The 57,252-nt window shown below is 57.1% G+C and carries 52 protein-coding genes and 1 pseudogene (2 of these 53 running past the window's edge); 27 read left to right on the top strand and 26 right to left on the bottom strand.

What is annotated here, in order from left to right:
- From O77CONTIG1_RS12955 to O77CONTIG1_RS12980, 6 genes are all read left to right on the top strand, one after another.
- A protein-coding gene (locus tag O77CONTIG1_RS12955) for a hypothetical protein (RefSeq protein WP_156435236.1) crosses the window boundary here: on the top strand, positions 1 to 384 show its final stretch. 1,887 nt of this gene lie to the left of the window's left edge; 384 of the gene's 2,271 nt are visible here — the last part of the coding sequence; the start codon falls outside the window, past its left edge; its stop codon occupies positions 382 to 384.
- A 343-nt stretch (positions 385 to 727) separates the two neighbouring features.
- Positions 728 to 943, top strand: coding sequence for a DUF2281 domain-containing protein (locus O77CONTIG1_RS12960; RefSeq protein WP_068511184.1), 216 nt, complete (start codon positions 728 to 730; stop codon positions 941 to 943).
- Entirely contained in the window at positions 943 to 1,320 is a 378-nt protein-coding gene (locus O77CONTIG1_RS12965) for a type II toxin-antitoxin system VapC family toxin (RefSeq protein WP_068511186.1), read from the top strand. The genes O77CONTIG1_RS12960 and O77CONTIG1_RS12965 overlap by 1 nt, the downstream gene beginning before the upstream one ends.
- Positions 1,321 to 1,465: 145 nt before the next feature.
- Entirely contained in the window at positions 1,466 to 2,761 is a 1,296-nt protein-coding gene (locus O77CONTIG1_RS12970) for an AI-2E family transporter (RefSeq protein WP_084782593.1), read from the top strand.
- A 167-nt stretch (positions 2,762 to 2,928) separates the two neighbouring features.
- Complete coding sequence (locus O77CONTIG1_RS12975; protein WP_068511188.1) at positions 2,929 to 3,288, top strand: DUF6464 family protein; 360 nt, start codon at positions 2,929 to 2,931, stop codon at positions 3,286 to 3,288.
- Positions 3,289 to 3,322: 34 nt separating this feature from the next.
- Positions 3,323 to 4,132, top strand: coding sequence for a branched-chain amino acid ABC transporter permease (locus O77CONTIG1_RS12980; RefSeq protein ID WP_317134097.1), 810 nt, complete (start codon positions 3,323 to 3,325; stop codon positions 4,130 to 4,132).
- Between the two features lie 210 nt (positions 4,133 to 4,342).
- Here O77CONTIG1_RS12980 and O77CONTIG1_RS27940 read toward each other — a convergent pair whose 3' ends face one another.
- The 3 genes from O77CONTIG1_RS27940 to O77CONTIG1_RS12990 form a co-directional block, all read right to left on the bottom strand.
- Entirely contained in the window at positions 4,343 to 4,465 is a 123-nt protein-coding gene (locus O77CONTIG1_RS27940) for a hypothetical protein (protein WP_286132301.1), read from the bottom strand.
- 2 nt (positions 4,466 to 4,467) lie between these two features.
- A complete protein-coding gene (locus O77CONTIG1_RS12985; protein WP_286132302.1) occupies positions 4,468 to 5,757 on the bottom strand; it encodes a lysophospholipid acyltransferase family protein in 1,290 nt (429 codons plus the stop codon).
- A 143-nt stretch (positions 5,758 to 5,900) separates the two neighbouring features.
- Complete coding sequence (locus O77CONTIG1_RS12990; protein WP_068511190.1) at positions 5,901 to 6,659, bottom strand: hypothetical protein; 759 nt, start codon at positions 6,657 to 6,659, stop codon at positions 5,901 to 5,903.
- 88 nt (positions 6,660 to 6,747) lie between these two features.
- Between O77CONTIG1_RS12990 and O77CONTIG1_RS12995 the strand changes: the two genes are divergently transcribed.
- The 3 genes from O77CONTIG1_RS12995 (at position 6,748) to O77CONTIG1_RS13000 (ending at position 8,848) form a co-directional block, all read left to right on the top strand.
- Complete coding sequence (locus O77CONTIG1_RS12995) at positions 6,748 to 7,041, top strand: hypothetical protein (protein WP_068511192.1); 294 nt, start codon at positions 6,748 to 6,750, stop codon at positions 7,039 to 7,041.
- Positions 7,042 to 7,118: 77 nt separating this feature from the next.
- A complete protein-coding gene (locus tag O77CONTIG1_RS27945) occupies positions 7,119 to 7,493 on the top strand; it encodes a hypothetical protein (RefSeq protein WP_286132303.1) in 375 nt (124 codons plus the stop codon).
- Positions 7,490 to 8,848, top strand: a complete 1,359-nt coding sequence (locus O77CONTIG1_RS13000; protein ID WP_286132304.1) for a GspE/PulE family protein — start codon at positions 7,490 to 7,492, stop codon at positions 8,846 to 8,848. Before O77CONTIG1_RS27945 ends, O77CONTIG1_RS13000 begins: the two co-directional genes overlap by 4 nt.
- A gap of 101 nt (positions 8,849 to 8,949) precedes the next feature.
- Here the strand turns inward: O77CONTIG1_RS13000 and O77CONTIG1_RS13005 are convergent, their stop codons facing one another.
- Genes O77CONTIG1_RS13005 through argJ form a run of 4 tightly spaced genes read right to left on the bottom strand, consistent with a single transcriptional unit; the run spans position 8,950 to position 13,088 of the window.
- Positions 8,950 to 10,137 carry a glycosyltransferase family 4 protein gene (locus O77CONTIG1_RS13005; RefSeq protein WP_068511194.1) on the bottom strand — a complete coding sequence of 396 codons (1,188 nt, stop codon included), beginning with the start codon at positions 10,135 to 10,137 and terminating at the stop codon, positions 8,950 to 8,952.
- The gene (locus O77CONTIG1_RS13010) at positions 10,134 to 10,802 is read right to left on the bottom strand and encodes a class I SAM-dependent methyltransferase (RefSeq protein WP_084782595.1); all 669 of its coding nucleotides are present in this window, start codon (positions 10,800 to 10,802) and stop codon (positions 10,134 to 10,136) included. The genes O77CONTIG1_RS13005 and O77CONTIG1_RS13010 overlap by 4 nt, the downstream gene beginning before the upstream one ends.
- 59 nt (positions 10,803 to 10,861) lie before the next feature.
- A complete protein-coding gene (locus tag O77CONTIG1_RS13015; RefSeq protein WP_068511196.1) occupies positions 10,862 to 11,833 on the bottom strand; it encodes a glycosyl hydrolase 108 family protein in 972 nt (323 codons plus the stop codon).
- 13 nt (positions 11,834 to 11,846) lie between these two features.
- The gene (gene argJ, locus O77CONTIG1_RS13020; RefSeq protein WP_068516521.1) at positions 11,847 to 13,088 is read right to left on the bottom strand and encodes a bifunctional ornithine acetyltransferase/N-acetylglutamate synthase; all 1,242 of its coding nucleotides are present in this window, start codon (positions 13,086 to 13,088) and stop codon (positions 11,847 to 11,849) included.
- A gap of 306 nt (positions 13,089 to 13,394) precedes the next feature.
- On the opposite strand from argJ, the gene ligA reads away from it, so the two are divergent.
- From ligA to O77CONTIG1_RS13040, 4 genes are all read left to right on the top strand, one after another.
- A complete protein-coding gene (gene ligA, locus O77CONTIG1_RS13025; RefSeq protein ID WP_068511198.1) occupies positions 13,395 to 15,488 on the top strand; it encodes an NAD-dependent DNA ligase LigA in 2,094 nt (697 codons plus the stop codon).
- Positions 15,466 to 17,409 (top strand): alpha/beta hydrolase, encoded by a 1,944-nt coding sequence (locus O77CONTIG1_RS13030; RefSeq protein ID WP_084782597.1) that lies wholly within the window; start codon positions 15,466 to 15,468, stop codon positions 17,407 to 17,409. Before ligA ends, O77CONTIG1_RS13030 begins: the two co-directional genes overlap by 23 nt.
- A 505-nt stretch (positions 17,410 to 17,914) precedes the next feature.
- The gene (gene msrA / locus O77CONTIG1_RS13035) at positions 17,915 to 18,571 is read left to right on the top strand and encodes a peptide-methionine (S)-S-oxide reductase MsrA (protein ID WP_068511201.1); all 657 of its coding nucleotides are present in this window, start codon (positions 17,915 to 17,917) and stop codon (positions 18,569 to 18,571) included.
- Positions 18,572 to 18,581: 10 nt separating this feature from the next.
- Positions 18,582 to 20,069: a pseudouridine synthase gene (locus tag O77CONTIG1_RS13040; RefSeq protein ID WP_286132305.1), complete on the top strand. Its 1,488-nt coding sequence runs from the start codon at positions 18,582 to 18,584 to the stop codon at positions 20,067 to 20,069.
- 2 nt (positions 20,070 to 20,071) lie between these two features.
- On the opposite strand, the gene O77CONTIG1_RS26890 is transcribed toward O77CONTIG1_RS13040, so the two are convergent.
- On the bottom strand, positions 20,072 to 20,224 hold the full coding sequence (locus O77CONTIG1_RS26890) for a hypothetical protein (protein WP_286132306.1): 153 nt from the start codon (positions 20,222 to 20,224) through the stop codon (positions 20,072 to 20,074).
- A gap of 66 nt (positions 20,225 to 20,290) precedes the next feature.
- Entirely contained in the window at positions 20,291 to 20,593 is a 303-nt protein-coding gene (locus O77CONTIG1_RS13045) for a hypothetical protein (protein ID WP_228721704.1), read from the bottom strand.
- 247 nt (positions 20,594 to 20,840) lie between these two features.
- Between O77CONTIG1_RS13045 and O77CONTIG1_RS13050 the strand changes: the two genes are divergently transcribed.
- From O77CONTIG1_RS13050 to O77CONTIG1_RS13060, 5 genes are all read left to right on the top strand, one after another.
- The gene (locus O77CONTIG1_RS13050) at positions 20,841 to 21,425 is read left to right on the top strand and encodes a hypothetical protein (protein WP_156435237.1); all 585 of its coding nucleotides are present in this window, start codon (positions 20,841 to 20,843) and stop codon (positions 21,423 to 21,425) included.
- Positions 21,426 to 21,705: 280 nt separating this feature from the next.
- Positions 21,706 to 21,936, top strand: coding sequence for a hypothetical protein (locus O77CONTIG1_RS27950; RefSeq protein ID WP_286132307.1), 231 nt, complete (start codon positions 21,706 to 21,708; stop codon positions 21,934 to 21,936).
- Positions 21,891 to 22,193: a hypothetical protein gene (locus O77CONTIG1_RS27955; RefSeq protein WP_286132308.1), complete on the top strand. Its 303-nt coding sequence runs from the start codon at positions 21,891 to 21,893 to the stop codon at positions 22,191 to 22,193. Before O77CONTIG1_RS27950 ends, O77CONTIG1_RS27955 begins: the two co-directional genes overlap by 46 nt.
- Positions 22,194 to 22,204: 11 nt before the next feature.
- The gene (locus O77CONTIG1_RS27960; protein WP_286132309.1) at positions 22,205 to 22,882 is read left to right on the top strand and encodes a quinone-dependent dihydroorotate dehydrogenase; all 678 of its coding nucleotides are present in this window, start codon (positions 22,205 to 22,207) and stop codon (positions 22,880 to 22,882) included.
- A 112-nt stretch (positions 22,883 to 22,994) separates the two neighbouring features.
- Positions 22,995 to 23,435 (top strand): DUF3531 family protein, encoded by a 441-nt coding sequence (locus tag O77CONTIG1_RS13060; RefSeq protein WP_068511206.1) that lies wholly within the window; start codon positions 22,995 to 22,997, stop codon positions 23,433 to 23,435.
- A 240-nt stretch (positions 23,436 to 23,675) separates the two neighbouring features.
- Here O77CONTIG1_RS13060 and O77CONTIG1_RS13065 read toward each other — a convergent pair whose 3' ends face one another.
- Together O77CONTIG1_RS13065 and O77CONTIG1_RS13070 are read right to left on the bottom strand one after the other, a co-directional pair.
- Positions 23,676 to 27,680, bottom strand: coding sequence for a DNA-directed RNA polymerase subunit beta' (locus tag O77CONTIG1_RS13065; RefSeq protein WP_068511208.1), 4,005 nt, complete (start codon positions 27,678 to 27,680; stop codon positions 23,676 to 23,678).
- Positions 27,681 to 27,884: 204 nt separating this feature from the next.
- A pseudogene (locus tag O77CONTIG1_RS13070) lies at positions 27,885 to 29,750 on the bottom strand (DNA-directed RNA polymerase subunit gamma); the annotation flags it as partial.
- Between the two features lie 109 nt (positions 29,751 to 29,859).
- Between O77CONTIG1_RS13070 and O77CONTIG1_RS26910 the strand changes: the two are divergent.
- Positions 29,860 to 29,988 carry a hypothetical protein gene (locus O77CONTIG1_RS26910; RefSeq protein WP_286132310.1) on the top strand — a complete coding sequence of 43 codons (129 nt, stop codon included), beginning with the start codon at positions 29,860 to 29,862 and terminating at the stop codon, positions 29,986 to 29,988.
- On the opposite strand, the gene rpoB is transcribed toward O77CONTIG1_RS26910, so the two are convergent.
- From rpoB to rpsT, 3 genes are all read right to left on the bottom strand, one after another.
- Positions 29,943 to 33,236, bottom strand: a complete 3,294-nt coding sequence (rpoB, locus tag O77CONTIG1_RS13075) for a DNA-directed RNA polymerase subunit beta (RefSeq protein ID WP_068511213.1) — start codon at positions 33,234 to 33,236, stop codon at positions 29,943 to 29,945. The two genes, O77CONTIG1_RS26910 and rpoB, sit on opposite strands and share 46 nt — an antisense overlap.
- Positions 33,237 to 33,977: 741 nt before the next feature.
- Positions 33,978 to 34,838, bottom strand: a complete 861-nt coding sequence (locus tag O77CONTIG1_RS13080; RefSeq protein ID WP_225894574.1) for a TatD family hydrolase — start codon at positions 34,836 to 34,838, stop codon at positions 33,978 to 33,980.
- A gap of 231 nt (positions 34,839 to 35,069) precedes the next feature.
- Positions 35,070 to 35,372, bottom strand: a complete 303-nt coding sequence (gene rpsT / locus O77CONTIG1_RS13085; protein WP_068511214.1) for a 30S ribosomal protein S20 — start codon at positions 35,370 to 35,372, stop codon at positions 35,070 to 35,072.
- Positions 35,373 to 35,663: 291 nt separating this feature from the next.
- Here rpsT and hisD point away from each other — a divergent pair, with 291 nt between their 5' ends.
- Positions 35,664 to 37,016 (top strand): histidinol dehydrogenase, encoded by a 1,353-nt coding sequence (gene hisD / locus O77CONTIG1_RS13090; protein ID WP_068511216.1) that lies wholly within the window; start codon positions 35,664 to 35,666, stop codon positions 37,014 to 37,016.
- A 74-nt stretch (positions 37,017 to 37,090) separates the two neighbouring features.
- On the opposite strand, the gene O77CONTIG1_RS13095 is transcribed toward hisD, so the two are convergent.
- Complete coding sequence (locus O77CONTIG1_RS13095) at positions 37,091 to 37,480, bottom strand: hypothetical protein (protein ID WP_068511218.1); 390 nt, start codon at positions 37,478 to 37,480, stop codon at positions 37,091 to 37,093.
- Between the two features lie 90 nt (positions 37,481 to 37,570).
- Positions 37,571 to 37,852: an ATP-dependent Clp protease adapter ClpS gene (gene clpS, locus O77CONTIG1_RS13100; protein WP_068511220.1), complete on the bottom strand. Its 282-nt coding sequence runs from the start codon at positions 37,850 to 37,852 to the stop codon at positions 37,571 to 37,573.
- 800 nt (positions 37,853 to 38,652) lie between these two features.
- Between clpS and O77CONTIG1_RS13105 the strand changes: the two genes are divergently transcribed.
- On the top strand, positions 38,653 to 39,105 hold the full coding sequence (locus O77CONTIG1_RS13105; RefSeq protein ID WP_068511222.1) for a hypothetical protein: 453 nt from the start codon (positions 38,653 to 38,655) through the stop codon (positions 39,103 to 39,105).
- A 3-nt stretch (positions 39,106 to 39,108) separates the two neighbouring features.
- On the opposite strand, the gene O77CONTIG1_RS13110 is transcribed toward O77CONTIG1_RS13105, so the two are convergent.
- A complete protein-coding gene (locus O77CONTIG1_RS13110) occupies positions 39,109 to 39,303 on the bottom strand; it encodes a hypothetical protein (RefSeq protein ID WP_068511224.1) in 195 nt (64 codons plus the stop codon).
- A 736-nt stretch (positions 39,304 to 40,039) separates the two neighbouring features.
- Between O77CONTIG1_RS13110 and O77CONTIG1_RS13115 the strand changes: the two genes are divergently transcribed.
- From O77CONTIG1_RS13115 to O77CONTIG1_RS13130, 4 genes are all read left to right on the top strand, one after another.
- On the top strand, positions 40,040 to 40,408 hold the full coding sequence (locus O77CONTIG1_RS13115; protein ID WP_084782602.1) for an STAS domain-containing protein: 369 nt from the start codon (positions 40,040 to 40,042) through the stop codon (positions 40,406 to 40,408).
- A 139-nt stretch (positions 40,409 to 40,547) separates the two neighbouring features.
- Positions 40,548 to 43,217: a TIGR03960 family B12-binding radical SAM protein gene (locus O77CONTIG1_RS13120; RefSeq protein WP_068511226.1), complete on the top strand. Its 2,670-nt coding sequence runs from the start codon at positions 40,548 to 40,550 to the stop codon at positions 43,215 to 43,217.
- A gap of 902 nt (positions 43,218 to 44,119) precedes the next feature.
- On the top strand, positions 44,120 to 46,225 hold the full coding sequence (locus O77CONTIG1_RS13125; RefSeq protein ID WP_068511228.1) for a ribonuclease E/G: 2,106 nt from the start codon (positions 44,120 to 44,122) through the stop codon (positions 46,223 to 46,225).
- Positions 46,226 to 46,261: 36 nt separating this feature from the next.
- Positions 46,262 to 46,885 carry a ribonuclease HII gene (locus tag O77CONTIG1_RS13130; protein ID WP_068511230.1) on the top strand — a complete coding sequence of 208 codons (624 nt, stop codon included), beginning with the start codon at positions 46,262 to 46,264 and terminating at the stop codon, positions 46,883 to 46,885.
- A 66-nt stretch (positions 46,886 to 46,951) separates the two neighbouring features.
- Here O77CONTIG1_RS13130 and O77CONTIG1_RS13135 read toward each other — a convergent pair whose 3' ends face one another.
- Positions 46,952 to 47,536, bottom strand: coding sequence for a DUF1997 domain-containing protein (locus tag O77CONTIG1_RS13135; protein ID WP_068511231.1), 585 nt, complete (start codon positions 47,534 to 47,536; stop codon positions 46,952 to 46,954).
- Between the two features lie 448 nt (positions 47,537 to 47,984).
- Between O77CONTIG1_RS13135 and pheA the strand changes: the two genes are divergently transcribed.
- A complete protein-coding gene (gene pheA, locus O77CONTIG1_RS13140; protein WP_068511233.1) occupies positions 47,985 to 48,827 on the top strand; it encodes a prephenate dehydratase in 843 nt (280 codons plus the stop codon).
- A gap of 129 nt (positions 48,828 to 48,956) precedes the next feature.
- Here the strand turns inward: pheA and O77CONTIG1_RS13145 are convergent, their stop codons facing one another.
- From O77CONTIG1_RS13145 to O77CONTIG1_RS13155, 3 genes are all read right to left on the bottom strand, one after another.
- The gene (locus tag O77CONTIG1_RS13145; protein ID WP_068511235.1) at positions 48,957 to 49,607 is read right to left on the bottom strand and encodes an LON peptidase substrate-binding domain-containing protein; all 651 of its coding nucleotides are present in this window, start codon (positions 49,605 to 49,607) and stop codon (positions 48,957 to 48,959) included.
- Between the two features lie 261 nt (positions 49,608 to 49,868).
- Positions 49,869 to 50,270, bottom strand: coding sequence for a divalent-cation tolerance protein CutA (cutA, locus tag O77CONTIG1_RS13150; RefSeq protein WP_286132311.1), 402 nt, complete (start codon positions 50,268 to 50,270; stop codon positions 49,869 to 49,871).
- A 33-nt stretch (positions 50,271 to 50,303) separates the two neighbouring features.
- Positions 50,304 to 50,837, bottom strand: coding sequence for an ATP-binding protein (locus O77CONTIG1_RS13155; RefSeq protein WP_084782604.1), 534 nt, complete (start codon positions 50,835 to 50,837; stop codon positions 50,304 to 50,306).
- 57 nt (positions 50,838 to 50,894) lie between these two features.
- Here O77CONTIG1_RS13155 and O77CONTIG1_RS13160 point away from each other — a divergent pair, with 57 nt between their 5' ends.
- Positions 50,895 to 52,055, top strand: coding sequence for a PP2C family protein-serine/threonine phosphatase (locus tag O77CONTIG1_RS13160; protein ID WP_068511241.1), 1,161 nt, complete (start codon positions 50,895 to 50,897; stop codon positions 52,053 to 52,055).
- 140 nt (positions 52,056 to 52,195) lie between these two features.
- Here the strand turns inward: O77CONTIG1_RS13160 and O77CONTIG1_RS13165 are convergent, their stop codons facing one another.
- The 5 genes from O77CONTIG1_RS13165 to ispF form a co-directional block, all read right to left on the bottom strand.
- Positions 52,196 to 54,415, bottom strand: a complete 2,220-nt coding sequence (locus tag O77CONTIG1_RS13165; RefSeq protein ID WP_068511244.1) for a hypothetical protein — start codon at positions 54,413 to 54,415, stop codon at positions 52,196 to 52,198.
- Positions 54,416 to 55,035: 620 nt separating this feature from the next.
- Positions 55,036 to 55,335 carry a hypothetical protein gene (locus tag O77CONTIG1_RS13170; RefSeq protein ID WP_225894575.1) on the bottom strand — a complete coding sequence of 100 codons (300 nt, stop codon included), beginning with the start codon at positions 55,333 to 55,335 and terminating at the stop codon, positions 55,036 to 55,038.
- A gap of 350 nt (positions 55,336 to 55,685) precedes the next feature.
- The gene (locus O77CONTIG1_RS13175) at positions 55,686 to 56,069 is read right to left on the bottom strand and encodes a RidA family protein (RefSeq protein WP_068511246.1); all 384 of its coding nucleotides are present in this window, start codon (positions 56,067 to 56,069) and stop codon (positions 55,686 to 55,688) included.
- A gap of 175 nt (positions 56,070 to 56,244) precedes the next feature.
- A complete protein-coding gene (locus O77CONTIG1_RS13180; RefSeq protein WP_068511249.1) occupies positions 56,245 to 56,802 on the bottom strand; it encodes an NUDIX hydrolase in 558 nt (185 codons plus the stop codon).
- Positions 56,803 to 56,870: 68 nt separating this feature from the next.
- Positions 56,871 to 57,252: the 3' portion of a 2-C-methyl-D-erythritol 2,4-cyclodiphosphate synthase gene (ispF, locus tag O77CONTIG1_RS13185; protein ID WP_068511251.1), read on the bottom strand. Its footprint extends 98 nt past the window's final position; only the last 382 of its 480 coding nucleotides appear in the window; its start codon lies beyond the right edge, outside the window; its stop codon occupies positions 56,871 to 56,873.

Below are 57,252 nucleotides of genomic sequence, written 5' to 3' on the forward strand. Positions count from 1 at the left end.
GCCCTCCATGCCGAAGCGCAAGCCGCCATCCAGACCTGGAACGCCCGGCTCGAAGAAGTCCGCATTGCCGAAGACCGCAAGCACCTCGACGAAGCCCGCGCCCTAGCGGCCCGTGTCCGCCTGTCGCAGGCTATCGACACCGCCGCCCAGATCGCCCGCGATCGCCCCCTCTATGCCGAAGCCCAGCAGGCGATCGCCCAGTGGCGTGCCCAGCGCGACGAAATTCTCGCCAGCCGCCGCGCCCAGGAAGCCGAAGCCGCCAGCAGCGAAGCGACTAGGGACGAAGCCGCCAGAACCGAGTATGCACCAGCCGAAGGGGCGATCGCTCCCGAACCCTATCCTTCTGAACCTGCCTACGTCTACGAAGCACCACCGCCCTACTAGCCAGCCAAGCCTCAGTTTGCAAAAGTGTTGAAATTAGACGACCTTGCAGCCACCTAATTTACCCATTTCCTGATGCCCATTTCCTGATACCCATTTCCTGACAGCGAACCCTACGGCCGGCTAAAAGCGTTTGAGGGCGATTAATTTCAAGCCAGCCAAGGATGCATTGTCTTCTAATCGATACATAAATCTATTCCCAAGCAGTCATTCCTTCAGAGCGCCATCCAGGGGCATTCCAAAAGTGTATTGGATAAATACTGGATGATGCATAGGTTCTTGATTCATAATTCAAGATAGAAATCGCAACTGTGATTCTGGTCAAAACTTTAGGGAAGGGAGAACTATGCTCCAGCCAGCGATTGTAGAAAAGCTAGAGAAATTACCTGAACCTTTGCAAACAGAAGTCCTGCACTATATCGAGTTCTTGCTAGATAAATACGTCCCGGACGTGTCTGTGCAGGTTGAACCTAAGAAACGCAAAGCAGGTTTATTGAAAGGGAAGATTTGGATGGCAGATGATTTCGACGCTCCTCTTGAGGACTTAAAGGATTATATGTAATGCTATTCGATACTCATGTCCTTCTTTGGTTTCTAGAAGATGATCCCAGGCTGCCTCCACAAATTAAGCAGATGATTGAGGTCAGCAATGATGTTTTTGTTAGCATTATTGCCCTATTGGAAGTCGCTATAAAAATTTCTGTTGGTAAACTGGAATTACAACTTGAGTTTCAAAAACTAACAGGTTTTCTAGCCGATCTTGATATTAAAATTCTGACGATTTCTTTTGAAGACATCAAGCGATATGTTGATCTACCGCTTTGCCATCGAGATCCGTTTGATCGGATGCTGATTGCCCAATCCATTAACCACGCTATGAGTATTGTCAGCGCTGATTCGGCGTTTGATGCGTATCCGATTCGGCGGTTGTGGGCATGAGCCAATCTGAGCCTTTTTGTAGAGGATCTGTGGCTAAAAATTAAGCTAGTGGTTGGCGGATTCCATTCAGCGGTTTCCCTTAAGATAATCGCGGAGACCTGTGATCGCCCCTCATACCCCTCATCCGGCGAATGAACTAAAGCCCATGAAACTTGGACAATGGATCGGGCTGCTGGCCTTGATTGCGGCCATCTATATTCTCTGGTCGATTCAGCAATTGCTGCTGCTGATGTTTGTTGGCGTTGTCTTTGCCACAGCGCTGAATCGGCTGGTGCGCTGGATGGGCAAGCATGGTATTCCACGCGGGGCTGCGTCGATTGTCTCCATTGTGGGCCTGCTGCTAATCATGACCCTGTTTGTGGCGATCATCGTGCCGCCGTTTCTGGATCAGTTTCAACTGCTGACAGAGCTTGTGCCCCAAGGGTTGAGCCAGCTCCGGCTGGGGCTGGACTGGCTAACGGCTCGGCTGCCGGGTGGGGCAGCGGGTCTGGTGCCCAATTTCAACGAGCTATTTAACCAGCTTCAGCCGTTTGTGTCGGGACTGGCCAACAATTTCTTTCGGGCGTTTTCTGGATTCTTTAATGTCGGTGTCAGCTTTCTGTTTGTGCTGATGCTGACCATCATGCTGCTGATCAACCCGCAGCCCTATCGCCAGGGTTTTTTGCGGCTGGTGCCGTCGTTTTATCGCCGCCGCGCCGACGAGATTTTGACAATGTGCGAGGCGGATCTGGTGGGCTGGATTATTGGCACGCTGATCAACATGGTGGTGATTGCGATTGTCAGCGGCATCGTGCTGCACATTTTGGGCGTGAAGCTGGTGCTGGCCAATGCGCTGGTGGCGGGGCTGATGGAGGCGATTCCCAACCTGGGTCCTGTGCTGAGTACCATTGCGCCTGTGGCGATCGCCCTGATCGATTCTCCCGTCAAGGCGCTGGGCGTGCTGATTGCCTACATTTTGATCCAGCAGCTTGAGCAGTTTCTCTTAGTACCCCTGGTGATGGGGCATCAGGTGTCGCTGCTGCCTGCGGTGACGCTGTTGGCGCAGTTTGCCTTTGCGTCCTTTTTTGGATTTTTGGGGCTGTTTCTGGCGATTCCGCTGGTAATTATCGTCCGCATCTTGCTGCGCGAAGTGGTCATTCGCGATGTGCTGGATCAGTGGACGAATCCTGAATTTGAGCATCGGGAACAAGAAAGCCACTTGTTAGACAACCAAGCGGGGGCGATCGCTCCTGCGGCCTGTTCATCCGGCTTTTCCACCCATACCCCTCCTCATAGCGCCACCACCGCCGAGTGCCCAGACGCAACCGACCCGACGACCAACCCGCCGAAGGCCCCGTCCGATGCGATCGCTGAAACCAGCTACATCGCTGACAATCCAGGCCGTTCAGACCCTTCGGCGGAGTCTGGCTCCCCAGACGGAAGCTCCGAGCAAAGCAATTAGCCATCTTTTCCCCGGCCTTCCCCAAACCATTTCTCCCAGACTGAGTGCCCAAATTTGCCCCAAAACGCCATAAAACGTTAAAGATGAAATAAGTTGCCGGGGGAGATGGGTATAAATGCGATACCATCTCACATAACTTGCAAACTGTGTAAAGTGCAATACGGTCAATGGAGCAAGAGTCTCTACCCACTGAGGTTATTCTCAGCCACCCGCGCCAGACCATCGGCAGTCTAAAGCTGGACTGGAACCCACAGCCGGGAGCTTATCTCGACGTTGAGGGCGAAACCTACGCCGTTTTGGAGCGGCACCACTGCTATCAATATAAGCGGGGCAAATATCGGCTGCACAAGATTGCGCTGTATGTGCAGGCGGCTCCCCGACCGGAGGAGCGGAGCTGGTTTCAGGGGCGCTGGGTGCTGGGCAATGCGGCCTGCGCCTATAGCGCCCGTTCTGAGCTGGTGCGCTGTGCGGTAAATCCCGACGGGCCGTGTCAGGGCTGCCGCTTTTTTGAACCCACTGCTCAGTAACCGCTCAAGCTTAACGAAAAAAAGGCTAGCAAAAATGGATCAGCAACTGGTGCAGCTTTTGGTAAATGGCGTGGCGGTGGGCAGCGTGATTGCGCTGGCGGCGGTGGGGCTGACGCTGACCTACGGCATTTTGCGGCTGGCAAACTTTGCCCACGGCGACCTGATGACGCTGGGTGCATACCTGACGCTGACGGCAAACCTGAACGGCGTGAATATCTGGCTATCGATCTTGATTGGGGCAGTCCTGACGATTGGGGTGGCGCTGCTGAGCGAAAAGCTGCTGTGGTCGCCCATGCGCGATCGCCGTGCTTCGTCCACCACGCTGATTATCATTTCCATCGGGCTGGCGCTGTTTTTGCGAAACGGCATTACGCTGCTCTGGGGCCCCGAAAACCAGCGCTATGATCTGCCCGTGGCGACGGCGCTGGATATGTTTGGCGTGCGGATTGCGCCGACGCGGCTGATTGTGGTGGGGCTGGCGATTTTGGCGATCGCCGGACTGCACTACCTGCTGCAACATACCAAAATCGGCAAGGCCATGCGGGCCGTCGCGGACAACACTGACCTGGCGCGGGTGTCGGGCATCAACGTAGACCGGGTGGTGATCTGGACGTGGGTGCTGGCAGCGGGGCTGACGGCGATCGCTGGGGGAATGTTTGGGCTGATTACGGCTGTGCGCCCCAATATGGGCTGGTTTTTGATTATGCCGATGTTTGCGTCGGTGATTTTGGGGTGGCATTGGCAATCCCTACGGGGCGATCGCCGGGAGCCTATATCATCGGCATCGCGCAGGAACTCAGCACCTACGTTTTGCCTTCGGAATATAAGCTGGGCATCGCGCTAATGGTCATGATTTTGGTGCTGCTGGTGCGGCCGCAGGGGTTATTTCGCGGCATGGTTTAGCAGCGCTGCAAAGGCATTGCTAAATCTAACCAATCAAAATCCAGCCTAGAGCAGTGTCATGGTTTAGTTTTAGGGTGATGCCTTGTCTCGTAGTAAGCGATTCAGCGCTAAAGCGCTTACTACCAACCCAGGTTCTAGCTGTAACACAGCACTAGATTAACTGCTCCAGTGCTGCTTGCAGATCCTGCGTTAGGTCTGCAACTGCCTGCTTCGCCGAGGTGTGATCCCGCTGGTAGTCCAACTGGCGATCGCTCACACAAATCGGCGTTCCCACCGTCACACGGCTCCGTCGCCAGCCCAAACGCGGACGGGCAGGGCATGTCGTCGCCCCTTGATCCGCGCCACTAGGTCAAACATCAGCAAGGTCATTTCAGCAAAGCGCTCCGCCGTTGGCTGGTTTTGGAGATAGTCGGCCGTCACCGCCACAAAGCTTTCCACCAGGCGCATATGCCGCAGGCGAATTTCCGCTTCCTCCGCGCCCCAATCGGCCAGTCCGCGCTGGAATGGGGACAGAGCCGCGAAATCTGCGGGCAGGTCTTCTCGATAAATCGCGTTCCAGCCTGCTTCCTCTAGCCGACGGCAGCGGTCGATAATCGTGCCCTGCGCCTCCAGTCGAAAGTGCGCTTCAGCAGCGCGGAGGGCAGCGTCTAGCAGCACATTCAGCCGTCGCATCAGGCGTTGATTGACGCGCTCATCCGGCTCTAACTTGGAATCTGCTTCAGGCATGAGATACTGCGGGTAGAAACGACGGTAAAATCCCTCCATTTCCGACAGCAGGTGATCTGCCAGCCGCAGCACGCGCTGATAGCGAAGGTCTGCGCTCGACCCCTCATTCTGCACCAGCGGCGGCAGCCCCGTATCCCGCTCTAGCCGACTCAGCAGCCGATCGAGCCGCATCCAGATGGGTTTGGCGTAGGTGTAGCGAATGCCAATCGGCACAATGTAGACCTGCTCCGATCGCCCCTTTTTTCGCAAATCCTCCGCGCACCAAAAGCCCAACTGCGCCACGCCGGGTTCTAGCGGGCTGACGGTTTCGCTATGTCCGTTGGTGGCTCCTTCGGGGGCGATCGCCAATGGAAACTGTCCGTTGAGCAATAGCTCCCGCGCCGCCCGCAGACCTGTGCGATCCAGCCGCTTGCCCCGGTGAATCGGGATGCCGCCCAGCCGCGAAAACAGCCAGCCCAGCCAGTCGCCGGCCCAGATGGTCATGCCCCGGTCGTAGACGAAGTGAGAATGCACGGGCGATCGCAGGGGAATGTCATGCTCTCGCGCCGCTTGAGGAACACCACTGGACAGCAGATACAGCATGGAAAACGGATCGTCTACTTCTGGATGGCGGAATGCCAAGATGAATCGAACTTCACCCGCCTGAAACCGCCTATAGAGCAGCGCCAGTTCTTTGGCGTTCACAACCTCGACATGGGAAATTCCTGTCGGCAGCCACGGACGAACACGGAGCCGAAACAAGAGCGGTAATGCCGCCCGCATCGCCATTAGCACCGCTGGATTGAAGCGCTGGGGAATGAACAAAAGCGCCGGAAATGCGCGATGTTTTGAACAAGACACGTTCTTTCTGACCTTTGGCTTATGCGAAGCGCGACGTGAGCTAGGTTAACAATACTGGATCAAAACCGTTGTCAATACAAGGCCCCACGCTTCTGTCAGAAACGGGGGCCTCGAGAGTGTCAGAGAATCAGTCGGCTCAGCGCTTAGCGCAGGGCGCTGTTCACGATTTGCCGCAGTTGGGCTTTAATTTCGGCTTCTTTCTGCGCGATAGTTGTGCCCAAGTCAGCGGCTTTTTCTTCTAGCTCCACTTGCTTGAAGTGTTTTGCCTCGTTGCCCAGGGTTTCGCCTTTGGTTTTGGCGTTGGCATACCAGGTTTGCGCCGTTTCAATCTGACGCTTCACTTCTTCGTAGCGATCGCCATAGCGCTCTTGCAGGCGGGTGTCCAACTCAGCAAGCTGCTGCTTTAGATGGTTATAGCGCTGCTGAAACATATCAAACATTTCCCGCTCCTTCACTGCGTTTACAACCAAGTCAATTAGCACCTTGAAGGGAGTTTTGGTGGTGGCTTCGGCTTCTGGCAGATCAACGGTTGCCAGGGCCACGGTGACTTCCTCCTCAAACTGGCGATCGGTGTGATCCAGCGTTTGCTGGAGGTCGTCGATCTGGGTTTGGGCCTGGGCGATCGCCTCGCGGTGAGCCTCGCCAATGCCTTCGACTACGCCTTCGACCGATGCCGCCATGTCTTCGGTGCGGGTCGCAGCGCGATCGCGCACCACCGCAAAGGCCGCCGTTAGCGCATCGGTGGCGATCGCCTTCAGTTCTCCGGTTCCTTGAGAGACTTCCGCCACCGCTTCGGAAACAGCCGTTTTTACAATCTCCCGAATTCGCTCTGCCCGCAGCCTGCCCTCAGATTTCGCCTTTTGCAAATCTTCCTGAATGCGCTCTTTTACTGAATTTGTCATGGTTTTTCCCCAACCAAACGCAACATCATCATCGGGCAGACGCAACTCCCACCGCTCTCTACCCAATAGATCCATCCTGGCGCGTCCGATGGCTGAGCGGGCTGATGTTGGGTTAGGGATAGCCCTACTGATGGGATGGGGAAAGCCGACGTTCAGGAGAGCGGGGGATTTTGAAGTTTGGTTTTCGATTTTGCAGGTTTTGGCTGAATTGCCCGAAGGCAGAAAGATTGGAAGCTTGTTTGTGAAGCCATTAAAGTATTTTTTTACAAAAAATTCTGTTTTCGATTGTGAAAGCTGTATGAAGCTTGCAGTTCCCGTTACATTTTTTCACGTCCGAGCCAAAAAGAAATCTGTGCCGTCCGCTGCCGCGTACTTGGCGTAGGGATAGCGTCTACAGCGAATCAGCCGTAAAGCGCGGAGACAGGTACAGTTTGCACTCTCAACAAGGTGAAAGCGCCCATGCAAAACAGCCAATCGGTTTGGCAACAGCTTAAGCAGCAGCAGATCACCTGTGAGCAGGCGCTTAGTCTGCTGGTGAATCGACAGGGAATTGTGAATTTGCGGCTGCTCGACCCGGAGGTAAGTACCCGGTTTTGGCGAGAGTTTGGCGATTCGCGCAGCGCTTCCTCCGGGAATCGCACGCAGGTTCCGCCGGTCGTGCCGCTGTTGCTCTGGCGCAACTGCTATTATCTGGGCAGCCCCATTGCGCTGATGCCCGAAGTGGTGCAGCAAAATGGGGCGATCGCCTCAACGCCAGCATCGAAATCGTCCCCATTGCCGAAAAGAGCTATCGCCAGTGGTATCGCCTGCAAGCCCTCACCGCCAAGCGCATGAGCAAGTCGGGCGCAATCAACCTGCTGGCCGGACAAGCCGACTCCGAAGACCTGACCGAAGTCGCCGAACTGCACCTGTCGCAAGTCAGCAACCAGATCGAGCGCATCCGCACGCTGATTGCCAGCGCCCTCCGCAACCGCGCCAGCGACATCCACCTGGAACCCTCTGCCGACGGGCTGGCGGTGCGGTTTCGCATTGATGGCATTTTGCGACACGTTACCACGCTGCCGCCCGACATCAGCCGCAAAGTCATCGTCGCGCTCAAGGTAATGTGCGAAATGGACATCGCCGAGAGCCGCCGCCCCCAGGACGGGCGCATTAGCGAAAAATACATGGCTGGGCAGCAAGAAGAAGGACTGGATCTGCGCGTCAGCACGCTGCCCTGTATCAGCGGGGTCAAAGGTGAACCTAGCGAAAAGGCGGTGCTGCGTCTATTGCGTCAGCAAAACACGTTCCAGACGATCGCCGATTTGGGCTTTTCGGACACGGCGCGGGAGATTTACGAAAGCTGGCTGCGGGAGCCGCAGGGGTTGGTTATCTTCACGGGCCCCACCGGATCGGGCAAGACCAGTACGCTGTATACGAGCCTGCTGGCGATCGCCACCGAATCCGTCAACATCGTCACCGTCGAAGACCCGGTGGAATACGTCCTCCCCGGCATCACGCAAACCCAGGTGCATGAAGCGGCCGGTATGACCTTCGCGGCTGGGCTGCGGGCGATTTTGCGGCAAGACCCCGACATCATCATGGTGGGCGAAATCCGCGACAACGAAACCGCCGAAACCGCCGTCCGCTCTGCGCTCACCGGGCATTTGGTTCTCACCACGCTGCACACCAACGATGCCATCGGCGCGATTCCCCGCCTGCAAGACATCGGCCCCGACCCAGGGCTGATCAGCGATGCGCTGTTGGGCATTGTGGCTCAGCGCCTCGTCCGCAAGGTCTGTCCCCACTGCGCCGAACCCTACACGCCCACGCCCGCCGACCTGAAGCTGCTGGGTTTGCGCCCCGACGAGGCAAATCTCCAGGGCTGGAAAAAAGGGCGTGGCTGCGTTCACTGTTTCCAGTCGGGCTATCTGGGGCGCGAAGCAGTGATCGAGCTGCTGAACGTAGACGACACTGTGCGGCAGATCATCTACGAGGGCAACCTGACGCAACTGCGCCGCTATCTGGCGGAGAGCCAGTTCGAGTCGTTCCGCGTTGCCGCCATTCAGAAAATCACGCAGGGCATCACCACCGTCGAAGAGGTGCGGCGCGTGCTGCCCCACAGCGCCTTTTTTCGCCCCGTCGCGCAGCCGATTCCGCCGCTGCCGCCTGCCCGCCACGCCAACGGTTCGCTGCTGAAAACGGGGTGATGGGAGCCAGGGGTTAGGGGTTAGGGGTTGGGGGTTAGGGGTTATAGCAGCCGAAGCGAGAGTTACGACAACGAGAAATCTTGCTAACTTTGAGCAGCCGCCTAACGTTCCGTCCTGATCCCTGACCCCTGACCCCTGACCCCTGCTATGGGGGTTAGGAGTTGGTTGAGCGTTTGGGTGAAGGTGTCGTGGCCGTAGCGGGCGATCGCCCTTCGTCTTAGCTCGGTGGGCTGATACAGCAGCGGGTTGGGATACGCGCCCTGCAAAATCTGGATGAGCGTGTGGGCGATCGCCTCCGTATCCGTCGGGTTGACCAGTGCGCCCAGTTCCCCGTGGGCCAGCGCGTCGATTGCGCCGTCCTGGTTGCCGCCCAGGGCGGGCTTGCCGCAGGCCAGTGCTTCTAGATACACAATGCCAAAGCCTTCGCCCTGGCTGGGCATGGCAAACACATCGCACAAGTTGTAGTGGTCGCAAAGTTCGGCATCGGGCACAAAGCCCGCCAGCGTGACGCAATCTTGCAGCCCCAGCGCGGCGATTTTTGCCTCAATGCGGGGGCGATCGCCGCCTTTGCCCACCAGGACGTAATGCACTCGCGGCAGCGCCCGACGAATGCGGGGCAGCGCCTCTAGCACTGCGTCGTAACCCTTGTGGCGCGTGCCGCCCACCAGCCGCGCCACCGTCAGCACGATGGGCTGATCCGCCTGCAACCCGTAGCGCTGGAGCAGATAATCGGGCTTGGGCGCTGGGCGAAATCGCTGTGCGTCGATCGTGCAGGGCAAGAGGGCAACTTTGGCGGGATCGAGCCGCTGTTCGGCAATCAGGCGATCGCGGGTGTAGCCGCTGATGGACACGATTTGGTTGGCGGCGTGCAGGGCGGCTTTTTGCAGCGGATTTTGCACGTTCCACGCATCAATGCCGTAGACAAAAATCCAGTAGGGAATGCCCGCCAGTCGCCGCACCATCAGGGCTACGGGCGCGAAGTGCAGGTGGCCACAGAGGATCAGATCTGGGCGATCGCCTAGTGCCGCTGTCATCAGGCTTGCGGCAAACCCTGGCGTTTTCAATGCATCGGGCAATGCCCCAAAATAGCGAAAAGTAAGATTAGATAACTTATCCAGGTCGCCATCTCCCGCCCGATCGCGCTTATTGAAGACGATCGTGTGGCGATGGGGCTGGCTGGCGATCGCCCGCAGCAGATCTTGCAAATAGCGCTGGATGCCGCCCTGAAACTCGAATAAGTTGGGAACCCAGCAGTGGAGCCGCAATTCTCTTTCTGCGTCAGGCTTCACTTGCGGATAACCCAGTGAAAAATATGCCAAAACTTATCTTCGCCCGTTGCGGTTTTACCTGGATGCGCTTCTTCTTCCAGCATCTCGATGGTGAAGGGTTGCAGCAGCGCCTCGACCTGCGCCCGCGTGTGGTGGGTCATGCGGTCATAGGCTGCCCAGGAGTCGCGATCGCCAAAGAGCTGCCCGCTCATCCGCCCGCCGGGCCGCAGCGCGTGGGTCAGCGTTTGCCAGAGGGCAGGAAACTCGTCGGGTGGGCAAAAGGGCAGACAGAAGCTGGCGTTGATCAAGTCCAGGTTTTCAGGTAAAATAAGTTCCTCAAAGCGCTGCTCGCGGGTTTCCAGAAGATTTTGAGCAATCGCCGCCTGAAGCTCTGGGCGCGACTGCAAGCGGGCGATCGCCTCCGGCTCGCCATCCATCGCCAACACGCGCCAGCCCCGCCGCACCAGTTCTGCCGTGTCGCGCCCTTCGCCACAGCCGATGTCCACCGCAAACCCTGTAAAGCGTTCAAGACCAGCCGTCTCAGCCTCGGCATCAAACAAACTGAGCGATCGCAACAGCGTTTCTCTCGGCGGGCGACCCTGCATCAGGTCGTAATAATCGCTCCAGGTATGCGGGTTGTCGGCATGACCCACGGGCAAAGGCGCGGCATCGGGCAAGTTAGCCATAGATTTTCAGCAAGCGGCGTGAACATCCTGGTTATAGCATTGCTGTTCGCGTTGCAGCGCTAGTCCTGAATGAGTCTGAGCAGGTCGTTGTCCCGATTCAGCCAGCGTTGCAGAAGTATGCGCTGGGACGGATCGCGAGTGACGCGGCGATAGCGATAGTCGATGCGGGCCTGGCAGAGCCGCTGGGCGAGATCGAGATGGGCTGCCTGGGCGATCGCCCGCTGGGTGACGGGGCCAAACACGCGATCTACCCGCAACCCCAGGAGATCTTGCAAAAACATTGTCGCGCCGCCCACGCCAAAGCTGACGGCTGTGTCGAAATGGGCGATCGCCAGTGGCCGCTGCATCATGCCGCATCGCGCTGGCTGCCAGTAGAGGCGTTCATAAATTTCGCGCACCTCGGCTTCAGAAATCCACTGCACGCTTTGCACCGGCAGCCCTTTGCCCTGGCGATAGGCGCGATAGGTGGCGGTGGTAATGCCGCAATTTGTCTCGCCGCCGCGATCGGCTGGATGGTTCACATAGCCGCCTTCCCACCGCAGCGTAAAGCGCAGCGCCTCCTGGAAAATTTGCGCTTCTGTTGGCGCTGTGGGCGCAAGCGACGGGGTTGGACGAGGGACAGCCTGGGGCGGCGGTTGCGAAATGGGCGCAGGCTGGGCGATCGACGTGGGACTGGGCGCAGGCGTTGGATTGGGTGCAGGCGTTGGCTTGGGTGCAGGTTGGGCGATCGGCGTGGGACTGGTCGCGGGACTGGGCGCAGGCGTTGGCGGGGTGTGAACCGTGGGCAGGCTGAGCAGCAGGCTGGCTGACTGGGGCGATAGCTCGTCGGGGACCAGCTTGTGCTTTTCGGTAAAGGCGCGGTACGCAACGTCGGTGGGGTGATTCCAGTCGCCTGTGGCCGCGCCGACTGTGTACCCAATCCGGTTTAGCGAAGCCTGCACCGACTGCACCAGCGCCCGATTGCTGCGAATCGAGCCAATGGCGTAGCTCATCGTGTTGGCGGCGATCGCCCGCAGCGTCAGTCCGTCCATCGTAACCGCCCTTCTAGGTCGTGTACTCAGCGTTGATCTTCACATAGTCATAGCTCAGGTCGCAGCCCCAGGCCATACCCACCCCAGGGCCGCTGCCAATGCTGACAGACACCAGCACCGTATCGGTTTTCAGGTATTCCCCAGCGGCGGCTTGCTTCATGTAGTTGCTGGCGGCGGGGCGGTCAAACGGCAGCGGCTGCCCGCGATCCATCAGCAAAAAGTCACCCAGCTTCACCTGAAGTTCGCCCTGGTCAAACGGCACCCCGGCCCGACCCGCAGCGGCAGCGATCCGGCCCCAGTTTGGGTCGCGCCCAAACACCGCCGACTTAAACAGGGACGACCCGGCGATTGTGCGGGCTACCTGGCGGGCGGCCGCGTCGTTGGGTGCGCCGCTGACTCGAATTTCCAGCAGGCAGGTTGCGCCTTCGCCATCGCGGGCGATCGCCTTGGCCATTCGCATACACACCTCCGTCAGCATGGCTTCCAGGCGATCGGCATTGGGGCCCGGCTCAGTGATGGCAGGGGTGCGGGATTCGCCGTTGGCCAGCGCCAGCAGCGTGTCGTTGGTGCTGGTGTCGCCGTCTACCGTGATTTGGTTAAAGCTCTTGTCGGCGGCGCGGCTCAGCATTTGCTGCCAGAGGTGGGGCGAAACGGTCGCGTCGCAGGTGACAAACGCCAGCATTGTCGCCATGTTGGGGTGGATCATGCCGGAGCCTTTGCAGATGCCCCCAATCCGCACCGGGCGACCGTCCAGCGTCGTTTCCAGCGCCACGCTCTTGGTCACGAGGTCGGTGGTGATAATGGCTTTGGCGGCGGCATCGGAGCCGTCGGGCGTGGCGGCGGCCACCAGGCTGGGAATGCCCGTCCGCAGTTGCTCCATGCGGATGCGCTGCCCAATCACGCCCGTCGAAGCCACCAGCACTTGCTCTGCCGGAATGTTCAGCGCCGCTGCCAAAAGTTGGGCGCTTTCCACCGCATCTTCCCAGCCCTGGGAACCCGTCGCCGCATTCGCCTGACCCGCATTGCACAAAATAGCCCGCGCTGTTGCTTTCGCCTCTAGCCGCTGACGGCAATAGTCCACGCAGGCCGCCTTCACCTGGCTGGTGGTAAACACCCCAGCGGCGATCGCCTCCACTTCCGAATAAATCAGCGCCAAATCCGGCGCACCCGACGGCTTTAGCCCAGCGGCAATGCCCGCCGCCCGATAGCCCTTCGGTGCCGTCACTCCACCCGGAATTTCGTGCCACTCAGCCATGTTTAACCCCTGCTTGATGCGGAAACAACTCAACAGATCAAAATCCACGGAGGATTGCAATCTACGGATCAAAGGCTAAAGGATAAATCAGAAACAGACTGTGTAGGCGCGATCGTTCATAAACGTATATGGAGATGGAGGATTCAATTGCGCTGGCGCTCTTTCCCTTTGGCAGAAGCATTCAAAAAATTGGGCGATCGCCGCTCTGCCCCTGACATTGGCATGGGGGGTGGATCAAAGGCGCAAGGCTGATTCTAAAATCGAGAAGCGAATCATCAACCTGCGCTTTTAAATTCCAGACCGACCGTGGCAGCCAACCCTTCTAAACCCGCAACCGCTTCTGCTCAAACCGCGCCAGCGCAGCGGGCCGCCGAGCTGCGAAACCTGCTGAACCAGGCCAGCTATGAATATTACGTGCTGGATGCGCCGCAGTTGCCCGATGCGGTGTATGACCAGCTTTATCGAGAGCTTCAGGATCTGGAAGCGGCTGATCCAGCGCTGATTTCGCCCGACAGCCCCACCCAGCGCGTGGGCGATCGCCCCTCCAGCCAATTCACCTCCGTCCGCCACAACATTCCGCTCTACAGCCTGGAGAATGCTTTTAACCTAGAAGAAGTTGCTACCTGGGACACCCGCTGGCGACGCTATTACGCCACCGTTGCCGATGAGCCGCCCACACCGCCCGACTCGGCCTATGTTTGCGAGCTAAAAATCGACGGCTCTGCCCTGGCGCTGACCTACGAAAACGGGCTGCTGGTGCGCGGGGCGACGCGGGGCGACGGCGTGACGGGGGAAGACATTACGCCCAACGTGCGGACGATTCGCTCGATTCCGCTGCGGCTGAAGGGCGAGAACCTGCCGCCTGTGGTGGAGGTGCGGGGCGAGGCGTTTTTGCCGCTGGACGTGTTTCAGCAGATTAACCAGGAGCGCGAGGAAGCGGGCGAGGCGCTGTTTGCCAATCCGCGCAACGCGGCGGCGGGAACCCTGCGCCAGTTGGATTCGCGAATTGTGGCACGGCGACGGCTCGACTTTTTTGCCTACACGCTGCATCTTGCGGGCGACGGCGATTTTCCCAAACCTGCATCCCAGTGGGAAGCGCTGGATCTGCTGCAAACGCTCGGCTTTCGGGTGAATCCGAACCGCAAGCTGTGCGAATCCTTGGCGGAGGTGCGCCAGTTTGCCGACCACTGGGAGCAGGCCCGGTTTGACCTGCCCTACCTCACCGATGGGCTGGTGATCAAGCTGAACGGGCTGGCGTTGCAGGAGCGGCTGGGCTTTACCCAAAAGTTTCCGCGCTGGGCGATCGCCCTCAAGTATCCCGCTGAGGAAGCGCCGACCGTGGTGCAGGGCATTTCGGTGCAGGTGGGGCGCACGGGCGCGGTGACTCCGGTGGCAGAGCTGGCCCCGGTGCAGCTTGCGGGAACCACCGTGGCGCGGGCCACCCTGCACAATGCTGATTTCATCGCGGCGCTGGATGTGCGCGTGGGCGACACGGTGATTGTGCGAAAGGCGGGCGAAATTATTCCCGAAGTGGTGCGCGTGCTGCCGGAACTACGACCCGCCGGGGCAGAGCCGTTTCAAATGCCAACCCATTGCCCGGTGTGTGGCCAGCCATTGGTGCGCCCGGAGGCGGAGGCCGTTACCCGCTGTGTCAATTCGTCCTGTCCGGCAATTGTGCGCGGGTCGCTGGTTCACTGGGCCTCGCGGCAGGCGCTCGATATCAACGGGCTAGGCGAGAAGTGGGTGCAGCAGTTGGGCGATCGCGGCTTGTTGAACAGCGTGGCCGACCTGTACGACCTGACGGCCGAGCAACTGATCGACATCGACCGGATGGGCAAAAAATCCGCCGAAAATCTAGTTAGGGCGATCGCCCAATCCAAGACTCAACCCTGGTGGCGCGTCCTATTTGGTCTGGGTATCCGGCACGTCGGCGCAGTCAACGCGCAAACGCTGGCCGAAGCCTTTCCAACCGTCGAAGCCCTAGCCGCCGCTGAAGAATCGGACATTGCTGCTGTCTACGGCATTGGCCCAGAAATCGCCCGGTCGGTTTATCAGTGGTTCCGCGTGCCTGCAAACCAGGCTCTGGTGGAGCGGCTGCGGGCGGCGGGGCTGACGCTGGCAGGCGAAACGCGCCCCACCCCCGACGGGCCCCAAACCCTCGCAGGCAAGACCTTCGTGCTGACAGGAACGCTGCCCACGCTGAAACGGGATGAGGCTGCTGAGTTGATTAAAGCGGCGGGCGGCAAGGTGACGAGTTCTGTGAGCAAAAAAACCGATTTCGTCGTCGTGGGTGAAGACGCAGGGTCTAAGTTGGAAAAGGCGATCGCCCTAAAAATCACCCAATTGTCGGAAGCAGATCTCCTCAATTTACTGTCAAATGCGGAGGAAGCGCCGACGTAAACCCGCCGCCCAACCTGACTCGATGCGTGTGCCGCCTGCTACGATTCCATCCATTCTTGCTGCTCCATGCCGCCTGCGCCGATGGACGGCGGGCATGACTGGTCGTGTGGGGGCGGGTCGGTGGGCAAACGGGCGATACTGCTCCGCAGAGCCAGCGCCAATGCCCACTCGCCGCCTCAGCATTCACACCCCCAGTAATCGCCGCCCCAAAATTTGGCGGCGGGCCCTGCTATCTGTCCTGTTTGCTGCGCCGCTGACCTTCATCGCCTCACCCCTCCGCGCAGCCGATCGCGTGCTGGTGTCGCTGGGGCCGTTTGAGCGGTCGATTTCGGTACAGGCGCTGCGGATTTATGCCGAAGAGGGGCGTTTTACTGAAAATTTGCGGGCTTATGCCAATTCCTACGCCACAGAAGCACAGCTCCAGCAGATCGAGCAACTCCTCAAGGCGCGGCTAGAGCTAAACCTGAGTCCTTGGGCGGTGTCGCAGTTTCTCTATTCTGACCAGGGCGATTTGCTGCTGCAACGACTGGGCGAAGTCGTCCGCACCGGGTCAAACCTGTCGGGTAAGCAGGCGCTTCGGTCGGCGCTGGTGCTGGCAGCGGCCGATGGCGAAAACGGGCTAACGCCGCTCAACGTGCTGGAACATTTTCCGGTGGACACGGTGCGAATTGACCTGACCCGCGCCTTTGCCATCATTTCCTCGATCGAGCAGTTGGTAAACCAGACCAAACAGGCCATCGATGCGATCGCCCTGATTTCCGAAGACAATGCCCGCCTGGAGCCAGTGGTTTCCACGTCCCAGATCAATCCGGTGCGTCCCGGCCGCTACACGGTTTCGCTTCAGACCCTCACGCAGGAACAGTTTCGCGGCTGTTTAAGTACCCCCGCCAGTCTGTATTCCCCTGCGGATCATAGCCTGGTTTATATAGGACGACGCTTTGGCAATCGCCCGCTGGAGGTCGATCTATACCTGCCTGTCGCAGATCGTCAAAATCAGCCGCCCAATGCGATGCCGCTGGTGGTCATCTCCCACGGGCTAGGCTCCAATCGTCTCACCTTCAGCTACATTGCTCAACATCTCGCGTCCTATGGCTTTGCGGTTGCGGTGCCAGAACACCCCGGCAGCAACACCAAACGCCTAGAAGACCTGATCGACGGGATTGTTCGCAACGAAACCGAACCCGCTGAATTTGTCCAGCGCCCCCAAGACATTACCTGTCTGCTCAACACGCTGGAGCGGGACCCCCGCTTCAAGAACTTGATCGATACCGATCAAGTGGGCGTGGTTGGACAGTCGCTCGGTGGCTACACAGCCTTTGCCATCGCGGGCACCCCGATTGATCTCAGTCGGCTAAACCAGGAATGCAAGCTCGATGAAACCCTGAACCTGTCGCTGCTGCTGCAATGTCGCCTGCAAAACTGGGTGCTGGATTCCAACAACCTGCGCGATCCCAGGGTAAAAGCCATTATCGCCATCAACACCCTGGGCAGCAGCCTGTTTGGGGAAGAAGGCTATGCGGCGCTGGATGTGCCCACGCTAATCGTTGCCAGCGGAGCCGATACGGTCACCCCTGCGCTGCCGGAGCAAATTACGCCCTTTACCTGGCTGACGACACCCCACCGCTATCTGCTGCTGCTGCAAAACGCGACCCACTTTTCCGCGATCGATGTCCCCGCAGAAGACAACGTAGCGGTTAACCTGCCGCCGGAAATCGTGGGTCCCGATCCGGCGATCGCCCATTACTATCTCCGCACCGTCAGCCTCGCCTTTTTCCAGACCTATCTGAATCAGGACGAGACCTACCGTCCTTTTCTCAGCGCCCGCTACATCGAGCAACTCCAGGATGATCAGCTACCCCTCAGCATTGTGGAGCGCTTCACCCCGGATCAACTCGCTCAGGCGAATGCTCGAAAACCCTAAGTAAAGCTTATCTCAGCTTAATTTGCAGCTTTGCAAACCAGTGATGCACTCACCCCGACTGCTGATGAATTGTGGCGAATGGCTTCCCGGAGTAAGGACACCACCATCCACAGACAGGTCGTCAGATGGCTACGATGCGCCCAGGGCACCGATTGACCTAGCCAAGCGTTCAAGGCATCGTAGAGGGGGGAGTTTTTTTCACAGCGTTCATGGTTTTGAGTGGTATCTAAGCTTAGTATGCTGACTCCCCTCTTCTTCCTCAAAGTCCTGAAACCACCTCGCAGCAGGGTATTCCGGTTCTTAGAGTCAATTTTTGTCAGTCAACCAGGTTTTATTGTTGCGGTACTATGAGAGAAGAAGTAAAGAAGTATGAATTCTCTACGCCCTTGATTTAGGAGTGCTTGATTTAAGCGCTAGGTCGTTCTGCTGGACTTTTACTTCTTATTGAAAATGATCTGTATGCTTGTTTTGCACACTTCTTTCTAGAGACAGTTGGTAAACCGCTATGGTGCTATTTGGGTTTGGTAAAAAGCTGGCGCTGCCGACTCCTGAAGAGGCTTTGCCGGGGCGATCGCAGCCAATGCAGATTCAAAATCGCCACTTCGTCAACGGCAACCCGCTTCAGCCGCCATTCCCCGACGGGATGGAACTGGCGCTGTTTGGGCTGGGCTGTTTTTGGGGCGCAGAGCGAAAGTTTTGGCAGCAGGAGGGCGTATACAGCACGTCCGTAGGCTACGCGGCGGGCATCACGCCCAACCCCACTTATCAGGAAGTGTGCAGCGGTCTGACAGGGCATAACGAAGTCGTGCGCGTCGTGTACAACCCGTCGGTGATTTCCTACGAAGACCTGCTCAAGGTGTTTTGGGAAAGCCACGACCCCACCCAGGGAATGCGCCAAGGGAATGACGTAGGCACGCAGTATCGCTCTGGAATTTACGTTTATTCTGAAGCCCAGCGGCAAGCCGCCGAAGCCTCCCTCCAGCGCTATCAGGCTGCTCTCAAAGCGGAAGGCTATGGCAGCATCACCACTGAAATTCTGGATGCGCCAGAGTTCTATTACGCGGAGGACTATCACCAGCAGTATCTTGCCAAAAATCCGGGGGGCTATTGCGGACTGGGCGGCACCAAGGTCTGCTACCCACCGACGACCGCCAGTGTATAGCTTGTGAGCCTTGCTGAGCCTGTCTTCTGAGGCGATCGCCCACACGCTCCATCCGCTACCATCCTGCGCTAAAGCGTCTCTCGCAGATGCAACTGTGACGGGCTGGTATGGTGGAGCGTGTCCGCGTTCAGGCAGGTGGCTATGTCTGCCTCGAACTCGCTTTGCAGAGGCGATCGCCCACGCTCTCATGCAGGAACTCGCAGCCTGTGAGGACTGCAACCGTGAAGGCAAGATGTACGGCGTTTTGCTCGTCAAAGCGCAAGCTAATGAACTGTATTTTCTCAAAGCGTTTTCTGGACTGCTCAATGGCAGCAGCACCAAAGAAGGATGGGTGCCGCCCATTCCGGGACGCGATCGCATTGCTGCATTAGAACTAGAAACGCTGAGTGCGCTGCAGGCGATTAAGCAGGAGCTTATCCAGCTAGAAACTCTATCGGTTCGCCAGGTTTATCATGCTGAAAAACTCAAGTTTGAAGATGAACTAAAGCAGCTTTCGGATCTGCACCAGAATCGAAAGCAAGCCCGCGAGCGCACTCGGCAGCAGTTGCGCCAGCGCCCGGAAGACGACCCGGAAGACGACACAGTGGCGATCGCACTTCAGGCGCTTAATCATCAAAGCCAGCAGGATGGCATCGAGCGCCGCAACTTGAAAGCAAAGTGGAATGCTATCCTCTTGCCTCTAGAGCGAGAAATTGACCAGGCAAATGCACGGATTGCAAAACTGAAACAGCAGCGCAAAAGTCTATCTCGACAACTCCAGGCAGAATTTTACGCCGCTCATCATCTCACCAACTTTGCGGGCGACTCTCAACCCCTGCAAGCGCTGATGCCGTCTGGTTTTTTGCCCACCGGGACGGGCGACTGCTGCGCCCCAAAGCTTCTGCATTATGCAGCAACCCACGGACTAACGCCGATCGCCCTAGCGGAGTTTTGGTGGGGGCCGTCGCCTGCGCGAGAGCATCGGGTGCAAGGACAGTTTTATGAAGCCTGTGCAGAGCGCTGTCAGCCGCTAATGGGGTTCTTGCTGTCGGGCTTGTCGGCTCAGGTCTTGCAGACCACTGCACCGGAACCGCTAGGGATTCTATACGAAGACCCGTGGCTGTTGGCTGTCAATAAGCCCAGCGGACTGCTGTCGGTGCCCGGTCGCTATGGACAAGATAGCGCGATCGCCCGACTCTCAACCCACTCACGGCTCTATTCCACGCATCGGCTCGATCAAGACACCTCCGGCGTGCTGCTGCTGGCAAAAGACGCAGAAACTCACCGGGCGCTCCATCAGCAGTTTCAGCAGCGCCAGGTGCAAAAGGTCTACGAAGCGCTGCTATCTGGCTGTCTAGCGTCCGTTCCTGATGAAATTTGTCTGCCGCTGTGGGGCGACCCGGCCGAGCGTCCCCGGGCAGCAGGTCGATTGGCAGCGGGGGCAAGCCCAGCCAAACCCAAGTGCGCCTGCTTGGACAGGAGCACTGTGAATTCGATGGGGTATGGCGCAGTCGGGTAGAGCTAGTGCCTGTGACCGGGCGCACGCATCAGCTCCGGGTTCATGCGGCAGACGCGGCAGGTCTGGGAATGCCGATTTTGGGCGATCGCCTCTACGGTTGTCCAGCACACGCGCCCCGACTCCATCTGCACGCTCACCAGATGACGGTCAAACATCCGCAAACGCACGAAACGCTAACGCTCAAAGCCCCAGTACCGTTCTAAACCAGTACCGTTCTAGAATTATCCCCACCTTTGCGGCTCGTAGTCTGCACAATTCATCGCCTCTTCCGACAGCGCTCGCTCCGGATGTACCGTGCATTTCAAGTGATAATCGCCCGTAAAAAATCGACATTCAGAACAGGGAATCTTGTGCATCTGTTGCGCCTGGGCCAGCCCGTCTCGCCCTGCCGAAATCAGGTTCCAGGCCACCAGCCCCACCATGCCCCAAGCCATCACAAAACAAACTGGAACCAGTACCAAATGCACCAGCCACAACGCTCCCTGTATCCCTTCGCGTAAACCCGTGTAGAGCAGTTCAGACACGACGGTAGTTTGAGTAGTAAAAACCTTACCTAGCTTAGGGCATCTGGGGAACCCTGCTGACAGAATGCTACATATTGCAATAACCGTCTTGGAATAACCGTCTTGAAATAACCGTTTGCCGTCTCAGGGCATGAGGCTTTATCAGAATAAACTTTGTCAGAAATAAACGGGAGCAGGCTGTATAGGTTCCTCAGGGTTTAGCAATAGGTTCTGGCTGGTAGAGTTTGGCGATCGCCCGCAAGGTTCTATGGCTCAATCCTCTGAAACAACAAGCTGCTTGGGCTGCTTGGGAACCCTTTTTTTCATCGTGTTTGTCGTGCCTTCGATTATTTCTGGGCTATTTTCGGTCTTTCGCGGAGAAGCTTCGCTGGGGATAGAAAACTGCTCATTTAATATTACGAATGGCGCCTTTAGCTGCAAACCAGAAATTACGGCTAAGTATCAATTCCTGGACATTACAAATCTAAAAATAAAGCAAGATAAAATTACAGCCGCGATTCAAAAATTTCATGCTCAAGTCAACCAGGCAGACTGTCTTTCTGTTTATGAACAGTCTAGTAAAACGTTTCAAAAAGCCAATTCGCTGCCTCATTTCTTAATGTACTGTGACGCGATTCAGCGCAACTCTGGTAGAACAAGTGCGTTCGAGATCCTCGGCTGGGAATGGCTTCCATCCGATCATCAGGCGAATGAGTTTATCCGCGTTCATTTATGGGTTCATGGTCAGCGTTCTAACCGAGAGGAACTGCTGGTTTGGCAGATGCAGGGCCCAAACGTGCAGCTTGTGAGCCATGCCTATGGACTCATCCCCACTCAGTTTGGGGGGCGCTAATGGTCTTGCAAGAGTCTTGCCAAGCCTCAAGATTGATTGTTGAATCGTCGCTTGATACAGTGAGATTTTCTAGGAGATTTTCTAGCGAGATTTCCTGCTTTAATTCTTGCTTTGTGGCTTAATCACAAGTGGCTTAATCACAAGTGGCTTAATCACAAGTGGCTTAATCACAAGTGGCTTAATCGCAAGTGGCTTAATCACGAGTGGCTTAATCGCAATTTGTGATTCGGCAGAATGCTCTTGCAGGGAAGCCTAACGATTCAGCACCAAGGAAACATCCGTGGAGCTTTATAAAGTGGATCTTTATAAACAGGGGCTACGTCCGCTGCTGTTTGGCGGGCTGCGGGCCGACCCAGAATGGCTACACCGTCGGCTGATAGACGCACTTAGCGGGCTTGCCGAGGCAGACGCAACCCGCAATCCGCCGCTGGCCTCCTGGGTGCGACAGCAGGGTCGGCGGGCCTTTTGCAGCGCCCCATCCTGCCCCTCAGCCAAACGCTCTGGGGCCTGAGTTTTCAGAATCCGGTGGGGCTGGCGGCTGGATTCGATAAGGACGGACGGGTCGCGCACCTGTGGCAGGATTTTGGCTTTGGCTTTGCGGAACTAGGCACTGTCACGCTCCAGGCCCAGCCCGGAAATCCCCGCCCCCGCCTGTTCCGACTGCCTCAAGATTTGGCGGCACTCAACCGCATGGGGTTTAACAATGAAGGAGCCGCTGCGATGGCTGCCCGCCTGAGTGCGTCTGCCATGCCCCCTTCAAGACGCTGACCCCCTCTGCGTTGCGGTTTCCCTTGGGGATTAATCTGGGCAAGTCCAAAGTGACCCCGCTGGAGTCTGCGGCAGAAGATTATCTCGGCAGCTTCCGGCTGCTTCAGAATTGCGGTAACTACTTTGTGGTGAATGTGTCTTCGCCCAACACGCCTGGATTGCGATCGCTCCAGGATGCCGACCAGCTTGACCGCATTTTGGGGCTATTGCAGCAAGAAAATGCAGGGCAAAAACCGCTGCTGGTGAAGATTGCGCCGGATCTCGACGAGGGGGCGATCGCCGATATTCTTGCCCTCTGCCAAACCCATCACCTGGCGGGGATCATCGCGACTAACACAACCGTTCAGCGCGATCGCCTCCACACCCAGCGCCTCGCTACAACAGGGAAACTGCTCACGGAAGAGGCCGGCGGCATCAGCGGCGCACCCCTCCGCCAACGCTCCACGGAAATCATCCGACTGATTTATCAGAAGACCAGCGGAACCCTGCCCATCATTGGGGTTGGCGGTATTTTCACCGCTGAGGATGCCTGGGAAAAAATTACTGCGGGTGCGAGCCTAGTACAGGTCTACACGGGCTGGTTTTATGAAGGACCGTGGATGGTGCGCCGCATCCTCGACGGCCTCGCCCAAAAACTAGAGGCGCACGGTTTGAGCCACATCGAAAGGGCGATCGGGCAGAATACCTAAAAAACAGCCCTTTACAGACACACCCCCCTTGATCTCTTTATAAAGTCGTATGCTGAATGAAGTGTGAGATACACCTTGCCTCTCACCCAATTACTTCACCACCTCAACGCCTATGCGCGTCGAATTTCGAGAATGCGACTTTTTCAACCTGTGGATCTGGTTAGAATTCACGTTGCCGCCGTCCGCAATGGAGCAGCAATACATCGATGAGATCTTTAACTCCTGGTTTTTCCTGGGCAAACTGGGCGGATTCAATGCCGAAAACTTGCAGGTGCAGGACACTGGGCTGGATATCAGTTATTTGGACTATGACAATGACCAGGCCGATGAAAGCCTCATGTCGCTGATGCACAACATGGGCGAAGTCGAGTACGAAGGCAACTGGGCCCGCTGCTGGATCGATATGGGGACTAGCGATGCCCTAGCGCTGGACGTGTTAATCAACAGTCTGAAGCAGTTCAGCAAGGACTATGTGACGATCGAGCGGCTCATTATTGGCGGCGAAAACGCAGACTGGAAAATTCCCCGCCCCGCAGCAACCCCGGCTTTGTAGATGAAAACTACAACAATTGAGGCGGGTGATGAGGCGGGTAAATTGAGGCAAGCGGTTTGCTTTAAGCCATTTATGATTTATGAACTTAGCATAGGGACTTAGCAAAAAGGGGGAGATGAAGGCAATCCATCTCACCCTTTTTGAATTGGGTTTGAATTTGATATTTGAACTGGGCGCTTGGACTTGGCGTTTGAGCGTAGGAGAAGCACTCGGCAAGCGCTCTATGCTTCTCCTACGTCCCTAGTCTTCGTCCTCGTCGTCCTCGTCGTCCTCGTCGTCAGCGTACTCGTCGGCCAATTCATCGTCTTCGAGTACACCAGAGAAGGCATCGTCACCAAAGCCGTGCGACGGACGCGGAAACTCAGTCCCTTCTCGCATTCCCAGACCTTCCGGTGGCGGAAACACGTCAAAGCCGCTGTCTAGGTCATAGCTGCGGGCGGTCAGGTCATCCAGCACCACATCATTCAACCCCATATCATCCAGCGCGTCGAGGTCAACGCTAGTGGACTCTTCGTAGGCATTGAAACCCGTGCCCGCTGGAATCAGACGACCAATGATCACGTTTTCCTTCAGACCCCGCAACCAGTCCGACTTGCCCTCGATCGCCGCTTCGGTCAACACGCGAGTCGTTTCCTGGAAGCTGGCGGCTGAGATGAAGCTGTCGGTGTTCAGCGAGGCCTTGGTAATCCCCAGCAGCACCGGGGTATATTCCGCTGGCGCACCGCCCGTAATCGACATCGCCTCGTTTACCTGCTGAATCTGGTGCAGTTCCACCAGTTCACCCGGCAGCATGGTGGTGTCGCCCCCATCATCAACCCGCGCCTTGGAGGTCATCTGGCGCACAATCACCTCAATGTGCTTGTCGGAGATCTCAATTCCTTGAGACTGATACACCGACTGCACTTCGTTCACCAGGAAGGTTTGCACCTTCTCCAGGCTGATCAGTGAGGCTTCGTGAACGCCCAGCGTTTCCCGATGCAGATCAAAGAAGATCTCCAGGATCTCGTGGGGATTAGCGGGACCGTCCGTCAGCGGTTCGGCTGCACCAACCTCCTGCCCGTCAATGATCAGCATGTTCTGTCCCGGTCCGATGGGATACTCGGTGATTACGCCGTCCGCTTCCACGACCTTTACCTGCACCGTGTCGTCGTCGCTGTAGACCACCTGCGCCGTGCCCGGCCGCCGCGCCAGCACGCAGGCTTCTTTGGGTTTGCGGGCTTCTAGCAGTTCTTCAATCCGGGGTAGACCCTGGATGATGTCTCCAGTCTTGGCGCGTTCAAACACCAGCAGCACCAGGTTATCGCCCCGTTGCACCAGGTCGCCGTCATCGATGTGCAGCACGGCACCTGCCGACACGCGATAGGGACGCGCCAGTCGCAGTTGCACCTGGGAATCGCTCACCGACAGGACTTGGCCCGACTCTTCAATGGTGACTCCATCGGCGATCGCCGCTCCGGCTACCAGCAAATCGCCCGCTTTAACGCTAGGCGTTTTGCCCTGCGTATCAACCGTCAGCTTATCCGACTCACGAACCACCAGAATCCGGCGGGCTGATTCGTTGCTGCCGACACCGCGCACCTCGCCACCTTCCTTACATAGGATCTCGGTGCGGGCCACTTCGTCTCCTGGCGAGATCTGATCCCCGTCTTTCACCAGCAGCGTGGTCAGCGTGCTGCCCTGGGTTTGGTCGGCAGGCACGTCGCGACGAATCACCAGTGATTCCAGAATCACCAACTGAAGGCGCAGCAGTTCAGGATCAGATTCATCAGGCACTAGCTCGATATCTGCGGCCAGTTGTGCATCTTGATCAATCTCCAGCACTAGCTGAGTCCGTAGCAGTTCCAGCCCTTCGACCGACTTGACGCGCTCACCGTCCTTATACATCGTCCGCTGCACTGCCCGGAGTTGAATTGCACGACCCGACTCCTCGCTGGTTGAAGACTGACTGGGCACCGAAGGCTCGTCGGGCACAGAGAATTCCGTCACCGGACGCAGCAGCAGTGCTGGACCTTCGGGCGAATCGACATATTCGACGTAGCGCAGATCCGTCAGTTCAAGTCCAGGCAGCAGTTCTTCGCCAGGGTTGGCGATCGTGCCGTTGCGGCTCATGACGGCTTCTGGGTTATCGACCATGTGCAGTTCGCCGGGCTTGATCACGATTTCCCGCAGAATGTCGTTCTTTTGGGTCACTTCCACTACGCCGCTGCTCTGGCAGAAGATGTCTTTGACCACTTCGGTGCCCGCTTCCACAAACTGCCCGTCTTCGACCAGCAGCAGCGAAATGTCTTTGTTGACTTCGTGGGATTCTTCAGGAATCCAGAGAATCGTGCCGCCCTTGACGACTTCATAGCCCTGCTTGGCTTTGCCGCGCTTTTCTAGCTCGATGCCAGAGAATTTGATGATGCCGCCCGTTTGGGTGTGATAGCGGTCGTCAATCAGTTCTGCGACAACCTGCTTATTGACAACCTTGGTGCCGGGTGTGGCAATCAGGGAGAAGCGCTGGTTGTGCTGCGTTTCGATGATGTAGTGTTCGCGACCTTGCTGGCTTTCAGCAATGACGCGGGCCTGATCGAGCAGCACCGATGCGGTGATGATTTCGACCTCGCGCCCCGCTTTGCCTTCACCATCTTGGGGCAGGCGCACTGTCCCGCCGTTTTCGGTGACGAGCTTGGTTTTGGCGAGGATGCTGTTGGCTTCGACGCGATCGCCATTCTTGACGACGGGTTCTGCGCCTGGCGGCAGGTTATACACCTCGCCCGACAGCACCCATAGCAAACCGCCCCGCTGGGCAATGCGGGTAATGTTGCCCTGGCGATCGCGCTTCTCTTCGGGCACCAGGTCAGCAAATTTCACCTCACCAGCCAGGTCAGAAGCCACGTCCTTACTGGCTTTTTCCGTCACCTTGCGGACGCGACCCGTCGCGGGCAGTTCCGCCAGGATTTGATCGGTCACCACTGATTGACCTTCTTGGGCAAACAGAATGGAACCTTGAGTAATTGTGTGGGACTCTTTGCGGCTGCCATGCTCCACAATCACCTCGACCGAGGGCGATTCGATAATCAGCGCGTCTTCGCCGTGGCGGGTGCGGAAGGGGCGAGAGCGCAGCACTTCGTCCTTACGCCTTAGCTTCAGGTGGACGGTGCCGTTGAAGCTGGCGCGGATCGTCGGAGCTTGTTCGCCGGTCACCGTGCCGCCCGTGTGAAACGTCCGCATCGTGAGCTGGGTGCCGGGTTCGCCGATCGACTGTGCCGCGATGATGCCCACGGCTTCGCCCATGTCTACTAGGTGGGCATGGGCCAGACTCCAGCCGTAGCAGCGCTGGCAGACGGAGCGCGAGGCCTGGCAGGTGAGGGGCGATCGCACGACCACTTCCTCTACCTTGGCTCGACCAATTTCTTCTGCCATATCGTCAGAAATTGGCTCATTGCGCGGAACAATCACCTCACCCGTTTCGGGATGAATTACATCCTCCGCAGGCACGCGACCCAGCAGCCGATCCTTCAGCGGAATCAACACCCGCTCCCCGTCCGTCATGCTGCGGATGGGAATACCGCGCTCCGTGTTGCAGTCTAGCTCGCGAATAATCACGTCCTGCGCCACGTCCACCAGACGACGGGTAAGGTAGCCGGAGTCTGCCGTCCGCAGCGCCGTGTCTACCAGACCTTTGCGCGCCCCGTAGGAGGAGATGATGTACTCCGTGACTGTCAGCCCTTCGCGGAAGTTGGTTTTAATCGGCAGGTCAATAATTTCCCCCTGCGGATTCGCCATCAGACCGCGCATCCCCACCAACTGACGCACCTGGGAGATATTTCCCCGTGCGCCGGAGAACGCCATCATGTAAACCGAGTTGAGCGGGTTGCTCTCGCGGAAGTTGCGAACCACCGCACTGGTTAGGTCTTCGTTGGTGCTGTTCCAGGTGTCGATCACCTTCTGGAAGCGCTCTACTTCGGTGATGTCGCCGCGAGTATAGCGCTCCTCCGTTTTGCGGATTTCGTCTTCGGCTTCGTCGAGCAGTTTGCGCTTGCTGGGCGGAACCTGCAAGTCGTCTACACTAATCGACACCCCCGCCCGCGTAGCAAACTTGAAGCCCAAATCCTTTAGCTCGTCGGCTACCTGTGCGGTGCGGGCAGTCCCGTAGTGGGTGAAGGCCCAGGCAATCAGTCGCCGCAACTGCTTTTTATCGATCACGCGATTGCGAAACACGACGGGCTTTTCGGATCGTTGAATCGAACTTTGCTCTGTCATAGATGATGTCCCGCCCTTCAAAACTTAAAAAGGTTAGCAATACTGGGTGGCTGCCTGGCAGCTACACCGAGGTGCAGCCCGCGAAACCGGAAACGAATGGGTCAAGGAGTTCTGTGGGGCGATCGCCCTTTACTTCCCGACACAAATCAACAGTCCAACCAGTGGGAAATAGTGGGGCGATCGCCGTCAACTGCCTTAGTTGACCAGTGCTTCCTGAATCGTTTTGTGGTAGATGATGCGACCCGGCGTTGTGCGAATGTATTGAGACACCCGGTTGCCCTCGGTATCTTCCCGGACGCGCCGATACTTGTAGAGCTTTGTCACAATGCCGTCTTCAGAGCGCTGCTCTTCAATCGGTTCGTCATCTGGCTCTGGTGACTCTACCGCTCCATCAAACCGCACCCAGACGTAGGCGTGCAAATCGACCTGCTGCTGCTCATAGGCGACAACTACATCATCTAGATTAGAGAAGTAGCGATCCTTGCCCTTGGTAGCATTGGGGTTTTCTGCCGTCAGATAGTAACAGCCCAACACCATGTCCTGGCTCGGTGTCACAATCGGACGACCCGTTGCCGGAGACAGAATATTGTTCGAGGCCAGCATCAGCAAGCGGGCTTCGGCCTGGGCTTCCAGCGACAGCGGCACGTGAACCGCCATCTGGTCGCCGTCAAAGTCCGCGTTAAAAGCCGGACACACCAGCGGGTGAAGCTGAATCGCTCGACCATCCACCAAAATCGGCTCAAACGCCTGAATGCCCAGGCGGTGTAGCGTTGGCGCTCGGTTGAGCAGCACGGGGTGGCCGTCGATTACCTCTTCCAGCACGTCCCAAATTTGGGGATCGTTGCGCTGGATCATCTTTTTCGCCGCCTTGATATTGTTCACCAAGCCCTGGCGAATTAGGCGGTGAATCACGAACGGCTGAAACAGCTCGATCGCCATCTCTTTGGGCAGGCCGCACTGGTGAATTTTGAGCTTGGGGCCGACCACAATGACCGAACGACCGGAGTAGTCCACCCGCTTGCCCAGCAGGTTTTGGCGGAAGCGTCCCTGTTTCCCTTCGATGATGTCCGACAGGGACTTCAGCGGGCGGTTGTTGGCTCCGACCACGGTGCGGCCGCGCCGTCCATTGTCGATTAGCGCGTCCACGGCTTCTTGCAGCATCCGCTTTTCGTTGCGGACGATGATCTCCGGAGCGAGAATTTCCTGGAGCCGAGCCAGACGGTTGTTCCGGTTAATGACCCGACGATACAAATCATTCAGGTCGGAGGTGGCAAAGCGACCGCCGTCCAATTGCACCATCGGGCGTAGATCGGGCGGAATCACGGGGATCACATCCAGCACCATCCACTCCGGCTTGGATTGGGTGGCGATGAAGTTGTCGATCACTCGCAGCCGCTTGATCAGCTTGGCGCGTTTTTGTCCCTTAGCGGTGGCGATTTCTTCGCGGAGCTGCTCCGCCTCTTTCTCCAAATCCAGGTCTTCCAGCAGGCGTTTCAGGGCTTCTGCGCCAATGCCCACTTCCACGCCGGTAAGCTGTGAATCTTCGCTGTAGAGCTGGTCTTCGATCTCAATCCACTGATCTTCTGTCAGCAGTTGCTTATAGCTTAGGTTTTCGGCGTTGCCAGGGCTGAGGACGACGTAGGAGTTGAAATAGACAATTTGCTCAACGTCCCGTAGCGGCATATCCAGCAGGATCGCCATATAGCTGGGGATACCCTTGAGATACCAGACGTGAGCAACTGGAGCCGCCAGCTTAATGTAGCCCATGCGGTGGCGGCGGACGCGAGATTCGGTCACCTCGACACCGCAGCGCTCGCAGACGATGCCCCGGTGGCGCACCCGTTTGTATTTGCCACAGTGACACTCCCAATCCTTGGCCGGGCCAAAAATGCGTTCGCAGAACAAGCCGTCCATTTCCGGCTTGAGGGTGCGGTAGTTAATCGTTTCCGGCTTGGTGACCTCGCCCACGACCTGTCCGTTTGGCAGGGTGCGCTCTCCCCACTGGCGAATCCGCTCTGGCGAGGCCAGCCCAATCTTCACGTAGTCAAACCGCTGTTCGATTTTGGGCATCCGTTGTCCTTCCTTCTGTAACGATGAGGCGCGTAAAAGCTTGAAGCGTATTCGAGAGACAGGCGAGTTGGAAACTGGGACAGCCTGCCTGAATTAAAGAAGCCGCGAGGTGAAAGCACTGGAGGGCGATCGCCCAGTCCCCGATTTTTGTCAGATTCGGGTGGGGCGATCGCACAACGGTTCCTCCGGCGGCTACTCGTCGCTGTCGTCCAGCTCGTCTCGTGAAATCGACTCGTAGGTGGGGCGCGACGGCGCACGGCGACTGCTGACATCGGCCATCAGGTCGATTTCCACATCGCGACTGGTTCCGTCTTCCTGGGTTTGCAGCTTGTGCGCCGCAATATCCAAACAGAGTGACTGCAACTCACGCATCAGCACCTTAAAGGACTCTGGCGTACCCGGTCGCGGGATCGCCTTGCCCTTCACAATGGCGTTCAGCGCTTCGTTCCGCCCCTGCATATCGTCGGACTTCACCGTCAGCAGCTCTTGCAGAATGTAGGCAGAACCAAAGGCCTCCAGCGCCCACACCTCCATCTCGCCAAACCGCTGACCGCCCTGCTGCGCCTTGCCGCCTAGAGGCTGCTGCGTCACCAGCGAGTACGGGCCCGTAGAGCGGGCGTGGATCTTGTCGTCCACTAAGTGAACCAGCTTCAGCATGTAAGCCTTGCCCACGGTCACAGGCTGGTCAAAGGGTTCGCCCGTGCGCCCGTCGTAGACCTGGATTTTGCCCGGATTATCGGGGTTGAAGACCCAGGGCTGTCCAGTCTTTTCGGCGGCCTCTTGCAGCTTGGCATGGGTGGTCAGCCGTGAGGCTTCCTGCCCGTACATTTCGTCAAAGGGGGTCATCTTGAACCGTACCCCCAAGTTTTCGGCCGCCCAGCCCAGGAGACACTCAAACACCTGACCCACGTTCATTCGAGACGGCACACCCAGCGGGTTCAGCACAATGTCAACTGGACGACCGTCGGGCAGGTAGGGCATATCCTCCAGCGGCAGAATTCGGGAAATAATCCCCTTGTTGCCGTGGCGACCCGCCATCTTGTCGCCCACCTGGATTTTGCGCTTTTGCGCCACGTAGACGCGCACCACCATGTTTGCCCCAGGAGGCAGTTCGTCGCCCTGCTCGCGAGTAAACACCCGCACATCCACCACGCGGCCCTTCTCGCCGTTGGGCACGCGCAGCGAGTTGTCTCGCACGTCTCGTGCCTTTTCGCCAAAGATGGCCCGCAGCAGCTTCTCTTCGGGCGGCTGATCCGATTCACCCTTGGGGGTCACTTTGCCCACCAGAATGTCTCCTGCTTCTACCCAGGCTCCGATCCGGATGATGCCCGTTTCGTCCAACTGGCGCAGCGCGTCTTCCCCCACGTTGGGAATTTCGCGAGTGATTTCTTCCGGGCCCAGCTTCGTCTGGCGGGCTTCAATCTCGTACTTTTCGATGTGGATTGAAGTGTATACGTCGTCGTAGACCAGGCGCTCGCTAATCAAAATTGCGTCTTCGTAGTTATAGCCTTCCCAGGGCATATAGGCCACGAGGATATTTTGCCCCAGCGCGATTTCGCCGCCCTCAGCCGCCGAGCCATCCGCCAAAACCTGACCCGCCACCACGCGATCGCCCACATTGACAATCGGGCGCTGATTCAAGCAGGTATCCTGATTCGAGCGCTGATACTTTTGCAGGATGTACTCTTTCTCCTTGCCGTTTTCGCCACGCACCCGAATGCGGTTGGCATCCACATAGGACACCTCGCCGTCAAACTGATTGACAATCACCATGCCAGAGTCACGAGCGGTCTGGGCTTCCAGTCCCGTGCCCACCAGCGGACGCTCAGGACGCAGCAGCGGCACTGCCTGACGCTGCATGTTCGATCCCATCAGAGCGCGGTTCGCATCGTCATGCTCTAGGAACGGAATCAGAGAGGTCGCCACCGAGATAATCTGCACCGGCGAAATCGCCACATAGTCCACCTCGGCAGGTGTGGTGGTGGTGAAGTCGCGGCGATAGCGCACAGGCACCTGCTCGCCCATGATGTAGCCGTTTTCATCAACCGACACATCCCCCGGTGCCACCCGTAGGTCATCTTCTTCATCTGCCGTCATATAGACGGGCGGCTTTTCCTTCAAGACCCGGCCCTCTTTGACCTCGTAAAACGGCGTTTCAATAAACCCGTAGGGATTAACGCGGGCGTGAGTTGCCAGAGAGCCGATCAGTCCAGCGTTTGGGCCTTCTGGTGTCTCAATGGGACAGATGCGTCCGTAGTGAGAAGGGTGAATGTCGCGCACGGCAAAGCCCGCCCGCTCTCGCGTCAGACCACCAGGGCCTAAAGCGCTAAGACGGCGCTTGTGGGTCAGCTCTGCCAGCGGATTAGTCTGATCCATGAATTGGGAAAGCTGGGAGGAGCCAAAGAACTCTTTGATCGCGGCCACCAGCGGCTTGGGGTTGACTAGCGAAGCAGGCGTCAGCGTGTCGGCATCCGATACGGTCATCCGCTCTCGGATAATCCGCTCCAGACGGTTCAAGCCGACGCGCACCTGATTTTGCAGCAGTTCACCGACCGATCGCACCCGGCGGTTGCCTAGGTGGTCGATGTCGTCCACCATGCCAATGTCAAATTCCAGGTTGATCAGATAGTCGATCGCCGCCAGAATGTCCTGCGGTGTAAGCACGCGCACGGTTTCGGGTACGCTCAGCCGCAGCTTTTTGTTGAGTTTGTAGCGGCCGACGCGGCCCAGGTCATAGCGCTTGGGATCAAAGAAGCGGGAGTCGAGCAACTGCTGACCGCCTGAAACCGTTGGCGGTTCGCCCGGACGCAGCTTTCGATACAGCTCCATCAGCGCTTCTTCTTCGCTGAACTGACCTTCCTTGTCGATGGTTTTTTGGAAGTATTCGGGATGGCGCAGCGCGTCGAAAATTTCGCCGTCGCTCAGACCCAGCGCCTTGAGCAATACCTGAGCAGAGAGCTTGCGGGTCTTGTCGATGCGTACCCACACCAGATCATTTTTATCTGTCTCGAACTTCAACCAGGCTCCCCGGTTGGGGATCAGGCTGGCGTTGTAGGTGCGGCGACCGTTCTTGTCTGTCTCTGCTTTGTAGTAAACGCCAGGGCTGCGAACGATCTGGTTAACAATGACGCGCTCGGCCCCGTTGATGATAAACGTACCCCGATCGGTCATCAGCGGCAGGTCGCCAATAAAAACTTCCTGTTCTTTGATCTCGCCGGTTTCTTTATTAATCAGACGAGTGGGCACATACATCTGAACGGCGTAGGTGCTGTCTCGCCGCTTAGCCTCGTCTACGTCATACTTGGGGCGTTTCAGCTTATAGTCTTTGCCCAAGAAATGAAGTTCGAGCTTGCCCGTGTAATCCGTAATAGGAGAAAAGCTGTCTAGCTCTTCAATCAGTCCTTCTTCCAGGAACCAGCGGAAGCTTGCACGCTGGATTTCGACCAAATCGGGCAGCGTAAAGTTGGCAGTGGCTTGTGTAGTCATGCGTCTCCTCGAACAGGTCAATTCTGGGGAGCATCCCAGAGAGCAAGGCAGTAGGGTCAAAAGCGCGGTCAGGGGTTTGCAAACTCAAGGAACAGGCGAGAATAAGGGATTCCCAATGCCGAGATGAGCTAAGATGACGTGAAACGGCGATCGCCACACAAGTTCCTGAGTTCTGAACTAGCAGAAGACAAGGGCTTGCGTGGACGCAAAGGCTCTCCAAACTGTCTCAGTGAGCCGATCGAACTCAGGGAAAAGCTCGCAGTAGGGCAATTTGAATGTCCTGACAGGGGCAACTTCAGGCTGAACAGGCTGAACAGTGCTAAACGGTATCAATTTGAATCTCAAATCGGCTGAATGAGCTAAGCTGGGCGGAGTAGGGGAAGGGTTGGTGAGCGCAGTTGGGAGGGTTGCCGCTAGGGGCAATGCAACCCGTGGATGAGAGAGTCGCGCCAAAGGGCATATCGGCAGAAAGAAAAATAGAGAAGCATTTATATAAGAAATCTGAATCTAACCGATTGTCAGCAAAGTGGCAAGGGAGCCATGAAACGGTGCTGAATCTAGAGCCGCAGAGCAGCATACCACCAACAACCCTGCGATGCTATGCGCGACCCCTATACGCGACCCCTATAAGATTATGACGCATGTCGCCTAATCCGTGTCTAGTTTTTCGCAAATCCCTCTTGACAAACTTTTGCTAGGGCTGCTAGCAGGATGGAATCTGCAACAAGCTAAGAATTGTCGCTAGGACATTCGGGGTGAAGACAGGGACGGCAGCCGATCCAGAGATGCCCACACGGGATCTGAGGCTGGAACGTCGAGCCGGAATAGGCGACGGGCATTCTGGGTTGTCTGGTGGGCGATCGCCTCCAGGGATTCTCCCCGCAATTCCGCCACACGCTCCGCCACATAGCGGACATAGGCAGGCTGATTGCGCCGTTCGCCCCGCTTGGGAACGGGGGTCAGAAATGGACAGTCGGTTTCGACGAGGAGGCGATCGCCCGGAACTCGCTGAGCCGAAGCCTGTACCTGGCTTGCGTTCTTGAACGTGACAATGCCGCTAAAGCTGATATAGAACCCCAATTCTAGAAACCAGTCGGTTTCCTCTGGGGTGCCGCTCCAGCAGTGCATCACGCCGCGAACGGGCCCATCCACCGCCCAAATCTGGCGCAGGCTCGCCGCCATTTCAGCCGCTGCATCCCGGCAGTGGATGATGACCGGCAAGTCCAACGCTCGCGCAATCCGGATCTGAGCCTCGAACACCTCAAACTGAAGCGCCCGATTATCCGCCTTGTAAAAATCCAGCCCCATTTCGCCAATCGCTACGACTCGATGATCCGAGCGGGCCAGAGTGCGAATTTCGTCGGCCATCGTCGCAGTCCACCGATCGGCATCCAGCGGGTGCAACCCGACCGCGAAGGAAATCTCTGGAAACTGATCGGCGATCGCCCGAATTGCGTCAAATTCGGCAGGCTCAACGCAGGAGTGAACCAATTGCACCACACCCGCCGCCCGCCATGCCGAAGCAACCTCCAGCAAATCAGGCTGAAAGCTGTCAAAGTTGAGATGAACGTGGGTGTCGATCAGAGGAAACAGTGGGGTCACAGCGATAAAGCCACCCGCTAGGGCCGACAAGAAAGGCTGGATATGTTGAGATGTGATGCGCTCGGACTTGACAGAGGGCTGGCCTAGACTTGGCCAATCCAAATCGAAAGCCAATCCGATCTAAACTTGCCGATGCCCTAAAAACTCACCCACAAGCCACTACCGGCTCGCATGGCGGGGTACTCTGGGCAGGTTCGAGCAACCTAGATCTAAGCTTCACCCAAGCTTCATCTAAGCTTTGGCGGCTGTCTCCGTTTGAGACTTTAGCGCCTTGGCCAGCCGAGCCTTCCGCCGTGCCCCGGTATTCGGGTGAATCACGCCCCGCTTCACTGCTTTGTCAATTTTGCTGTAGGCGGCCGCTAGGCGATCGCCCACTTCTTTCTCTAGCTCCGGCGTTGGATTGGCCGCATATTCATTGACCGTGGTGAAATATCGCTTCATCAGGGTCTTCACCGCAGACTTGTAAGATTTATTGTGCAGTCGGTTGCGCTCTGCAATCTGAACCCGCTTAATCGCAGACTTAATATTTGCCACAGTTTGTCTCTATTGGGTAAAGGCTACAAAATTTCGGCAGCTACTCATTCTAGCGAATAACTCACCAATATGCTAGAACCACTCCCTATAAATCTAGCTCACGGCTACACTAATCCGCTAAAAATCCCGCTAATCTAGAGATAGGTCGTACCCATAGGCACTCAATGGCAGTCCGGTTTTCCTCCAACGAGCGGCAGAGTTGAAGGCTTCTGGGAATGGATTCGGTTTTTGAGTTCGACCTTTGAGTAGACGGGGCACTCCCGGACTGGCGTCTCTCACCTCACTGTGGCAATGCTGCGAATTATCAATCAACGGTCTGAAGCCTCAACGGAGCTGCGGCGAATTTGCGATCGCACCCACGATGAGCAAATCCTCCACAAGGAGGCAACGGTTCAGCAGGTGCTCCAGGCAGTGAGGCGGCAGGGCGATCGCGCTGTTCTACACTACGCCGAAGAGTTTGACCAGGTATCCCTGAAGCCCGAAGAACTGCGAGTCAGCGGCTCCGAGCTAGACGCAGCTTACCAGCAAGTTTCCAAAGAACTGCTTGATGCCATCCGCATTTCCTGCAAGCGGGTAGAGGCCTTTCATCGGCAGCGCGTTCCCAAAAGCTGGGTGCAGTTTGAAGATCCAGAAATCGTCTTAGGCAAGCGCTATACGCCTGTCGATCGGGCGGGGCTGTATGTCCCCGGTGGGCAGGCTGCCTACCCCAGCACGGTGATCATGAATGCGACCCCAGCAAAGGTGGCAGGTGTGGGTCGCATTGTGATCGCCACACCGCCGCGCCCAGATAAAAGCGTGAATCCGGCAATCTTGGTGGCGGCTCAAGAGGCGGGGGTGCAGGAAATCTATCGGGTGGGTGGGGCGCAGGCGATCGCCGCACTGGCCTACGGCACAGACACTATCCCAAAAGTGGACGTAATCACGGGACCGGGGAATATCTACGTCACGCTGGCCAAAAAACTGGTTTATGGAACCGTTGGGATCGACTCCTTGGCGGGGCCGTCGGAGGTGCTAATCATTGCCGACCACACGGCCAATCCCACCCACGTCGCCGCCGATATGCTGGCCCAGGCAGAACATGATTCGCTGGCAGCAGCAATTTTGCTAACGACAGACGCGACCCTGGCCCACAAGGTCGTGGCGGAGGTGGAGCGGATGCTGATCAACCATCCCCGTCGCCTGCTCACCGAAAAGGCGATCGCCCACTACGGTCTTGTGATTTTGGTCGATTCTTTAGCTCAGGCGGCAGAACTTTCCAACGAGTTTGCGCCGGAGCATTTAGAGCTTCAGATTGCCGATCCCTGGGTGCTGCTGGAAAAAATTCGCCACGCCGGAGCCATCTTCCTCGGCCACTCGACCCCCGAAGCCGTAGGCGACTATCTTGCTGGCCCAAACCATACCTTGCCCACCTCTGGCGCGGCTCGCTACGCCTCCGCACTCAGCGTAGAAACCTTTATCAAGCATTCCAGCCTGATTCAGTATTCCCCGGCTGCGCTTCAGGAAATGGCGACAGCGGTTGACACCCTGGCGATGGCCGAGGGACTGCCATCCCACGCCGACTCAGTGCGCCTGCGGGTGCAAAAGCCGACCAGCGCTCAAGAAGTGTCTGGCGATTATCCCATTAGTCCCGAAGCGGGCTTTTAATGCCACGGGTCAGCGTCTTCTCCCAAACCTTGCTGGCTTAACCCGTTCAATCCACACCCTGCTTAGGACTGAGCTTAGGACTGACTCTGGCGGGTGAGGTACTGTCGCAGTCGCATCAGGCTCACAGTCTGCCCCAGATTCAGCGGCAACAGCGAAATTCCCTGCAAAGACGACTGCACCCAGCCCTCGCCCCAATACCACTGGTGAAACCCGTCCACGCCCTGACTGAGCAGCAGCCGCAGACTGTTGGAGTCCAGCACATCGACCTGATGCCGGATGGCAATCGGCCCTAGCCAGCCTGTGAACTGCATTCCCGGTTCCAGGCGATCGCCCAAATCGGGCGAAAAGGTCTGCGGCCCAAGCCACTGACGAAATTCCGCAGGACGCAGCAAGCTATCTCGAATTGCGGCTTCGGAGGCATTTAGCTCAATCCGCAACTCACTGTGTTGAAAAACTCCAAGCATGGTGGCAGGGCGAATGGTCTGGGGTACTGGTCTAGGCTACTGGTCTGGGTTGCTAAGCCGGGTTATGGAGTCTGGAGTACCATCCAGGCACTATTCATCTGGCTCGATTGTGCTGGTCAGCCCGTGGCTTTTCAGCGTTTCGCAGTAAAACTCAGCATGTTCTTGAGCGCAGGTGATCACAAGCGCAACGCCGTTGGTGTGCGCTTCCATCATGATGTTGATGGCCTGCGGAACCGTAAGGTTGGGCACAGTTTTCATCAGCGTTTGAACGACGTATTCCATCGAGTTGAAATCGTCGTTGTGCAGCAACACGCGATAGCGGGGAGCTAGCTTGCGGGAGGTTGAACGCTGTTCAATAGTCTCGACAGCCACAGTTCTAATCCTCTTTTTCTGAAAAGTACAGCAACGTAGCAGGTGCGGTCATATTGCGGTCATATAGATGCAGTCACGACACGCTTGCCTGAATTGCGCCAGTGCAAACCTGTAGTAACAGCTTAACAAGTCTTATGAAGCGCCTGAAGACACGCCAGAGAGATGCCTTGCAAGTACACAGTTCCACCTGTAGATGTATCCAGTGGATAAAGCTAGCAGACATATCTAGCAGACATATATAGACATACACAGGTAGATGAGTGTGCGTCCGCTTGTTCATCCAGCCCGGTCTACTCAGCAGGATGCGTCAAGTAGGCATCATGTCATGCATTGACTTGCTCTCTGTGGGCGATCGCCCGTCTGAAATGGCTCTTCGATCAATACCTTAGCGCGAATTCATATTTCTAAATGTTGCTCAACACTCAACCCTACAAAAAACTGACATTGAACGCATCCCAGGTCAAGAGAATATCAACACCTTGGAGTGTCGCACTGCCAAAACTCCGCGCTCCAAAGAGGCGCTTTCGCAGTTCTCAGCCTTCGCAGTTCTCAATCTCCGCCAGATGCTCCATCGAAGCAGCACTCTCGGCGTAAAAGTCTGGAGCAGTGCCCCGCCCACTTGATAACCCAATAACCCAATTTAGATAACCCAGTTTATAAGATAGAAGAAGGTCAGTCGGCATCAAGTCTCCATCGAGCCAGCGCTTCCCTGCCCATGTGAGATCTTTGGCGGCTGAGCAATCTGCAACTCATCGTCCAGGTAAACGGCTATTCGGGGCGATCGCCAACTAGAGTCATTCATGGATTCAGCTTCTACGTTTCATCCCAGCGAAATCGTCTGCATCGAACATGAAGAAGTCCGCCTTTATGCAGAAGTGATCCAGCTTTCTGAAACTCGCCCGGTCTGCTGGCTACGGCCGCTGCTTTTGGTCACGTTGGTTTCTGAGGAGCAATCCGCGGCCTGCGACGTGAGCGCTCTGGCTAGTTCTGTCCCCCCGCTTGGGCGATCGCTAGAATCAGAGAGAATCCACAGCATGATCGATCTGCGCGAAGGGGCGGATCTGCTCTTGCCTACTGCACTCATGCGCCATGCGCTAGATGTTGAGCTAATTCCGCTGTGGTCAGCGCTGCACTCGCTCAAGCCTGCCGCTGAGGGCGATCGCCCCGTTCAAAATCCCTTGCATTCTTTGACACAAAGACTTTGGGCTGCCTATCCTACAAGCTTCGAGTCTTCGGAGAAGAAATGCAGCTAACCCTTATGGACTAGGCACCAGGCGCACACGGCCCGCATCCATTTCAGACATCAGCAGTTCCAGAGCTTCATAATCTGCGTCTGAAATGTAGCCCAGTCGGGTCAGTTCATAGTTGATTTCGTTCTCAATGTCAGGGGTCAACTGCTTGATATAGAGGGCTTTGGCAACCAGTTGACGAATCACATGGGTAGTCTTCATTGCATTCTTCACCGCAATGTTTGGGGCGTCTCACACTGTTTAAGTTTAAATTGTCGTTCGCTTCTTCGGGAACAGAAGTGATCTCCACCGAGCGAAACAAGTGATCTAAAACGGGTAATTTTTGTGACCTAAATCACTAAGGCTAGGCGGAAATGGGAGTGAAGGGTTGCAGACGGTTCAGAAAGTTGAATCCATTCAGGGGCGACATCAGCCTTTAGCCAAATCGCCAAAACCGCTTCGCTTTGGCTCGCTGAGACAATCTGAGGCTTGTGGGATATTCCGGGGGCGATCGCAGCACCGACTGCTCTCAGTGCGATGTGAGGGTAGATGCCAGCGCAATTTGTAGTAAGCCGCACTCGTAGGAACACTTATTTAAATCTTTATAGAAGAGCGGATTGCTTTTAAAGATTCCGCGAATACACGGAAATAGGCTGGCACGGAACCTGTTGAACGAACTATTTTTCAAGGATCACGGTTTGTGTTCCCACTCGGTATCAGTTTTGAGGTTCAAGAGGTTCAAGAGGTTCAACGTGTCCGTGTACCGTTGGGATTTAGTCAGGGCAGGAGGATTACGCCCTTGCCAAGTCGGCCTTTTCCATCGACTTCCATTCGATTTTCGTTCGGCAGGATTCAACTCAATCGGTAGGGTTCAACTCAGCCTGAACTCTGAACCCTAAATTCTAAACGCGGTTCAATTCTAAATTCTTATCTCTTGTCGGGGTGAAATTAGCTTGTGATGCAAACCTTACTATCAGAATCTCTGCTCTCTGAATTTTCGCCAGTCGGTTCTGCTTCAACAACGGTTGTAGAACCTGTGGGGGCACTCAATGCCTCAAACGCAGCCCTGTTTCAACGACAGTTGGCAACGCTTCTTGCGTCAGATTGTTCGTCCGTGCTGGTCGATCTTAGCCAGGTAGAAACGCTTGACAGCGCGGGGCTAATGGTGCTGATTTCGGCACAAACCGCCGCTCACCAGCACCAAAAGCGATTTGGCATCTGCGGCGTTTCGCCCTCTATCCGCATCATCTTTGAAGTGACACAGCTCGACCGGGCATTTACCCTGTTCGAGAGCCGGGCTGACTACGAAGTGTCTCTCGCATCTTGAGCCAGACAAACATCACTATTGCTCATCGGTTTCGCCATCGGTTCTGCCCAAGGTGGCGTTCACCGCGTAGCCCTGTTAGACTCGCGTCGTCCTCGTATACTAGGTGGGTAGGGATTTAGTTTAGCGAGGCTGGTTTTCTGTGGCGATCGCCCTTGAGCAACTGCTCACCCCCGACATTGCCCGTCCTGCACGATATCTGGGCAATGAGCTAGGGGCTGTTCACAAGCCCTGGTTGGATGCAGACATCCGCTGGGTTTTGACCTATCCCGAAGTGTATGAGGTCGGCGCGTCTAACCTGGGGCACATTATTTCTCTACAGCATTCTCACGCGCAGCCTCGACAACTGTGCGATCGCGCCTATTTGCCCGGCCCTGACCTGACCGCCAAACTCAAAGAATCTAGCACGCCGCTATTTGCCGTCGAGTCTCACCGTTCCCTCAGCGATTTCGACATTCTCGGCTTCAGCCTCAGCTACGAGCTAGGTGCGACCAATATTTTGGAAATGCTGAGCCTGGCCCAGATTCCGCTCACCTGGCGGGAGCGGCAGCAGTCTGGAGTCTGGAGTGTCGAACAGGGGAGCTTTCCACTGATTTTTGCGGGTGGGCAAACGGCTACGTCTAATCCCGAACCCTACGCCGACTTTTTCGACTTTATTGCCCTGGGCGACGGCGAGGAACTGCTGCCCGAAATTGGACTGGTGCTGCAAGAGGGCAAGGCGCAAGGACTGAGCCGTGAGGAACTATTGCTGGATCTGGCGCAGGTTCCGGGCGTGTATGTGCCTCAGTTTTATGAAATGGCGGTGGATGGGGCCGTGCGTCCCCTGCGGTCAGACGTGCCAGAACGGGTACTGCGCCGCGTCGCTGCCCCCATGCCTGCCTACTCTATTGGGCTGGTTCCCTACGTGGAAACCGTCCACGATCGCCTGGTGGTCGAAATTCGCCGGGGCTGCACGCGGGGCTGTCGCTTTTGCCAGCCGGGAATGCTGACCCGCCCCGCACGAGACGTTGCGCCAGAGCAGGTGATCGAAACCATCGAGCAGGGGATGCGGGCGACGGGCTACAACGAATTTTCGCTATTGTCGCTCAGCTGCTCCGACTATCTGGCGCTGCCTGCGGTGGGGCTGGAAATCAAAAATCGCCTGAAGGACGAAAATATTTCCCTCAGCCTGCCCAGCCAGCGGGTCGATCGCTTTGACGAAAATATTGCCAACATCATCGGCGGCACGCGCAAGGGTGGGCTGACCTTTGCGCCAGAGGCGGGCACGCAGCGGCTGCGTGACATTATCAACAAAGGCTTGACCAACGAGGAACTGCTGCGGGGTGTGAAAACTGCCTATGAGCAGGGCTGGGATCGGGTCAAACTCTATTTCATGATTGGGCTGCCGGGAGAGACGGATGCCGACGTGTTGGGCATTGCCGAAACGATGCGGTGGCTCCAGCGGGAATGTCGGCTGAAGGGGCGCAAGCCGCTGAGCTTTAATGTGACGATTTCCAACTTTACGCCCAAGCCCCACACGCCGTTTCAGTGGCATTCGGTGTCTACGGCAGAGTTTGAGCGCAAGCAAAGGCTGTTGCAGCAGGAATTTCGCACGATTCGCGGACTCAAGGCGAATTTTACCGATGTGCGGATCTCGGCAATGGAAGATTTTGTCGGGCGGGGCGATCGCCGCTTGGGAGCCGTCGTGCGGCGCGCCTGGGAACTGGGGGCCCGCGAAGATTCCTGGTGGGAGAGCCTGGAGCGCGCTTTTGCGGCCTGGACGGAGGCGATCGCCGAAGCCGGCCTTACCTGGAAATATCGCCAAGTCGAAAGCGGCGAGTGGAACCTGTTTGGCCAGCCGTCCCCCGCATCCGATTGCCCCACGCCGGACTACAGCGCCCCCCTGCCCTGGGATCACATCGACACAGGCATCAGCAAAACCTGGCTCCAGGAAGACCTGCACCGCGCCCTGGCAGCCGCCACGGTTCCTGACTGCTCCTTCGACGGCTGCTCCCACTGTGGCGTGTGCGGGGCAGACTTTGGACACAACGTGGTCGTGCCGCCGCTACCCATTCCCCAGTTCCAGCATCACTTTACGCCCGAAACCTGCCGTGCCCAGCGGCTACGGGTGCGCTATGGCAAGCTGGGCAGCATGGCGCTGATTGGTCATTTAGATTTGTTGCGCTTGTTTGACCGAGCCATTCGCCGCGCCGCGCTGCCCATCGCCTACACGGGCGGCTTTCACCCCAGCCCCCGCATCATGGTCGCTAGCGCCCTGCCGCTTGGCTCCACCAGCACGGGCGAAGCGGTGGATTTCGATCTAACCACGGTGATAGACCCTGCCGAGTTTGTGGAAAGACTTGCGGCCCAACTGCCTCCCGAAATACCACTGTATGGCGTGGAGGCGATCGCCCCCGACGGCCCCACCGCCACCCAGCAGCTCGACCAGGCAGAATACACCCTGGCGATCGCCCTCTCCGACGAAGCAGCCCCGCCGCTCTCGCCCCAGCAGCCCGCCCAGTGGGTGGAGTCGATCCTCGCCGCCAGCGAACTCTGGTACGACCAGACCACCAAATCGGGCAACGTGCAGAAAATCAATTTGCGCGATCGCCTCAGCAGACTGTCCCTGATTTCTGCCGATGCGCTGCCGGACGCTATCGCCGCAGCCCTGGCAGCCGTTGACCCCGACCGGGCGATCGCCCTGCGCTACGTCGGCAGCTATCGCAACGACGGCACGCTGCTCCGCCCAGAACACGTCGTCTACCTGCTAGAACAGGCCAGCCAGCAGCCCCTGCAACTGCTCCACAGTCACCGCGATCGCCTGATCTTTTAGTGCTTTACCCAGCGCCTCCATCACCGCCCAGTCTATAACAGTGCGCTTTTTAACAGATTGCTCCATTCATCTGTCTACAATTAGAGAGGAGGGTTCGTATCAATTCTCGATTTTGGATTTGCAACTTTGATTGCCAGTCAAGCATCTGCTGGGCTTCTAGCAATCTCATTCGTAGCTCCGCCTAGAAGAATTGATACTTAATGCGTTTCGTCGAGGCATCTCGGCTCGAGACACCTCAAGTGAAGCGCTTGCACCCCGTATCCAGAGCTGCGGACGTTTTGAACCTCAGCCACGGCATTTTTCCATCCCTGTTCCCCCTGTGATAGGAATTATGCAGCGGCTAGTAGCACAATCTTAACGACACGCTATAATGCATTTCAAAAGACGCTGATGCGAACTGAGCGCCCATGTTGCTGCCCGTGGTTCAATAGGCAGACTGTTTGGGAGGGAGTTCGCCTCCGCAGGTTTTGAGACTGAGGACGACTCTGTTGGATGAGTCAAATTGGGAACCTGGCTCCATTGGAAGGTTTGCCCAGTTCTATCAAGCTTGACTAGTGTTGCGTCAAGCAGCTTTTGCGGACTCACTAGCTGCATCATCCGCAGTTCGTGAGCCAACTCGTGAGTCAATCAGCCCATGAGTCGAGCGTTGACAGACCACTAGCGAGCGCTAGCTCCGGGTATCAGAAAGCTCCAGGTATTGAAACGGCAGGCAGCTCTTTAATTGTCTTTACATCCAGAGAAGTTAGAAGCAGTACGCTGTCGAATCGATGGGTAGTAGGGCATTCCTCGTCTACTCGCCGATACCAGGGTCTTCCGTGTTTACAGATCTACACACAAAATCACCGCAGAAGCGCATCCCGCGAATCTGTTCGCTCTGCGTTGCCCCGTTCTGAGGAACTTGAATGTCAAAACAAATTATTATTGCTGAGCAGCATCGAATCGCCGCCGTCTTTTCAGGAGACCAAATTCAAGAGCTAATTGTTGCAACCGGCAGCCACCAGGTCAGCGACATCTACTTGGGCATTGTGGAAAATGTCTTGCCGGGGATTGATGCTGCCTTTGTGAACATTGGAGACAGCGAGCGCAACGGCTTTATCCATGTGTCTGACCTCGGTCCGCTCCGCCTCAAAAAAGCGGCCGCCCCCATCACCGAACTGCTCGTGCCCCAGCAAAAGGTGCTGGTGCAAATTATGAAAGAGCCGACCGGCAATAAAGGACCCCGGCTCACCGGAAACATCAGCCTGCCCGGACGCTATCTGGTATTGATGCCCTCTGGACGGGGCGTGAATCTGTCGCGCCGAATTCGCAATGAAAACGAGCGAAATCGCCTGCGGGCCCTGGCGATTTTGGTAAAACCAGCGGGCATGGGGTTATTGGTGCGAACCGAAGCGGAAGGCGTGCCGGAAGAAGCCATTATCGAAGATTTGGAAGCGCTGCAAAAACAGTGGGAAGCTATTCAGCTAGAAGCTGCCAATACCCGTCCGCCCTGTCTGCTGAATCGAGATGATGATTTTATTCAGCGGGTGCTGCGGGATGTCTACAGCGCTGACGTAAACCGTATCGTGGTGGACTCCCATACGGGGGCAAAGCGCGTTAAACAGCATTTGATGAACTGGAGCGGCGGTAAGGCTCCGGTCGGCGTGTTGATTGACCACCACCGCGAACGCACGCCCATTCTGGAATATTTTCGGGTGAATGCGGCGATTCGCGAGGCGCTGAAGCCGCGAGTAGACTTGCCTTCTGGCGGATACATCATCATCGAGCGCACCGAAGCGCTGACGGTGATTGACGTGAACTCTGGTTCCTTTACTCGCTCTGCGACAGCGCGAGAAACCGTGCTGTGGACGAACTGCGAGGCGGCAGCAGAAATTGCCCGCCAGCTCCGGCTTCGCAACATTGCCGGGGTGATTGTGGTGGACTTTATTGATATGGATTCCCACCGGGACAAACTCCAGGTTTTGGAGCAGTTTAATAAGGCGCTGCGGGCTGATAAGGCCCGGCCCCAAATTGCTCAGCTAACGGAACTGGGACTGGTGGAACTGACCCGGAAGCGCCAAGGGAAAAATATTTACGAATTGTTTGGAAAGGCGTGTCCGACCTGCGGCGGGCTGGGGCATGTGGTGCATTTGCCCGGAGATGCTGAGGAGGTGGCTGTGCCTGCTGAAGTGCCCCGCACGTTCCCGGCTGCTCATGAGTCGCGGGCTGTGCAGTTGAGAGAGCCTTGGGACGCTCCGGAGCTAGAGTTTGGCTCTCCGGCACTGGCAGAGCAGCAGGAGCTAGATTTGACCAACCACCCCAGCTATCAAGACCGAAGCCGAGTGGATAGTCGCCGCCGCCGCCGCAGCCGCCCGCCCCGCTCTGCTGAGCCGGTGGTGCGGGGGAATGGGGGGCGATCGCCCGACCTTGAGGCGGATACAGACGCGCCCGTTGCGCTTGAAGAACTGCCCGTGCTGAACGGCTCCACACCAACCCTAGGAAAAGAGAGCCGAGAGGGGCGAGAGGGGCGGGAAGGGCGCTCAGAAAAGCCAGAGCGGGGTGGGCGCGGGCGACGAGAGCGAGCCGCCGCAGAGCCACAGCAGGTGATCACGGTGGAGATGACCCCAGAGGAGCAAGAGATTTATGCGCTGATGGGGGTTTCGCCGCTGGTGTTGGCACCGGAACCGGTGAAAGATCCAAAAACAACGGTGGTGATGGTTGCGCTGCCGGGGCAGGGGCGACAGGGGGGCAACTCGACGGCTTCTGGTACAACTTCTGGCAATGGCAGCGGGATCTCTGCTGCGCTGCTACAAGAAAAAGAAAAAGCCGAATCTACGCCAGCGCCAGACCCTATTCTGAAATCGGCTGCGCTGGCTGAGCCTGTGGCAAATGCAGAAAGCCTGCCCGCTGAAGTCGCGATCGCCCCGGTTAGTTCCGACCCTGAGGACGGCAATGCGGCTGGAGATAGCAGCGCCCCTCGTCGTCGCCGCCGCCGCCGATCGTCTGTGTCAGCCGACGAGTCGGCCTCCTAGTCAGCCACTGGATGTACCTGAGGTAGAAGAGGGCAGATGGCAGCCGAGCTAATCGCGGGCGTGGATGAGGTCGGGCGGGGGGCGCTGTTTGGGCCCGTGGTGGCCGCCGCCGTGATCTTGCCAGAAAGTGCTGCTGCCGAACTGACGGCGCTGGGTGTGACGGATAGCAAGCTCCTGTCGCCCGCTCAGCGCGATCGCCTGGTGGAACAAGTGCGTCGTCTTGCGATGGATTGCCGGGTTGGTTTTGCCTCGGTGCGGGAGATTGATCGCCTCAATATTTTGCAGGCATCGCTATTGGCCATGCGTCGGGCGATCGCCCGCCTCAGCCCACAGCCGGAGATGTGCTTGGTGGACGGCAACCAGTGCATTCCTGGCCTGCCCATTCCCCAGCAGCCAATCATCAAGGGCGACCAGACCTGTTTGGCGATCGCCGCCGCCAGTATCCTTGCCAAAGTTTGGCGCGATCGCCTGATCGTTCGCCTCTCGGATCGATATCCCCACTACGACCTGGCCACCAATAAGGGATACGGCACGGCGGCCCATCGGCTAGCGCTCCAAACCTACGGCTGCACACCCCAGCACCGCCGCAGTTTCAAGCCTTGTCAGATAGATCACCTAGATCACCCTCCAATCCAGCAGATCCTCGACTTCGGCTCCTAAAGCCTCGCCGCTGAAACGTGGGGAGACATAGTGCCCAAATCTGGGCTAAGCATTGGGTTCACTGGCTCAGTCTGCTGCCAAATCTGGTGCGAAGGAGAGTGAAGCGCGAGCCGGTTCTGCGAGCTGCGCCCTGACCCAATTTTCATAATCCACCAAAAGCTGATGCATGAGCCGCTGCTTCATCGTGCCCAAAACGCTCCGCAGCAGTCCGTTTCCGGTTGCCTCTAGCAAAGGGCGGGGCGTAACCCAGAGCGCAGGTGGCAGACCGACCTCAACCTGCAAATTGGCTTGACCCAGCAGGCGAGTTCCGTAGCGCGTTTGCACAGGCATCAGTTGGCCCAGCAAATCGAGATGAAATCGCTCGTTGATATAGTCCACGCCCAAAATTTCGCTGCCCGCCGACCGCAGCGTGATGCCGCCTTCCGCATCATGCCAAATATCAATATCGACTGTGGGCTGAAGGCTAAGCGTAAGAAACGTAATGGGGCGCATCTTGAGGCGAAAGCGATCGCCCCCCAATGCTTCAACCCGGCTGGGGTCAACCAGCGCGGTTACGAGCCGATGAGGCTGGCGCAGATAGTGCTGAATTGGAATCGGCTGCTCAGGAACCTTGAGTTCGACCGATTGGGAGGCGGAGAAACGAGTCTGCATGTCAGATAGCGTGAGGAGAAAAAATAAATTGCAGGGCAGGGGACATGAAAACTGAATGACCTTGCCGCCTGCTTAACCATCCATTGCAAAAAGACAAAAGACTCAGTAGCAAAAAGCTAGTGCGTAATCGCTCAGCGCTTCAGTCGAGCAATGCATCACCAGTCCGCGCTGGAAACAATACCCCAGAGGTTGCGTAGCACTCTGCCTGAAACATTAGGGAATCGCCAGAATTTACGCTTGACTGGGCACTTGCCGGGGGAGAGACTGGGCGATTGACTCGCGGGTTCATTTGCATCAGCTAAGTTCATCCTGAAGCAATATGAAGCTGCAAACAAGCGTGTTGGCCATCCCTTAAACAAATTTTACAGCTTTTCCCAGAAATCTACCTTGACTATAGGTAGTATACGGAGGCTTTACAGGGAATGCTGAGATTTCTACTGGACACTGTATGACTATTTTGATTGCTCATCTTGGGCCAGCCGGAACCTATGCCGAAGATGCGGCGATCGCCTGTCAGGCATGGTTAGAAAGCACGGCAAGACTGTCGAGCGAACTGCGTCCCTATTCCAGCATTCCAAAAACGCTGCGGGCCACCGAGAGCGGCGAAACCCAGCTTTCGGTTGTGCCGGTCGAAAACTCGATTGAGGGAAGCGTCACCACCACCCTGGATACGCTCTGGCAGATGAATTCCTTGCAAATCCAGCGGGCAATTGTGTTGCCGATAGACCATGCGCTCATCTCCCGCGCCCCCGATCTGGCATCCCTGCAAACGGTGTATGCACATCCGCAGGCCCTCGCCCAGTGTCAGGGGTGGCTAGAGCGGATGCTGCCAGAGGCGCGGCTGATGCCCGCCAGTTCAAACGCCGAAGCCCTGCACCGGCTAGACTCAGAGCCTCAGGCAGGGGCGATCGCCTCTCGCCGCGCTGCCAAGCTCTACAATTTGCCCGTGCTGAGCTACCCGATTAACGACTATCCTGACAATTGCACTCGCTTTTGGGTCTTGGGGTTAACGCCATCCTCCAGCGGCACCCACACCTCCCTGGCCTTCAGCGTACCCGCCAACGTCCCTGGCGCATTGGTCACGCCGCTCCAAGTCTTTGCGACCCGCAATCTCAACCTGAGCCGGATCGAGTCTCGACCCAGCAAGCGATCGCTCGGAGATTACGTCTTTTTCATTGACATCGAAGCCAGCGCGGATGATCCGACCGTTCAGCAGGCCCTCCAGGAGCTAGGGCAGCACACCGAAACCCTAAAACTGCTGGGTAGCTACTCCATTGCGACTGCGGACTAGCGCATCTCGAACGTTTCTGGGAGCGAAGCAATTTGCCATGCAGACTTAGCCTGCCTTTGGGAGAGTAGACGTGAATCGGGCGATCGAAGTCACCACTACGAGCGGCCAGCCTACTTACGCTGGCCGGCACTAGCCATCGAAGCGCAGGGCATCTTTTAGCGCAGTCCGGGCGGCAAGGTGGCTGCGAGTCGAGGTTAAAATTTCTGCTTCTCGCTCTAGGCGAGCCGCCGTGTCTTGAAGCTCCAACAATGCCTGCTGCTCTTGAGCCACGCCGTACAGATTGCTGGCGACCCAATAAGACAGCTCCAGCGGCAAATCTGGAATATCGTCGGGCACTTCGATTTCCTGATTAGTCAGCTTGGCCGAGAGCCGCACCACATCTCGCAAGAGCTGATCGACCTCAATGCTCAGAGAGTGGAGGTTTCGCTCGGTGGGGTGGTCTTCGATCCACTCGACTAGACCGACGTGATAGGGCTTTTCGCGCACGTAGTCCAACACTCGAAAGCGCTGCTGCCCTACGGTCATAATCTTCATGCGGTCGTCGGGCATCCGGTGGAAATTGGTGATCTCAGCACAGCATCCCACGCTCGCAACGCGACCATCCGCAGGGTCTACCATCAACACTCCAAAGCGGCGATCGCTCTGAAGAATGGTGTTCATCATGATTCGGTAGCGGAATTCAAAAATGTGGAGGGGGAGTCGCCGCCCCGGAAACAGAACAACCTCTGAAAGGGGGAAGAGGGGGAGTTCTCGAACCGCAACCGATGAAGAAAATGCCATTGAGTTCTGTCTAATCAGTATCAGAGCCAGAGAGCGCTAGAGACGCACCTGCACTCACACGCACTGCAACGACTATAGACCGCCGATGCAGCGCTGATGATGGTGCTGGTGGACCGCCATTGCCGTGTACACAAAGCTTTGGGCACTTGTCCTTCAGTTTATCGCATTCCTCTGGTTTTCCCAAGGTTCGACAAACTGCGCTCAGCGCTCTGCATGGTGTTCTGAGCTGTTCGTGATCTTCGCTTTTAGTGGTCTGAAGTTTTAGCGTTCTGACTTGTCGTCCTGATGCTGAAGGCTGACCCTCGATAGGGGCGACAGGGGGCTAACTGATGCTCCTAACCAGTTGAGATAGTCTGCTGATCCGGCTGCGATCGGCAGCGCGAGGATTTCGGGAACGTCGTAGCTGTGGAGTTCCCGGATTTTGGTTTCGAGGTCTGGAAACAGGGTTAGGTCAGTCTTGATCACAAGCTGCCACTCGTCTTGCTGCTCCAAGGTATTCTGCCAGGTGTAGACCGAATGGACGGGGAACAGGCTGACGCAGGCCGCCAGCCGTTCGGCGACTAGGGCGCGGGCGATCGCCTCTGCTTCGGTGCGAGAAGCGGCCGTCGTCAGCACCAAACCATACGGCGCTGGGAGATCGCGCATTGCGGGGAGGTCACTCATACGGTGCTGCGGAACTGATGCGTTGAGGCTGCTCTAGTCTGGTCTGGCTAAGTCTTGCCGGGTGTAATGTTTCACAAAAAGGAGGCAGTTCCGCTGATCGGGCGATCGCCGATAGTCTAGAATGTCCGCTGTTTTTTTCATCAGCAGCAGCCCCCGACCGCCTGCAGCATCCCGGTCTACCTCATCTGGAATCGCTTCCAGCATTTTTCGCAAATTAAACGTCGGGCCACAGTCCCAGATCTGAATTTCCAAAACCTCTTTGAAAATGGTGACGCTAATTTCGATTGGAGTGTCTGGTGAACAGTTGCGATGAGCATGGCGGACGGCATTGGTAAAGCCTTCGGCCAGCGCCAACTGACATTGCAGCCAGACCAGCTCTGGAATGCCCGCGCATCGCAGGCCGTCAAACCAGTCCAAGACATGATTTAGCTCGCTGAGCTGGGTATCGACCTGAATCTGCTCGCTCCGGAGCATGGTCAACTGAGGCGATCGCGGTGCCGATCGGGCGGGCGAGACTTCGCAGGAAATCCTCGTCTCTTGGGAGGTGAAGCCGGAAGAGGACGACATAAACGCTTATCTTAATAACTATCGTCAAGGTGTCATTGCTCTAGCCCTAGTCTTCCCATGCCGCAGATTCTTATCATCGACGACGACTCAATGATTCAAACAGTTTTGAAAAAAGCGCTGCAATCCCAGGGCTATGAGGTTGCGATCGCAGAGGACGGGGAGACTGGGCTAGCGCTAGCCGAAAAGCTGCGGCCCGCGCTAATTGTGTCGGATTGGGTGATGCCAGGACTAGACGGGCTAGAGGTTTGCCGCCGGGTCAAGGCAAATCCGGATTTGTCCACTACCTTCTTCATCTTACTCACAGCTCAGAGTGCTGTGGAAGATCGAATTCAGGGCTTGGATACGGGCGCGGATGACTTTTTGGCGAAACCGATTGAAATTAATGAGCTTCAGGCGCGAGTGCGGGCGGGGCTACGGCTGCACTCGCTGAGTGAAGATTTGCAAACCCAAAAGCGCCTGCTCGAAAAGGAGCTATCGGAAGCCGCCTCCTACGTGCGATCGCTCCTCCCGGCTCCACTGACGGGCGACATTGAAATCGACAGCCGCTTTATTCCCTCCAGCCAGCTTGGGGGCGACTGTTTTGACTATTTTTGGCTCGACCCAGACTATCTGGCGATGTATTTGCTGGATGTGTCGGGGCACGGACTGGGCGCGGCGCTGCCGTCGATTACGGTGCTAAACCTGCTGCGATCGCAGTCGTTGCCCAATGTCAACTTTTACCAGCCCCACGTTGTGCTACGGGCGCTGAATGAAGCCTTTCAGATGGACAGCCAGCACGACAAGTACTTTACCATCTGGTATGGCGTGTACAACAAAGTCAAGCGGCAGCTCACCTACGCCTGCGCCGGACATCCGCCCGCTGTGCTGATGCCGGGACGACTGCTGCCCCAGCCGGATAAACCCTCTGAGACTTGCCTGCTGGGGATGCGTCGAGTGCCGATCGGGATGCTGTCTGATACCATCTTTGAGAGCGATCGCTGCACCATTCCCCCCGGCAGCCTGCTGTATATCTTCAGCGACGGCATCTATGACTTGCCCAGTTCTGCGGGGCAGCCCACTTGGGGATTGCATCCGTTTATCAACACTTTGTCTAACTTTGCATCCAGTGGTGCAACTACTATCCCGAATCTCGATCTCTTGCTGCAAGCAGTTCGCAGTCAGGGCGGCGTGTCTACTTTTAGCGATGATCTGTCTATTCTGCAAATCGCGTTTCACTAATTGCAGCCGATCACCCCGCCAACACACAAATGGGACATACTTACTCGATGCGTGAATCAAAAAAAGGTGTGCCACTCTAAGAGCGAGCAGCACACCCCACGATTTACAGAACCCTCAGGCAATTGGTTGCCGGGAGTCGCTTATTGCACCTGGCCTTGCAGCACCGAATCTGGGAACACCTGGTAGTAGCGGCTCATGTATTCGATGATGTAGCTCTCGGCGCTGGCCAGTTCTGGCATAAACCGAGAAATGACCTCACGAATTGCATCTGCCAGATCGCCGTAGCTGCGTGTTTTCGACTGCACGTAGGGTTCCAATCGTTTGATCAGTTCCCAGTTGCTTTCGATGTTGGCGGCGCGCAGTGTGTCTTCTGCCGGAGATGCGGCGGGAGAGCCATACCGGGGCAGCACGCGGCTGACATAGGTGACGCGGTGCATGACGCGCCAGGGCTTGCCGACTTTTTGCTTGATCGACTGACGGAGGGCGATCGCATTCGGGTCATTGCTCTGCTCCAGCCACGCCCGGTCGATCACTTTGTTTTCAAAGTCCTTGAAGTGTTCCTGGCTGGGTTCCAGATAGAACGTCATAAAGCGATAGCCATCGACCTTGCCGGGGCACTTAGCGCGATCGCCCTTGGCATCATACAGCGACAGACCCAACCGTTCCGCCTGCTGCGGGTTGGCGACCTGGATGTTGCGCTCCACATCCAGATCCACCGTCACGCCGAAGGAGCTTTGGGAGGCGCTGGTCTTGGTTTTGGTGAGGGTCTGGCTGCCGCCCCAGAAGGACTCCAGCTCAAAGTTCACCGCAACTCCGGCGATCGCCGTGTTGAAGTCCATATAGCCCCCAATTTGACCCGACACCGAGAATGTGCCGCCAATCACCTCTTGCTGGGTCTCCATAAACTGCTGCGTTTCGGCAAACAGCCCGCCGTCCGCCGTCCAAACGTAGGTGTTGAATAGGTTGCGCCGTGTCAGTTCGGGTAGCTTATCTTCCTGATTCAGAGCAATGCCGCCTTCGATCGCTGCACCGATGCTGGTTCCCACTAGGGGGAGAACGGGTGTCCCTCGCGCCATGCCCTTTTTGCCCGCAGGTTCTACGTCATAGCTGCGATAGTCGGCCTCTAGCTCCTTCTGCTCCCGCTCGATGCGCTGCTTCAGGGCATAGGCTTCGATTGGCTTGAAGTAGCTGCGGTCGGGGCTAGAGTCGGTGGCGTTGGGATAATCCACCGCATCGACATTCAGCCCCACGCGACCGTCCAGCGTCCCCTGCTTCACATACTTGGGATTCATTGGGAACATGATCACGTTCCAGTCTTTGGGGATGTCGGGGTTGGGCTGCATCCGCAGGGCCACCGTCACCCGCCGCGCCGGGTCGCGATGCTTCAGCCGCATCACAAACACATCCGCCGTTTCCGACTGCACCAGCGCAAAGCCGACGTTTTTCGGCACATAGCGCTTACCCAGTTCGGGATAGCGCGGCCGGGCATCGGCTTCCCAGTCGCCCTGAGCAGTCAAGCGGCTGAGGGTGTTGGTGGTTTTGCCAAAGCTGACGGTGCTGCTTTGCAGCCAGCTTGTGTTGGTTTCCATATTGCCCTTGATGCCCAGCACTAGGTTCGTGTTGACGGTTTCCACCACCAGCCCAAACCCAGCCTCGTTTTTCACCTTAAAGCCCGCACCGAGCTTCATATTGAGGGCAGTTTTATAGCTGCGATCGCCCGTGTTGGCGTAGGTGTACATCATCTGGTCGGCTTCGGTGAGTTCCACCGTGCTGACCTTTTCGTAGGTATCGCGCACCGTTAGGTTTTCGCTGGGCACGGGCGGCGCACCCTCGATAAAGCCGATGAGCTGCGGGTCATACTGCGCCTGCCCCACCCACTCCAGCTCCAGATCGCCGACCTTGTAGCCCGTCAGCAGCCGCCACTGGCCGTTGCGGATGTAGGCGTAGCAGCGCTTCATCACGCCTATCAGGTTGCCCGCCGAATCGGATTGCATATCGCCGTATTCCTGCACCGCAGGCGCGTTTGTCAACACGTCATGAAAGTCGGTCTTGACCTGGGCCAGGGCGCTGCGAACCTGGGCGGTTTCTGTGCTGACGGGGGCCGTAGACAGGGCGAAGTAAGCCAGGGTCGCGTCCGTCAGCGGCGAGTTGGGCGCAGTGCCTGGAATCGCCAGATGCAGCCCGCGTCCAGAGCCATCTTGCAGTGTGTTGCTCACTTCGCTGGCGTGGTAGTAGGCGAGGAGCTGTTCAAAATCACCCGCGATCGGACGGAACAGATTATCTTGAACTTGCTCCAGCGTGCGGGCGACTTTCCAGATGCGAACTTCGTCCAGTTCGCCTGTGAAGGCGTGGCGCTGCAACGCTGGGTTAGCGGTCGGAGCGCTTGCATCCGTACCCAGCGAAAATCCAGGTGTACCCCTGGTTGACTGACAAAACTTGAAAAGGAGGGAGGCTAAGCCCTTGGTAAAAGGGCACTCGCGGATTAGTGTGAAAGTTACCACACAAACACAACTGAACCATGCGAACCTCCCGTCTTTATGATCAGCGATGTGACCTTTTGGGTCAATCCACACAATGGGCAGATCGCCGTCATCTGCAAACCCTGATTTGGATGGTGATTGGACTAATTTGTAGTGAATGCATCAACCTCACCAAATGGGGTGTGGTATTACCTTTTAGTAAAGGACAGAGGAAACGTTGAGCCTGCCCTGTTCTGTCAGATTCTCTCTGACACGGCGATTATAATCGTGGACGGTTCTTGGAGATGTCATGAGACCCACAGGTTGGGCAGGTCATCTCGATGGTCATGGAGCCTACTCCCCCAAAATCTACGAATATGACAGCTTTACCTTTTTTATATCCTTTACGATAATCCACCACCTGAAATTTTCGATTGGGGATTGGGGAGTTTGGATTTTGGATTGGGAGGTTGACCGGCCAAAATCCAAAATCCAAAACCCAAAATCGCCCTTATCTGTTCTTACTCATTCGCGCTAGGGTTGCTCCGCATTTCGCGGTGCAGGCAGCGCAGCACTTCGCCGGGTTGCTCGGCGTTGAGGACGATGCCGTTGGGCGGAAATTCGAGGGCGTGCGTCCACTCGAAGCGTTCGGCATAGCGGAGCAGGTGCAGCCGGTCGATGGCCAGTTGCGCGTCTTCGGGCAGGCCGATGATGTAGTGGCGCAGGCGGCGACGGCGCGGCAGTTCGCAGGTGAGCGGCGGCAGCGAAAACTGGGTCGCCTCCGAGCGCGGGGACGACCAGGTGTATTGAATTGTCAGCATTTGGGGTTTCCTCCAGGAAACGAGTGGGGTAGGAAACCCCGAAATGTTGGCCGCCCCCGGAGGTGAAGCACTGGGACAGGGCGGCCTACAATGGACGCAGCCCTGAGACAGGCGGTGACTGTCGAGGGGTCAGGCGTTGGTGGGTGCTGCTAACACCTGCCAATGCCGTGGATGACTAAACGACCAAAATTTCGGGGGAAAGGTAAGCCGCGCTGACTTGGGGTCATTCACAGCTTGATGGACGATTGTACTGGATGCGATCGCCCTCGTCAATTGTCCTATGCCAGCCACCCCACGTCTTCTCCTTCCACAACACAGCACACCGCATCCCCAGGTTCCCCAATCTCAGGTCAGGAAGGGCGATAGGCCGTCACTTCGATTTCTATTCGCATATTCAAATCGGCTAATCCCGCCACGATCATCGTTGAAGCGGGGCGGATCTCTCCGAAGTATTTTCGCAGCACGGGCCAGCAGGGTTCAAAGTCTTCTCGGTTGGGCACGATGTAGCGAACGCGCACCACATCCGCCAGAGAAAACCCGGCTTCGTCCAGGGCGGCGCTGATATTTTTCAGGGTTTGTTCTGCCTGCTCTACTACGTCGTCCGAAATCGTCATGGTGCGATAGTCGTAGCCCGTGGTGCCCGACACAAACGCCCAATCGCCCTCCACCACAACGCGAGAGTAGGCGACTTCACGTTCAAAAAAGGAACCGGAGGAAATCAGGCGGCGACTCATGATGAAGAGAAATGAGGTTTTAGGTTGCAGAAATCTGGACAGCACCACGCCCTCATTACGAAGGAGGCAATTATATTTAAGTCTCGCAAACAGCGCTCCAGATGGAATCACGAAAAGCCTTTCAGCCTCCTGGACTAGCAATCTAAAATCGCCAATCTAAAATCCAAAATTAACCTCAGTCCGACTGCCGGGACTGCAAGTAGGAGCGCAGCAGCAACAGGCTGGAAATCGACTTGGAATCCACCGCTTCCCCGTCTAGGATGGCTTGCTCTAGCTCCTGCGGGGTCAACAAGAGGGTTTCCAGATCCTCATCTTCATCCAATCCTGGCGGCGTGTCTAGCTTCTCCAACTCCGTTGCTAGGTAGGTGTAAATAATCTCGTCGGAATAGCCCGGAGCCAGGAAAAACTGCCCCAGCTTGTGCCACTGGCTGGCTTTGTAACCGGTCTCTTCCTGAATTTCGCGCTGGGCAGTGGTTAGTGGGTCTTCGTCTTTCTCGATCGTGCCTGCGGGAAACTCCAGCAGTCGCCGCGATGCCGCAAAGCGATATTGCCGCACCAGCACCAGCTTGCCCTCTGCCGTCATGGGCACGGCCACTGCCCCGCCCGGATGCCGCACACATTCCCAATCGCCCTCGGCTCCGTTTGGCAGGCGCAGGCGGCTCACCTCAAAGTTGAACTTGCGTCCCTGAAAGAGGAGCTTTTGCTTGAGGCGCTGGGGAGGTTCGTGGGCCATGGTCTGGAAGGGGTAGGTAGCGAGATTTTGGAGTGAGGGGGTGGCGGGAGACGGTTTGGAGGATGCCATCACGCTCGCATCAGCAGCGCTACTGCGTAGGCCGCGATCCCCTCTTCTCGTCCGACGGGGCCCAGCTTTTCGTTGGTGGTGGCTTTGATGCCGATTTGATCCGGGGCGAGTTGGAGGGTGGTGGCGAGGCGATCGCGCATTGTTTTAATGTGCGGCTTCAGTTTGGGCCGCTCTGCCACGATGACAGAATCGATATTTCCAATCTGCCAACCTTGTGACTGAATTAGCGCGTGGACTTGTTCCAGCAGCTTCAGGCTGTCGGCTCCGGCCCACTGCGGGTCGGTGGGCGGAAAGTAGTGCCCAATATCGCCCAGGCTGAGCGCTCCCAGCATCGCGTCCATGATGGCGTGGGTCAGCACATCGGCATCGCTGTGGCCCAGC

The sequence above is a fragment of the Leptolyngbya sp. O-77 genome, from assembly GCF_001548395.1.
Classification (GTDB): Bacteria; Cyanobacteriota; Cyanobacteriia; order Elainellales; family Elainellaceae; genus Thermoleptolyngbya.

Bases quoted from the DNA above. Each gene is read 5' to 3' on its own strand.
- O77CONTIG1_RS12960 (WP_068511184.1), top strand. From the start codon at position 728: ATGCTCCAGCCAGCGATTGTAGAAAAGCTAGAGAAATTACCTGAACCT.
- O77CONTIG1_RS12965 (WP_068511186.1), top strand. From the start codon at position 943: ATGCTATTCGATACTCATGTCCTTCTTTGGTTTCTAGAAGATGATCCC.
- O77CONTIG1_RS12970 (WP_084782593.1), top strand. From the start codon at position 1,466: ATGAAACTTGGACAATGGATCGGGCTGCTGGCCTTGATTGCGGCCATC.
- O77CONTIG1_RS12975 (WP_068511188.1), top strand. From the start codon at position 2,929: ATGGAGCAAGAGTCTCTACCCACTGAGGTTATTCTCAGCCACCCGCGC.
- O77CONTIG1_RS12980 (WP_317134097.1), top strand. From the start codon at position 3,323: ATGGATCAGCAACTGGTGCAGCTTTTGGTAAATGGCGTGGCGGTGGGC.
- O77CONTIG1_RS12990 (WP_068511190.1), bottom strand. From the start codon at position 6,659: ATGACAAATTCAGTAAAAGAGCGCATTCAGGAAGATTTGCAAAAGGCG.
- O77CONTIG1_RS12995 (WP_068511192.1), top strand. From the start codon at position 6,748: ATGGCTGAGCGGGCTGATGTTGGGTTAGGGATAGCCCTACTGATGGGA.
- O77CONTIG1_RS27945 (WP_286132303.1), top strand. From the start codon at position 7,119: ATGCAAAACAGCCAATCGGTTTGGCAACAGCTTAAGCAGCAGCAGATC.
- O77CONTIG1_RS13000 (WP_286132304.1), top strand. From the start codon at position 7,490: ATGAGCAAGTCGGGCGCAATCAACCTGCTGGCCGGACAAGCCGACTCC.
- O77CONTIG1_RS13010 (WP_084782595.1), bottom strand. From the start codon at position 10,802: ATGGCTAACTTGCCCGATGCCGCGCCTTTGCCCGTGGGTCATGCCGAC.
- O77CONTIG1_RS13015 (WP_068511196.1), bottom strand. From the start codon at position 11,833: ATGGACGGACTGACGCTGCGGGCGATCGCCGCCAACACGATGAGCTAC.
- argJ (WP_068516521.1), bottom strand. From the start codon at position 13,088: ATGGCTGAGTGGCACGAAATTCCGGGTGGAGTGACGGCACCGAAGGGC.
- O77CONTIG1_RS13030 (WP_084782597.1), top strand. From the start codon at position 15,466: ATGCGGAGGAAGCGCCGACGTAAACCCGCCGCCCAACCTGACTCGATG.
- msrA (WP_068511201.1), top strand. From the start codon at position 17,915: ATGGTGCTATTTGGGTTTGGTAAAAAGCTGGCGCTGCCGACTCCTGAA.
- O77CONTIG1_RS26890 (WP_286132306.1), bottom strand. From the start codon at position 20,224: ATGTTTGACCGTCATCTGGTGAGCGTGCAGATGGAGTCGGGGCGCGTG.
- O77CONTIG1_RS13050 (WP_156435237.1), top strand. From the start codon at position 20,841: ATGGCTCAATCCTCTGAAACAACAAGCTGCTTGGGCTGCTTGGGAACC.
- O77CONTIG1_RS13060 (WP_068511206.1), top strand. From the start codon at position 22,995: ATGCGCGTCGAATTTCGAGAATGCGACTTTTTCAACCTGTGGATCTGG.
- O77CONTIG1_RS13065 (WP_068511208.1), bottom strand. From the start codon at position 27,680: ATGACAGAGCAAAGTTCGATTCAACGATCCGAAAAGCCCGTCGTGTTT.
- rpoB (WP_068511213.1), bottom strand. From the start codon at position 33,236: ATGACTACACAAGCCACTGCCAACTTTACGCTGCCCGATTTGGTCGAA.
- hisD (WP_068511216.1), top strand. From the start codon at position 35,664: ATGCTGCGAATTATCAATCAACGGTCTGAAGCCTCAACGGAGCTGCGG.
- O77CONTIG1_RS13095 (WP_068511218.1), bottom strand. From the start codon at position 37,480: ATGCTTGGAGTTTTTCAACACAGTGAGTTGCGGATTGAGCTAAATGCC.
- O77CONTIG1_RS13105 (WP_068511222.1), top strand. From the start codon at position 38,653: ATGGATTCAGCTTCTACGTTTCATCCCAGCGAAATCGTCTGCATCGAA.
- O77CONTIG1_RS13110 (WP_068511224.1), bottom strand. From the start codon at position 39,303: ATGAAGACTACCCATGTGATTCGTCAACTGGTTGCCAAAGCCCTCTAT.
- O77CONTIG1_RS13115 (WP_084782602.1), top strand. From the start codon at position 40,040: ATGCAAACCTTACTATCAGAATCTCTGCTCTCTGAATTTTCGCCAGTC.
- O77CONTIG1_RS13125 (WP_068511228.1), top strand. From the start codon at position 44,120: ATGTCAAAACAAATTATTATTGCTGAGCAGCATCGAATCGCCGCCGTC.
- O77CONTIG1_RS13130 (WP_068511230.1), top strand. From the start codon at position 46,262: ATGGCAGCCGAGCTAATCGCGGGCGTGGATGAGGTCGGGCGGGGGGCG.
- O77CONTIG1_RS13135 (WP_068511231.1), bottom strand. From the start codon at position 47,536: ATGCAGACTCGTTTCTCCGCCTCCCAATCGGTCGAACTCAAGGTTCCT.
- pheA (WP_068511233.1), top strand. From the start codon at position 47,985: ATGACTATTTTGATTGCTCATCTTGGGCCAGCCGGAACCTATGCCGAA.
- O77CONTIG1_RS13145 (WP_068511235.1), bottom strand. From the start codon at position 49,607: ATGGCATTTTCTTCATCGGTTGCGGTTCGAGAACTCCCCCTCTTCCCC.
- cutA (WP_286132311.1), bottom strand. From the start codon at position 50,270: ATGAGTGACCTCCCCGCAATGCGCGATCTCCCAGCGCCGTATGGTTTG.
- O77CONTIG1_RS13155 (WP_084782604.1), bottom strand. From the start codon at position 50,837: ATGTCGTCCTCTTCCGGCTTCACCTCCCAAGAGACGAGGATTTCCTGC.
- O77CONTIG1_RS13160 (WP_068511241.1), top strand. From the start codon at position 50,895: ATGCCGCAGATTCTTATCATCGACGACGACTCAATGATTCAAACAGTT.
- O77CONTIG1_RS13170 (WP_225894575.1), bottom strand. From the start codon at position 55,335: ATGCTGACAATTCAATACACCTGGTCGTCCCCGCGCTCGGAGGCGACC.
- O77CONTIG1_RS13175 (WP_068511246.1), bottom strand. From the start codon at position 56,069: ATGAGTCGCCGCCTGATTTCCTCCGGTTCCTTTTTTGAACGTGAAGTC.
- O77CONTIG1_RS13180 (WP_068511249.1), bottom strand. From the start codon at position 56,802: ATGGCCCACGAACCTCCCCAGCGCCTCAAGCAAAAGCTCCTCTTTCAG.